Source organism: Streptomyces zingiberis, assembly GCF_012034935.1.
Lineage (GTDB): Bacteria > Actinomycetota > Actinomycetes > Streptomycetales > Streptomycetaceae > Streptomyces > Streptomyces zingiberis.
The window spans coordinates 1-57,671 of sequence record NZ_JAATEN010000010.1; the positions used below are offsets into that span (position 1 = coordinate 1).

Sequence of the window (57,671 nt, forward strand, 5' to 3'; positions counted from 1 at the left end):
GTTTCCGGAGCCCATGGCTCTGCCGCCGGTTCGACGGGCGGAGTGGCCTCCTTCCGCAGCAGGTGGAGAGCAGTAGCCGGCGCAGGTGTGTCGGCGTCGGGGTCGCGCTGGTCAGAGGCGGCCGGTTGCCTTGAGGGACAGGTAGGCGTCCGTCAGGGCAGGGGCCAGCTCGTCGGGGAGGGCGTCGACGACCGTGACGCCGTGGCCGCGCAGGCGTTCCGCGACCCGCCGGCGTTCGCTCTGGGCGCGGGTGCCGGCCGCGGCCCGGTAGACCGCCTCGGGGGTGCCACGCGCTTCGGTCATCCGCTGAATGTGCGGATCCGAGACCGCCGCGAGAAGGACGGTGTGGCGGTGGGTGAGCCGGGACAGCACAGGCAGCAGGCCCTCCTCCACCGGTGCGGCGTCCAGCGTGGTCAGCAGCACGATCAGGGAGTTCCGTGGAGCGACCCGCAGAGCGGCCGCGGCCAGTCCCCGGGCATCCGTCTCGACCAGCTCCGGTTCCAGGCCGGCCAGGGCGGTGACCACGGCGGACAGTGGATTCCCCGCGGTACGGCTCTGCACGGAGGCTCTGACGCGCCGGTCGTAGGCGAGCAGGCCGACCTGGTCGCCGGCCCGCCCCGCGACGGCGGTCAGGAGGAGAGCGGCGTCCATGGCGGCGTCGAGGCGAGGGATGTCGCCCACCCGGCCCGCCGAGGTTCTGCCGGTGTCCAGGACGAGAAGGATGTGGCGGTCGCGTTCCGGGCGCCAGGTGCGGACCGCGACGGCCGACCGGCGGGCTGTCGCGCGCCAGTCGATGGAGCGGGTGTCGTCACCGGGGATGTACTCACGCAGGCTGTCGAACTCGGTGCCCTCGCCGCGGGTGAGGATGCTGGTCCGGCCGTCGAGCTCGCGGAGGCGGGCGAGCTTGGCCGGAAGGTGCCGGCGGCTCGTGAAAGGGGGCAGGACACGGAGGCGCCAGGGGATGCGGTGGCTCCCCTGGCGGGCCGCGAGCCCGAGCGGGCCGTGGGAACGGACGGTGACGCGGTCCGGAGCGTGGTCACCCCGCCGGGCCGGGCGGAACTCGGTGGTGATCCGGCCCTGCTCGCCCGGCGGCACGGTGAGGCGGTGCCGGACCGCCGCCCGGCCGCCAGTGGGGAGAGTGCTCGGCGGCCAGGCGTCGCGGATCACTGCCCTGAGCGGGCGCCCCGAGGGGTTCACCACGGTGAGCTGGACGGAAGCTTGTTCGTCTACTCGAACTGACGTGTCACCGGATCGAGTGAAATGGAGCGTTCGCACTGGTGCGGCGAGGGCGAGGTCTCCGAGAATGGCCAGCAGCAGGAGGCCGTTGACGAGGAGCAGGCCGGTGGCGCCGGGAAACACCAACCCGGTGATGAGGGCGGAGAGTGCGGCGATCAGAGCGGTTCGTCCGGTGAGGGTCATGGTCGAGGTGCCGCTCAGCGGGGGACGGGGACGTTGGCCAGGATCGCCTGGATCACGGCGTCGGAGGTGACGCCTTCCAGGTCGGCCTCCGGACGGAGCTGGACCCGGTGGCGGAGCGTGGGCAGGGCCAATGCCTTCACGTCGTCCGGGATGACGTAGTCACGGCCGGTGAGCCAGGCCCAGGCGCGAGCGGTGGAGAGCAGGGCGGTGGCGCCCCGGGGGGAGACCCCGAGGGAGAGGGAGGGGGAGTCACGGGTGGCACGGCAGATATCGACCACATAGCCGGTGATCTCGGGGGAGACGGAGGTCGTGGCGACGGCGGCCCGGGCCGCCGCCAGGTCCTCGGCGCCCGCCACCGCGCGCAGGCCGGCCGCCTGGAGATCGCTCGGGTTGAAGCCCTCGGTGTGGCGCGTGAGGACGGACATCTCCTCCTCGCGTGAGGGCAGGGGCACGGTGAGTTTCAGCAGGAAGCGGTCGAGCTGGGCCTCGGGCAGGGGGTAGGTGCCCTCGTACTCGACGGGGTTCTGGGTGGCGGCGACGAGGAACGGCTCCGGCAGCGGCCGTGGCGTGCCGTCGACGGTGACCTGGCGCTCCTCCATGGCTTCCAGCAGCGAGGCCTGCGTCTTGGGCGGCGTCCGGTTGATCTCGTCGGCGAGCAGCAGATGCGTGAAGACGGGACCGGGCTGGAAGGAGAACTCGGCGGTGCGGGTGTCGTAGACCAGCGAACCGGTGACGTCACTGGGCATCAGGTCGGGGGTGAACTGCACCCGTTTCGCGTCGAGGGCGAGGGCCGCCGCCAGGGCACGGACCAGGAGGGTCTTGGCAACGCCCGGGACACCTTCGAGAAGGACGTGCCCGCGGCAGAGCAGTGCCACCACCAGCCCGGTGACGGCCGGGTCCTGGCCTACGACGGCTTTGGCGATCTCGGTTCTCAATGCCTCCAGGGAGGCGCGGGCGCTGTCGGCGGTCGGGGCGCTCACGAAGGGCTGTCCTTTTCTCGGGCGGGTGGCGGGGAGACCGGGGAGACGGAATCGGCTGCATCGGAGGCGGTGGCTCCGGACACGGAGGCTCCGGGCGTCCTGGATTCGGCAGGCGGCGGTGTGGGCGGCCGTCCGGAAACGGAGGAGGTGGCGGAGGTGACGGTGTGCTGGAGACGGTCCAGTTCCTCGGCGAGGCTGATCAGCTCCCGGTCGTCCTGCGGGGCGGGGCCGAAGAGCAGGCCGGTGAGGTCGGTCGCGGTGCGCCCCGCGTGGGCGGCGAGCGGCGGGCACAACGCCTCCGGGCGGTGGGCCCGCGCGACGGGCACGCCTACGACGGGAGCGAGTCGGCTCCTGGTGGCCGAGCGGAGGGTTTCCGCGGCACGGTCGCGGGCGTTCGCGTGGTGGTACAGGCGGGCGCGTCCTTCGGTGGCCTCCGCGGCCCTGATGGTGACGGGCAGTCGTTCGAGGGTGAGAGGGCCGAGTCGCCGGGCTCTCCAGACCGCGGCCAGCAGGGCGGCGACCCCCAGTTGTGCCGCGGCCCAGCCCCACCCGGCGGGGAGTAGTTCGAAGAAGTCGCGGTCGCCTCCGTCCGGGGCGGCGTCGCCGAGCGAGGGGAGGTACCACACCAGGCGGGGCTGGGACCCCAGGAGTTGCAGGGCGAGCGAGGCGTTGCCGCGTTCGGCGAGCCGGTCGTTGAGCAGGAGGTCCGGCGCGCCGAGAAGGACGGTGTCGCCGCCTTCCGGACCCGGGAGGCGGAGGAGGGCCGGGAGACCGTCACTGAGATAACACTGGTCGGCGCCGGGAGCGGCGGCCTCGTCAAGGGTGTAGCGGAGCCCGCCGAGTTCGGCGTCACCGGCCCGGTGGGCGGGCGGGTAGTCGCAGTCGGGTGAGAGGGGCGTCTCGGTGGTGGGTTCGGCGGCCTCGGCGGCGGGGGCCAGGTCCCGGGTGGCGGAGGCGCCCGGGGCGAGGAGCACGGTGCGCCGGTCGGGTCCGGCCATGGCGTTCCGCAGAGCGGTGCGCTGGCCCTTGGTCAGCAGATCGGGGTTGGTGACCAGCAGGGTCGTTCCGGGACGGGCCGCGGCCACGGCGTCCGCCGTGGTGGTGACCGGCTCGGTCCGTACGCCGCGGTCGGCCAGGAGTTCGGCGACGGCCCGGCTGCCCTGGCGGTCCGCGGAGCGCGGGTCGAGCAGGCCGTGCCGCTCGCCCGAGCGCAGGACGGCGAGGGTGGTGCCGGCGAGCAGCAGGACGGCGAGAGCGAGCAGGAGGCCCCGGGCGCGGGACCACAGGCGGTGGGCGGAGGGGGAGATCGAGGTGCCGGCGGTCGCGGGCGGCGTCATGAGCTGCTCCGGGTCTCCGCCGGGGCCGTCCGTGGCCTGCTGCGCCGGAGTTCGGTGTCGAGGTCGCGGAGACGGGCGTACGTCTCCGGGGTGCCGGGGCGCCCGCCGTAGCTGACGGCGTCGAAGTCCTGGGCGGCCTGGCGCAGACGCTCCGCGTGCCCGGGCAGACGGTGGCCGGCCTCGGTGGCCGCCTCGTCCGCGGTGCGGCCCGGGCGCGGGTCGAGCAGGGCGCGTTCCTCCAGGGACCGCACGAGTGCGCGCATCGCCTCCCGTATGGCCGGGGCCCACTCCCCGGCGGAGGCGTGACCTGCGGCGGTGGCGCGGTGGTCGGCGGCGGTGCGTGGGCGGTCGGTGAAGAGGGGCGCGGCGGCCGGCGCGGTACGGCGGAAGGAGCCCAGGCGGAGCCGGAGCGCGACAAGGAGGAGGACGATCACGGCCAGGACCACCAGGACACCGATCCGGCCGCCGGGGGTCACGCCGGCCGCGGTCCCCATGAGTCCGTCGAGCCACTCCCAGAAGCGGTCGAGGGCGCGCCGGAGGAGACCGGGCCGGTGCTCCTGGTACATCTGCTTGGACAGCTCCGCCTGCGCCGCCTCGCGGGCGGGCAGACGAGGGATCGTGATCGGGACGCCGTCCCCTGTGCCTGCCGCGTACCGCGCCATGTGGCCGTCAGCCCCGATCACCGCGTCAGCCTCCCTGGGCGGTGCCGCCGGTCCCGCCGCCGGTGTCCGTCCCCTCGTAGCCGGGGAGGCCCGCCGCACGGCCCAGTTCCAGGTCGAGGGCCTCGCGGCGGATGCGCAGGTCGATGTAGAGCAGCGCGGCGACACCCGCGCTGATCGGGAAGGTGATCGTGGAACTGATGACCGAGCCGATGCCGAGGACGATCAGGAAGGGCCAGCTCGCCTCCGTGCTGTCGCCGGTCACCCAGTCGGCGGCGCTCTCGCCGCCGAGGAGGACCGCGGCGAAGCTGGTGGGCACCTCCACGACGAGCGCGACGAAGAACAGCAGGGCCAGCGTCAGCAGCTGGATGCCGAACACCCGCCACCAGGAACCCCGCACGAGCTTGACGGAGCGGCGCAGGGAGGTCAGGACGCCCTGCCGCTCCAGCATGAGAGCGGGGGCGGCGAGGCTGAAGCGGATGGCCAGCCAGACGGCGAGCCCGAGTCCGGCCAGGGCGCCCAGCGGCACCAGCAACGCGGCCGCCACGTCGACTCCGGCCCAGGCCAGGAGGAGCCCGGGAGCCATGGCGGCGGCGACGGTCCCCGCGACGATCAGCGGTACGAGAAGGAGCAGCCCGAGAAGGCGGAGCAGCAGGGGCCGGCCGCTGTGCCACGCTTCCCCGGTGGTCACCGGCTGTCCGAGGACGGCCCGGCTGACGACCACGGTCAGCAGTGCGGTGGCGATGATGGTGCCCAGGAGGCCGACGAAACCGGTGACGGCCGCGCCGGTGAAGAAGCCGCCGAGGGCGTCCAGCGCCTCGTCCGGGGTGGGGTTCGGGTTGTTCTCCAGGGCGGCCAGCCCTGTCTGGTCGGTGAGCCAGAGACCGGTGGCGACCGTCGAGATGGTCTCCGTGACCACGGCGACGGCGAGGGAGATGCCGAGGACGGTGCGCCAGTGGGCCCGCATCGTCGACACGGCGCCGTCCAGGATCTCGCCGATCCCGAGCGGCCGCAGCGGGATGACGCCCGGCTTGGCGGCGGCCGGTTGCGGCGCCCAGCCTGGGCCGCCCGGACCGGCGCCCCAGGGCCCGCTCCCGCCTGGTGGCGGGGTGGGCCCGGAGCCGGCGGGGGCCGTCCAGCCGCCCCCCGGGGGCTGCTCCTTGGACCAGTTCACCGGTGGTTCGCCGGCACCGGTGGCCCGGTCGGGGCCGCCGGGCTTCCCGTCGCCCCGGTCCGGATCGCCGGAGGCGGCCGGTCCGGGCGAGGCCCAGCCCGGAGAGTCGTTCATGGTCGCTCCTTCGCGGTGCCGTCCGCGGTCCGCCGGAGGATGCCGGCGAGTGCCGGGGCGGGGACGCGGGGTGACGGCCGGTCGACTGCCATCGTGCCACGGGGCCTACCCACTCCGGGCCGGACCCTGCCTCCGGGGCGGAGGACACCTTCTGCTCTCCGTCACGGACGGGCAGACTGGGCGGATGGTTGATCACGACGTGTTCCCCGCAGCCGGGCGGCCGGCCTCCCTTCCCGTGGTGCGCTGGGACGAGCCCCCCGAGGGCCCGGTCCTCGTGCTGCTCGACCAGACCCGGCTGCCGGCCGAGGAGGCCGAGCTGGTGTGCACGGACGTGCCGGCGCTCGCCGAGGCTGTGCGCGTGCTGGCGGTCCGCGGCGCCCCGTTGCTGGGCATCGTGGGCGCCTACGGGGTGGCGCTGGCCGCCGCGCGGGGCTACGACGTGGAGGAAGCGGCCGTGCACCTGGCCGGGACCCGCCCCACGGCGGTGAACCTGGGCCGTGGGGTGTCCCTGGCGCTGGACGCCCATCGGCGGGCGTCGGCGGAGGGGGCCGGGCCGCGGGAGGCGGCCGCGGCGGCGCTCCGCGCGGCGCGGGAGCTGCACCGGCAGGACGCCGAGGCGAGCGCGCGGATGGCGGAGCACGGCGCGGCCCTGCTGCGTGAGCTGCTGCCGGGCGGCGGTTACCGGCTGCTGACCCACTGCAACACGGGGCGGCTGGTCTCCGGGGGCGAGGGCACGGCCTTCGCCGTGGTGCGGAACGTGCACCGCGCAGGTGAGCTGCGGCGGCTGTGGGTGGACGAGACGCGGCCGCTGTTGCAGGGGTCGCGGCTGACCGCCTGGGAGGCGGCGCGGAACGACATGGCGTACACGCTGCTGCCGGACGCCGCAGCCGGGTCGCTGTTCTCGGCCGGTGAGGTGGACGCCGTCCTGGTGGGCGCGGACCGGATCGCGGCGGACGGCTCGGTGGCGAACAAGGTGGGCAGCTACCCGCTGGCGGTGCTGGCGCGCTACCACCATGTGCCGTTCATCGTGGTGGCACCCGTCACCACGGTGGACGCGGACACCCCGGACGGCGGTTCGATCGAGGTGGAGCACCGCCCGGGGCACGAGGTGACGGAGCTGTCGTCACCGCAGGTGCCGGGCGCCGGCCGGGAGCCGGGCACGGGGGCGGCGCTGGCACCCCTGGGTACTCAGGCGTACAATCCGGCCTTCGACGTCACCCCGCCGGAGCTGGTGACGGCGATCGTCACGGAGCACGGGGTCGTGTCACCCGTCACGGGGGACGCCATCAGGGATCTGTGTTCCAGGTCACGCCAGGTCACGAACAGGTAATGGGATGATGTCGGTATGAAAGGACGCGTTCTGGTCGTCGATGACGACACCGCGCTGGCGGAGATGCTCGGCATCGTCCTGCGGGGCGAAGGGTTCGAGCCGTCGTTCGTCGCCGACGGAGACAAGGCGCTGGCCGCCTTCCGCGAGACCAAGCCCGATCTTGTGCTGCTCGACCTGATGCTCCCCGGCCGGGACGGCATCGAGGTGTGCCGGCTGATCCGGGCGGAGTCCGGGGTGCCGATCGTGATGCTGACCGCGAAGAGCGACACGGTCGACGTGGTGGTCGGTCTGGAGTCCGGCGCGGACGACTACATCGTCAAGCCGTTCAAGCCCAAGGAGCTGGTGGCGCGGATCCGGGCCCGGCTGCGGCGCTCGGAGGAGCCCGCGCCGGAACAGCTCGCGATCGGCGATCTGGTGATCGACGTCGCGGGGCACTCGGTGAAGCGGGACGGGCAGGCCATCGCGCTGACCCCGCTGGAGTTCGACCTGCTGGTGGCGCTGGCGCGCAAGCCGTGGCAGGTCTTCACCCGCGAGGTCCTGCTCGAACAGGTGTGGGGTTACCGGCACGCCGCGGACACGCGGCTGGTCAACGTCCACGTGCAGCGGCTGCGGTCGAAGGTCGAGAAGGACCCGGAGCGGCCGGAGATCGTGGTGACGGTCCGGGGCGTCGGGTACAAGGCGGGACCGGGCTGAGATGGCCGGGCACGGTGCTGCTCCGGAGCGCAACGAGGGGCGGCCCGTCGACCCGGTGGGCAGGATCCCGCTCTACGACCGCCTCCGCCAGGGCGGCGGTCTGCTGCAGGACGGGGCCCCGGGCGGCCCGGTCAACCCGGTGCTGCGGATGGTGCTGCGCTGGGTGCGGCGGCCGCTGCTGGCGGCGCTCCGGCTGTGGCGGCGCAACATCCAGCTCCGGGTGGTGGCGATCACCCTGCTGATGTCGCTGGGTGTGGTGCTGCTGCTCGGCGTGGTGGTGATAGGGCAGGTGCGGCACGGTCTGCTGGACGCCAGGACGAGCGCCGCCCAGTCGCAGGCGGCCGGCGGATTCCGGGTGGCGCAGGACCAGGCCGACGCCGACGCGCGCGGCGAGGCGGGCGCCACGGCCGGCGGCCGCGCCCAGCTCAACTCCGGCGTCTGGCTGACCGACCTGGTGCAGCAGCTCGCCAGCGGCGGGCAGGGCGTCTACTCCGTGGTGGCACTCGGCTCGGACACCGAGCAGCCCTTCGTCGACGACAGCACGGGCACCCGCGCGCCGCGCTCCTCCGGCGACGTGCAGCCCGAGGAGAGCGTGCCGCAGGAACTGCGGGACTCCCTGGACACCGAGCCCGGCACGTACATGCAGCACACGCGCATCGTGCGCGGCTCGGGGAGCGGGGAGCCCGCGCTGGCGATCGGCAAACAGCTCAACGACGTCAACGGCAACCCGTACCAGCTGTACTACCTCTTCCCGTTCACCCAGGAGGAGAAGTCGCTGAGCCTGGTCCGGACGACCCTGGCGACGGCCGGGGTCTTCGTGGTCGTGCTGCTCGGCGCCATCGCCTGGGTGGTCGTCCGGCAGGTGGTGACGCCGGTGCGGATGGCGGCGGGGATCTCCGAGCGGCTCGCGGCGGGGCTGCTGCAGGAGCGGATGAAGGTCTCCGGCGAGGACGACATCGCGCGGCTCGGGGAGTCCTTCAACAAGATGGCGAAGAATCTCCAGCTCAAGATCCAGCAGCTGGAGGAGCTCTCGCGGATGCAGCGCCGGTTCGTCTCCGACGTCTCGCACGAGCTGCGGACCCCGCTGACGACCGTGCGGATGGCCGCCGAGGTCATCCACGACGCCAGGGACGACTTCGACCCGGTGACGGCGCGCTCGGCGGAGCTGCTCAACGGCCAGCTCGACCGCTTCGAGTCGCTGCTCGCGGATCTGCTGGAGATCAGCCGGTTCGACGCCGGGGCGGCGGCGCTGGAGGCGGAGCCGATCGACCTGCGGACCGTGGTCGACCGGGTGATCGAGGGCGCCGAGCCGCTGGCGGAGAAGAAGGGCAGCCGTGTCGTGGTGCGGGGCGCGGAGCAGCCGGTGGTGGCCGAGGTGGATCCGCGGCGGATCGAGCGGGTGCTGCGGAACCTCGTGGTCAACGCGGTGGAGCACGGGGAGGGCCGGGACGTCGTGGTACGGCTGGCCGCCGCCGGCGGCGCCGTGGCGGTGGCCGTGCGGGACTACGGGGTCGGCCTCAAGCCGGGGGAGGCGACCCGCGTCTTCAACCGTTTCTGGCGGGCCGATCCGGCGCGGGCGCGGACCACGGGCGGTACGGGCCTCGGGCTGTCGATCGCCGTCGAGGACGCCCGGCTGCACGGCGGCTGGCTCCAGGCGTGGGGGGAGCCCGGCGGCGGCTCCCAGTTCCGGCTGACGCTGCCGCGCACGGCGGACGACTCGCTCCGCGGCTCGCCCATACCGCTGGAGCCCGAGGACTCCCGGCGCAAGCGGGGAGCGGCGCAGGAGCCGGCCGTGGCCTCGCCGCCGGCTCCCCGGCCGGCCGCCGCCGCGCCGGTCTCGTCGTCGCCGGCGGCGGTGTCCGCCGCCCGGGCGCCCGCGCCGGTGACGGGAGCTGCGGACCCGGCGGCGCTGCCGGGGAGCGGGACCCGTGTGGTGGCGCGCGGTGCGGACGCGCGGCGTCCGGAGGATCGCCGGGCCGCCACGGGCACGGCCCGGCAGGGCGGGAAGGGCGACGATCGGGAGGACGGCTCGGGTGAATCCTGACCTGCGGTCGTATCGGGGGGCGTATCGGCGGTCGGACCAACGGCCGTATCGGTGGCGGAGCGCCCGGAGGGTGGCCGCGCTGGGCGTGTGCGGGGCGCTGGCGGCCGGGTGCGCGTCGATGCCGGACGGCGGAGGGGTCCGCCGGGTCGACGTCTCGCAGCGGGCGGACGCCGACGCGCAGGTGCGGGTCTTCGGCCTGCCGCCGCGCAAGGGGGAGCAGCCGGCGGACATCGTGCGCGGCTTCCTGGAGGCGACCACCAGCGACGAGGCGGACTTCCGCACGGCGCGGCTCTACCTGACGGAGGAGGCGTCCCGGAGCTGGCGCCCCGCGTCCGGGACCACGGTCCTGGCCGACGGCCCGGTGCCGCAGATGGAGCCGCAGTCCGGGGAGCGGCGGGCGAACTCCGCCACGGCCGTGCTCCGGGGCGACAAGATCGCCGCGGTCGACCAGGGCCAGGCGTACCGGCCGGAGGAGGCCGACTACCAGGCGCGGGTACGGCTGACCAGGGTGGACGGCGAGTGGCGCATCGACCGGCCGCCGGAGGGGCTGGTCCTCGGCCGGTCCGATTTCGAGCGGATCTACCGCTCCGTCAACACGTACTACTACGCCGTCCCCGGCTCCCGGGAGGACTCCGGTACGGGGGGTGACGTGCTGGTCGCCGACCCGGTCCATCTGCGCAAGCGGGTGGACAAGCGGGAGGACCTGGTGACCTCCACGGTCAAGGCGCTGCTCAAGGGGCCGAGCGACTGGCTCGACCCGGTGGTGGAGTCGAAGTTCCCCGAGGGGACGGAGCTGGTCGACGAGACCCTGTCGATGGACGACTCCAACGGCTTGCGGGTCCGGCTCAACCAGCGCGGCTCGCGGGTCACCCCGGAGCAGTGCACCCAGATGGCGGCCCAGCTGTACTTCGCCGTGCAGGATCTCGCGTCGGCCCAGGTCAGCCAGGTGGACCTGGCGGACCCGGGGGGCGCGCAGCTGTGCGTGGTCAACCGCGGCCAGGCGGACGCCTACGCCCCGCCCGGCCTGCGGGAACCGTCCGAGCGGCAGTACTTCCTCGACGACCAGGGCCGGATGGTGAGCCTGCCGCCCGGCGGCGAGACCCCGACGCGGGCTCCCGGGCCCTTCGGGGACGGTTCGATCGCGCTGGGGACGGTCGCCGTCTCCCGTACCGAGCGGTCGGCGGCCGGGGTCACGAGGGACGGGCGCTCGCTGTACGTGGCGCAGATCGAGGCGGGGGCGGAGCTCGGCCCGCCCCGGCTGCGCAGCGCGTCGGCGGGTCCCGGCGGCGGGTTCTCCCGGCCCGGCTGGGACGCGCGCGGCAATCTGTGGGTGGTCGACCGGGACCCGGAGCAGCCGCGGCTGCTCGTCCTGCCCCGCGGCACGGACGAGCCGCGGGAGGTGGTGGTCCCCGCGCTGGGCGACGGCCGGATCGAGTCGATCCGGGTGGCCTCGGACGGGGTGCGCATCGCCCTGGTGGTCAAGCGGGGCGACCGTACGTCGCTGGAGCTGGGGCGGATCGAGCGGACGGGGGACGGGCCGGACAAGCCGCCCCTGTCGGTGAACGGCCTGCGGTCGATGACCCCGGAGCTGGAACAGGTCGAGTCGGCGTCCTGGGCCGGGGTGAGCCGGCTGGTGGTCGTGGGCCGCGCCTCCGGCGTGCAGCAGTTGCGGTACGTGCAGACGGACGGCTCGTCGGTGAACAGCCCGCCGCCGCCGGGCGCCAACGGGGTCACCACCGTGGCGGCCTCGGAGGACGAGAACAAGCCCCTGCTCGCCCACTCCGAGGACGGGATCGTGCGGCTGCCGCCCTCGGGCGGCAACTGGCAGCTGGTGACCAAGAAGGGGTCCGAGCCGGCTTATCCGGGGTGATGCCGGCGGCCGGCGTGAGCCGGGCCGGTGGCCGGCCGCCCGGCGGGCCCCTCCGGCGTGCCCGGCCCCGTCCGCCGCGCCGGCAGCGCCGGCCGCGCCCGCCCCGCCGGCGCCACCGATCCGGTCGACCCCGCTGACTCCGCCGACCGCGCGGACCGGGGGAGACGCGGGTTTTCCACAGGGCTGGCGGGCCTGTCCCGCCGGGCGCCACAGTGGCCGTCATGAGCGGATGCGCGCGGGGAGACGTACAAGGATGCGTCAGGGGATGGTGGCAGGAGCTCTCGGACCTGGTGCTGCCGGTCGACTGCGCGGGGTGCGGTCTGCCGCGTAACCGGTTGTGCGCCCGGTGCCGTGGAGTGCTGGACCGCGGGGGCGCGGTCGAGGTGTGTCCCGAACCGCCGCCGGCGGGGCTGCCGCCGGTGCGCGCGGTCGTGCCCTACGGAGGTGAGGTGCGGGAGATGCTGCTGGCGCACAAGGAGCGTGGCGCGCTGGCTCTGGCGCGGCCGCTGGGCGCGGCGCTCGCCGCGGCGGTGCGCGCGCACCGGCCCTGGGCCGGGGGCGGCGGGACGCTGCTGCTGGTGCCGGTTCCGTCGGCGCGGCGCGCGGTGGCCCGCCGGGGGCACGACCCCACGCGCCGGATCGGGTTCGCCGCCGCGGCGGTGCTTCGGGGCGAGGGACGGCCGGTGCGGGTGATGCCCGCGCTGCGGCAGCGGAGGGTGGTGGCCGACCAGGCGGGGCTGCCGGCCCGGGAGCGCGCGGCGAACCTGGCGGGCGCGCTGGAGGTGAGGGGCGCCGCGCGGGGATGGGTGCGATCGGCCCCGGTCGTCCTCGTGGACGACCTGGTGACGACGGGGGCGTCACTGGCGGAATCGGCACGTTCGGTTCGCGCGGCAGGGGGGAAGGTGATCGGTGCGGCGGTGGTCGCCGCGCCACCGGGCGCCTTCGTGGCCCGGTCGGCCCGGGCTGCGCCGACGGCGGGCCGACGGCGTAGGCACAGGTGAGAGCGGTGGACCGGACGTTCCGGAAGGAAGCCCTCCGGAACGAGGCGGGGAGGAAAACGGTCCCCGCCGAGGGGTGCCATCCCTCGATCGGGCGGGTTATGTTCGAATCTGAGAAGTGGCTGAATTTATACCACTTCTGGCGGGTTTTGCCGTGGCCTGGTGAGGACAGGTGCGAGTCAAGGAGAAGGCTCGCCGGCCCCGGCCGACGGGCGCCGACCCACCGGCTGGGAGGAGGAGGTCAAGGGCCGCAGCGCCCGGCTCCGCGCCGGCGTGACCAGGTGATGCGGCAGACGCAGATCGGACGCCCCCGCCGCCGGCGGACGTCCGGACCGAGGCAAGTGGGGCGCTCCGCTCGGCGGAGGCCCCGGGAACGGAGTTCCGCGTGGACATCGTCGTCAAGGGCCGCAAGACCGAGGTGCCCGAGCGCTTCCGCAAGCACGTGACCGAGAAGCTGAAGCTGGAGAAGATCCAGAAGCTCGACGGCAAGGTGATCAGCCTCGATGTCGAGGTGTCCAAGGAGCACAACCCCCGGCAGGCGGACCGCTCCGACCGAGTGGAGATCACCCTGCGCACGCGCGGCCCGGTGATCCGGGCGGAGGCCGCCGCCGCCGATCCCTACGCCGCGCTGGACGCCGCCACGGCACGCCTGGAGGCGCAGCTGCGCAAGCGGAGTGACAAGCGCCGGGTCCACCGGGGCCCGGGCCGGACCCCCACCAGCGTGGCCGCCGCGACCGCTCCACTGGCCGGGCACCTGAACGGTGAGACGCCCACGACCCCCGCGCCGCGGGAGGAGACGGTGCCCACCAAGAAGGTCGGCTGCCTGGAGGTCCAGGGGGACGGGCCGCTGGTGGTCCGTGAGAAGACCCACACCGCCGCCCCGATGAGCCTGGACCAGGCCCTCTACGAGATGGAGCTGGTCGGGCACGACTTCTACCTCTTCATCGACGCGGAGACCAAGCAGCCCAGCGTGGTCTACCGGCGCCACGCGTACGACTACGGCGTGATCCACCTGGAGGCGGACTCGATGGTCTCCGAGCCGCCCGCCGGCGCGGGTGGTGCGCTCGGCGGCTGATCGCGGTGGTGCCGTCCGCGACCTGATCACCATGCCCCCGGGAGCGTCCGTGCGCCCCCGGGGGCTCCACCGTGCGACCGCGGGGGCACCGTTCCACCCGCCGGGCATGAAATCATGGCGAGGCGGCCGCCAACCCGGCGCTGCGCAGCACGGGTTGGCCCGGCACGCGATCGAGGGCCCCGCCCTCGGGGGGAGGAACCATGGCGGACAGCTTCGGGCCCGTGACCGGCGGAGACGGCGGGGGAGCCGTCGGTTCCGGCGCGGACGCGGGGGGGTCCCGCAAGGAACCCATCCGGGTCCTGGTGGTGGACGACCACGCTCTCTTCCGGCGCGGGCTGGAGATCGTGCTCGCGCAGGAGGAGGACATCGAGGTCATCGGCGAGGCCGGGGACGGCGCCGAGGCCGTGGAGAAGGCGGCCGACCTGCTGCCCGACATCGTGCTGATGGACGTCCGGATGCCGCGGCGCGGTGGTATCGAGGCCTGTACCGCGCTGAAGGAGGTGGCCCCCAGCGCGAAGATCATCATGTTGACGATCAGCGACGAGGAGGCCGACCTCTACGAGGCGATCAAGGCCGGTGCCACCGGGTACCTCCTCAAGGAGATCTCCACCGACGAGGTGGCCACCGCCATCCGCGCGGTCGCGGACGGCCAGTCGCAGATCAGCCCGTCGATGGCCTCCAAACTGCTCACCGAGTTCAAGTCGATGATCCAGCGCACCGACGAGCGGCGGCTGGTGCCCGCCCCCAGGCTCACCGACCGGGAGCTGGAGGTGCTCAAGCTCGTCGCCACCGGAATGAACAACCGGGACATCGCCAAGGAACTCTTCATCAGCGAGAACACGGTGAAGAACCACGTCCGCAACATCCTGGAGAAGTTGCAGCTCCACTCGCGGATGGAGGCCGTGGTCTACGCGATGCGGGAGAAGATCCTCGAGATCCGCTGACCGGATCAGGTCCGTCGGCGCGGGGGCGTCCGGAGCGGAAGTCGGCCGGAGCCGGCCGCACCGCGCCGCAGGCCGGGCGCCGCAGGGCGTACCGCCCCGTGCCGTGACCGGCCACCGGAGGTCTCCGGCCACCGCCACGCTCCCCGCCCGGGCCGCCCCCGCCCGCACCCGTGGAACTCCCGCCACGCGCGGTTCCGCCCCGGCCCAGGCCACCGGAGACGGCCGGCCGGGACGGGCCACCGGAGGCGATCGGGGACGGGAGTGACCGGATCAGCGGAGGATCTCCGCGAGTTCGGCGGCCAGGGGCGCGGCCAGCTCGGGCGGGTCGATCCGCTCGATCCGGACGTCGGAGCACCCGACCCAGGAGGCCGCCTCCGCCAGCGCCTCGGCCATCGGCCGTACCGCCTTGCCGCCGCGGAGCGACAACTGCCGTGCGACCAGCGTCGTGCCCTCGCGGGCCGGGTCCACCCGGCCCAGCAACCGTCCGCCCGACAGCAGGGGCATGGCGAAGTAGCCGTGAATCCGCCGGGGCCGGGGGACGTACGCCTCCAGCCGGTGCGTGAAGTCGAAGATCCGCTCGGTGCGCGGCCGGTCCCAGATGAGCGAGTCGAAGGGGGAGAGCAGGGTGGTGCGGTGCCGGCCCCGCGCCGGTGGTGCCAGCGCCGCCGGGTCGGCCCAGGCGGCGCCCGGGGGCCGCGCGGCCGGCGATCCGCCGCGCCCGGGCCTGCCCCATCCTTCGACCACCACCGGGACGAGACCGGAGTCGGCGATCACCTCGTCCACCTGTTCGGAACGGAGCCGGTGGTAGTCGGCCAGATCCGCGCGGGTGGCCACCCCCATCGCGGCCCCGGCCTGGGCGACCAGCCGGCGCACACACTCGTGGTCGTCGACGTCGTCGTGGAAGAGCGGGCCGGGTATGACGCGCTCGGCGAGGTCGTACACGCGTTTCCAGCCGCGCCGCCGGGCGCACACCACCTCGCCGGTGTCGAGCAGCCACTCCACCGCGATCTTCGTCTCCGACCAGTCGTACCACTCGCCGCCGTTCTTGGCGCCGCCCAGCTCCGTCGCGGTGAGGGGGCCGTCGCTCTTCAGCCGGTCCCGTACGGCGGCGCACGAACGCTCCGAGTCCTCCAGGACATGCCACCGCCTGCCCCGGGCCACGCGCTCCCGGCGGCGGAAGGCGAAGTGCGGCCACTCCTCGACGGGCAGCACGCAGGCGGCGTGCGACCAGTACTCGAAGGCGGTGGAACCCGACCAGTAGGCGGATTCCACGGCGGAACGCCCGACCGCCCCCAGCCGGGCGTACGGCACCAGCTCGTGCGAGCGCGCGAGCACCGAGATCGTGTCGAGCTGGACGGCGCCGAGCCGCCGGAGCACCCCGCGCACCCCGCCACGGCGGTCCGGGGCGCCCAGCAGCCCCTGGGCCCGCAGCGCGATGCGGCGGGCCTCGTCGGCGGAGAGTTCCAGGGAGGGCGTCGGCAGGCTCGTCATGGCCGCACCTTAGACCCGGCCACCGACAACGCCCGCCGGAGCCGTCCCCCGCCGCCTGTCACCGCCGCCCGTCCCCTGGCCGCCGGCCGCTCGCCGTGCCCCGCACCCGGCCCCCGCGCCGGCGCCGCCCGGCCCCGGTGCGGGAGCGCGTGCCGTCACCGTCACCGGTGCCGCCGTCACCGCTCCGTCAGGCTCCGTCACCGCACCGTCACCGTTCCGGTGGTGGCGTGTCCCGGGGGCCCCGGCGTGCGCCGGAGGCCCGCGGGTGCGGTGGGGCGGCACTCATGGGGCGCCTCGGGCGTTGGGCTAGGCGGAGCGAGTGCGCGCCTTCGTGGTGACGGACCTCCCGATGCGGGGGCCTCCTGTCTTACGATGGCCGGTGCGGTGGGCCCGGCTCGCCGCCCCCTCGAACCCGACCATGCCAGGCCCGACCGGCAAGGAGACCACCCCAAGTGTCCGTCTTGAACAAGCTCATGCGTGCAGGCGAAGGCAAGATCCTGCGCAAGCTGCACCGCATCGCGGACCAGGTCAACTCCATCGAGGACGACTTCCTGGGCCTCTCCGACGCCGAGCTGCGGGCGCTGACCGACGAGTACAAGGAGCGGTACGCCGACGGCGAGAGCCTGGACGACCTGCTCCCCGAGGCGTTCGCCACCGTCCGCGAGGCGGCCCGGCGCGTGCTCGGCCAGCGTCACTACGACGTGCAGATCATGGGCGGCGCCGCGCTGCACATGGGCTATGTCGCCGAGATGAAGACCGGTGAGGGCAAGACTCTCGTCGGCACGCTCCCCGCCTATCTCAACGCGCTGTCCGGCAAGGGCGTCCACCTGATCACGGTGAACGACTACCTGGCCGAGCGCGACTCGGAGATGATGGGCCGGGTCCACAAGTTCCTGGGCCTGAACGTCGGCTGCATCCTGGCCAACATGTCGCCCGCCCAGCGCCGTGACCAGTACGGGCGCGACATCACGTACGGCACCAACAACGAGTTCGGCTTCGACTACCTGCGCGACAACATGGCGTGGTCGAAGGACGAGTTGGTGCAGCGCGGCCACAACTTCGCGATCGTGGACGAGGTCGACTCGATCCTCGTGGACGAGGCCCGTACCCCGCTGATCATCTCCGGCCCGGCCGACCAGGCGACGAAGTGGTACGCGGACTTCGCCAAGCTGGCCAAGCGGCTCACCCGGGGCGAGCCCGGCAACGCCCAGCGGGGCATCGAGGAGACCGGCGACTACGAGGTCGACGAGAAGAAGCGCACCGTCGGCATCCACGAGAGCGGTGTCACCAAGGTCGAGGACTGGCTGGGGATCGACAACCTCTACGAGTCGGTCAACACCCCGCTCGTGGGTTACCTCAACAACGCCATCAAGGCCAAGGAACTCTTCAAGAACGACAAGGACTACGTCGTCATCGACGGCGAGGTCATGATCGTCGACGAGCACACCGGCCGTATCCTCGCCGGCCGCCGCTACAACGAGGGCATGCACCAGGCGATCGAGGCCAAGGAGGGGGTGGACATCAAGGACGAGAACCAGACCCTCGCCACGATCACCCTCCAGAACTTCTTCCGTCTCTACGACAAGCTCTCCGGCATGACCGGTACGGCCATGACCGAGGCGGCCGAGTTCCACCAGATCTACAAGCTCGGCGTGGTGCCGATCCCGACCAACCGGCCGATGGTCCGCGCGGACCGGTCGGACCTGATCTACCGGACCGAGGTGGCCAAGTTCGACGCGGTCGTCGAGGACCTCGTGGAGCGGCACGAGAAGGGCCAGCCGGTCCTCGTCGGCACCACCTCCGTGGAGAAGTCGGAGTACCTCTCCCAGCAGCTCAGCAAGCGTGGCGTGCCGCACGAGGTGCTCAACGCCAAGCACCACGAGCGGGAGGCCTCGATCATCGCCCAGGCCGGCCGCAAGGGCGCCGTCACGGTGGCCACCAACATGGCCGGCCGTGGTACGGACATCAAGCTCGGCGGCAACCCCGACGACCTCGCCGAGGCCGAACTGCGTCAGCAGGGTCTCGACCCGGAGGAGAACCCGGAGGAGTGGGCGGCGGCGCTGCCCGCCGCGCTGGAGCGGGCCGAGGCGGCCGTCAAGGCCGAGTTCGAGGAGGTCAAGGAGCTCGGTGGGCTCTACGTCCTGGGTACCGAACGGCACGAGTCGCGCCGTATCGACAACCAGCTCCGCGGCCGCTCCGGCCGTCAGGGGGACCCGGGCGAGTCCCGCTTCTACCTCTCCCTCGGCGACGACCTGATGCGGCTGTTCAAGGCCCAGATGGTCGAGCGCGTGATGTCGATGGCGAACGTCCCGGACGACGTCCCGATCGAGAACAAGATGGTCACCCGCGCCATCGCCTCCGCCCAGTCGCAGGTCGAGCAGCAGAACTTCGAGACCCGCAAGAACGTCCTGAAGTACGACGAGGTGCTCAACCGGCAGCGCGAGGTCATCTACGGCGAGCGCCGCCGCGTCCTGGAGGGCGAGGACCTGCAGGACCAGATCAAGCACTTCATGGACGACACCATCGACGCCTACATCCACGCGGAGACGGTGGAGGGGTTCGCCGAGGAGTGGGACCTGGAGCGGCTGTGGAACGCCTTCAAGCAGCTCTACCCGGTCAAGGTGACCGTCGAGGACCTGGAGGACGCCGCCGGGGACCGGCTGGGGATCACCGCCGAGTTCATCTCGGAGATGATCAAGGAGGACATCCACGACCAGTACGCCGCGCGGGAGGCGGAGCTCGGCTCCGAGATCATGCGGGAGCTGGAGCGGCGTGTGGTCCTCTCCGTCCTGGACCGCAAGTGGCGTGAGCACCTCTACGAGATGGACTACCTCCAGGAGGGCATCGGCCTGCGCGCGATGGCCCAGAAGGACCCGCTGGTCGAGTACCAGCGCGAGGGCTACGACATGTTCACGGCCATGATGGACGGCATCAAGGAGGAGTCCGTCGGCTACCTGTTCAACCTGGAGGTCCAGGTGGAGCAGCAGGTCGAGGAGGTCCCGGTGGAGGAGCGGCCCGCGGCGGAGGGCAAGCCCTCGCTCGCCAAGGCGCCGCAGGAGCCCGTGCCCGCCGGGGCCGGGGCCCGTCCCGAGATCCGGGCCAAGGGCCTGGAGACTCCGCAGCGGCCGGACCGGCTGCACTTCTCCGCGCCGACCGTGGACGGCGAGGGCGGTGTCGTCGAGGGCGACTTCACCACCGAACAGCAGCCCGCCCGCTCGGAGTCGGACGGCATGACCCGCGCCGAGCGGCGCAAGGCGCAGAAGGGCCGCCGCCGGAAGAAGTGAGACCGCGGCGCCGGTCCCCCGGGTGGGGGCCGGGCGCCCGGCGGAGCGTGTGCCCCGGGGGCCGGACACCGATCGGTGTCCGGCCCCCGGGCGTTCCCGGACCTCTGCCCCCGTGTCCCCGGGCTCCCGCTGCCCGTTCCCGGGCCCTGCCCCGGGCTTGCGCGAGCCCCGGCGCCCTGCCCTGCCGGGCCGGTGGCCGGTCCGGGGAGCGCCGGCCTGCCGCCGGCCGGCGGGGCGGCCCGGTGGCCGGGCGGGCGGTGAGCCCTCAGGCCGTCGGCGCGCCGTGGACGGCCGGTACGCCCGGCTGGGGGCCGAGTTCCACGGCGGAGCAGCGCCAGCGCCCGTCCCGGCCGTGCTCCAGCCGGAAGGCCAGGGCCCGTACCCGGTCGCCGGAGACGATCCGGGCGAACGCCTCGATCACCCCGGGCCGCGGCCGGTACTCGTCGCAGCGGCCCACGACGGGACGCACCTGGCCGCCGGACGCGGGAGTCACCGCGAGCGGGGTCCCTGGCGCGAGCCGGACGAGCTGGTCGTAGGCCGCGCCCACCGTGTGACCGAGCATCCAGTGGACCGGGCGCTGACCGCTGAGGGTGAGCAGCAGCCGCTCCGCGAACCAGTAGCGCGGCTGCGTCTCGCGCGCCAGCCGTTTGCGCACCACGGCCGGGAGGGGGCTCCGGCCGGGCCCCCGCGGGTCGCGCCGGGCGGGCGGCCCGGTCCGGCCGCCGGCCGCGGTCACCTCGCCGGGCGGGGCGTCACGGCCGTGCTCGGGTCCCGCCGCGGTGGGCCTGCCGCTCCTCCCGCGGCCCGGGCCCGTGCCCGGCCCGCCCCGCCCCCGTCCGGGACCCGTCGTGCGGCGCCCACCGGCCCCCGTGCCGGTCCTTTCCATGTCAAACCCCCGTCCTGTCGGCCACCCGGTGCTTACCGAGCGGTAACTACCTCCGCGCAGACTTCTAACGGCAGCCGGGAGGGGTCCGCAACATCGGGCCCGGGCCCGCCCGGAGCCCGGACCAGTTCACCTATCAGGGTGATGACGGGGTCGTCTCCGCCGGTCAGGCGGTCCGCGCCCAGGCCCGGAGCGGTGCCGAGGAAACGTTCGGCGGCGGCCGTACGGCACCCCGAAAGAGGACGAGGGGGCGCGCACGACAGGGGGCCGGACGGGGCCCGCGCCCCGGGGCCGGGACACGCCCGTATGCTGGCCGCACCGTCAGCCGGTGTCCCGGAGAGCTCAGGAGAAGCGGCCGCATGCGCGTCTACGTCCCCACGACCCTGCCCGGTCTCGCCGCGGCCCGCCGTGCGGGCGAGCTGGGCCCCGCCCCGCTGGACGCCTACGCCGTCACACCCGCGCTGCGCGAGTGGTACGTCTCCGAGGACGTCGAGGAACTGGAGTACGCCGCGCTGGGACGGGCCGCGCAGGCCTCGCTGCGGCTGCTCGCCCTCGACCCGGCGGCGCCCCGGCGCCGGGTGGTGGTGGCGGTGGACGTGCCGGACAAGCTCGTCACCGCCGATCCGGACCACGCGCTGGACCCGGCCGCCGTGGGCGAGGTGCGGCTCCGGCAGGTGGTGGAACTGGCCCGGGCCGCGGCCGTGCACGTCGACGCCGAGGAGGCCGTACCGGACGTCGCCGCGGCCGCGGCCGCGCTGGGCGCCGCCGACAAGGGCGACGACGACGCGCAGTTCACGGTGGACGGGGCCGAGGACCACGAACTGCTCTGGTACGCCACCCAGGAGATCGGCAACCTGCTGGGCTGAGGGGGCCCGGCCCCCGGCCCGCCCGCGCCGGCCGGTTCACCGCTCCCCGGGGGGCAGGGCGATTCCCCGTCCCGTCGCGTTCCCTCCCTTCCCGCCCCTTCCCTCCCTTCCCGCCCCGTCGCGGCCGGTGCCGGCGAGGGGGAGAGCGGCTGGACGGGCCGCCTCCGGGTCCCGGGGACCGTCGGGGCCTGAACGGGGGCACCGGCTCCGGGCGGGACCGCCGCCGGGCCCGGGGGGCCGCGCACCCGGCGGCTCCCGCCACCGCACCCGGCTGCCCGGCCGCCACCGCACCCCGCCGCCGCGCCGTGCCCGCCACCCCACACGGCGCGTCCTCCCGCACGGCTCGCCCCCGCATGGCGGAACCGGGCCCTCCGCCGCGGGTTCCGGCATCCCGCTCCCGCGTTGTCGGTGCCCGCCGCTACCGTCGGGGCATGGCAGCTCAGCGGAAGGCCCACATCGTGTGGGACTGGAACGGCACGCTCTTCCACGACATCGACGCCGTACTCGCGGCGACCAACGCCTCGTTCGCGGAGCTCGGCCTCGCGCCGATCACCCTGGAGCGGTACCGGGAGCTGTACTGCGTGCCCGTGCTCCGGTTCTACGAGCGGCTGCTGGGGCGGCTCCCGAGCGACGCCGAGTGGCTGGTCATGGACGAGATCTTCCACCGCCACTACTGGGAGCGGGCGAGCGCGGCGGCGCTCGCCCCGGGCGCAGCGGAACTGCTGACCCGCCGGCGGGCGGCCGGGCTCACCCAGTCGCTCTGCTCCCTCGCGCCGCACGAGCATCTGCTCCCCATCGTCCGGACGCACGGCATCGAGCGGCACTTCCTGCGGGTGGACGGCCGCCGCGGACCGTCCGACGTCGGCAAGGCCGAGCAGATGGTGAGTCATCTCACATCCCTGGGTTCCATACCCGCCGACCAGGTGGTGGTGATCGGGGACGCCCTCGACGACGCCGAGGCGGCCCGGCACGCGGGGGCGCGGGCGGTGCTCTACACGGGCGGCTCGCACAGCCGGGCCAGCCTGGAGCGGGCGGGGGTGCCGGTGGTGGACACCCTCGCCGAGGCGGTGGAGACGGCCGAGGCGCTGGTCGCCTGAGGAGCCGGGCCGCGCCGTCCGTCCACCGGCCTGCCGGTCCGCCGGTCCACGGGGCCGCCGACCCCCGGGAACGGGGCCTCGGCGGGGCCACGGCGGGGCCCCGGCCCGTGCTCCGGCGTGCGCCGTGCCCGGCCCGCTCCGCGGCCTTGTCCGGCCTGGAACGGGCCCGGGGTGACGGCGCCGGAGGGCCGCCCGGGGCGGCGAGCCGGTTCCGAGTGCGTCCGGTGCCTCCCCTGTCACTGTCCACTCCGTCAAAGTTCACCCCGGGGTTCTGAATAATCGGCTCATGACCGGGTCCTCGCGCGGAGCGATAGCCTGGGGCCGTGATCAGCGCGATATCCCGTGGGGGCAGCGCCGCCCCCTCGTCCGGCCGTCGCCGTCGGGGCCCCTGCCCGCGGTGCGGTCCGGTGGCTCTGTCGCGCCGTCCGGTGTGCCGCGGAGCCGTGCGCCACCGCGCCCCGAGCCGTCCCGCCGGGAGCGCCACCGGCGCTGCCGGCGTCACCGGTTCGCGGGCCGGGGCACGGCGGCCGACCATGGCCCCCGAGGGCTCGTTTCCCCACCGTCCCGGCATCACCGCACCGCCCGCGCCCGCACATCCGGCGCCGCGGCGTACCGCCACTCGTACCCACGTCACGCAACGGCGCGCGACAGGAGTCTGAACGACATGCTGAACAAGCTGGACGAAGCCAAGGCCGAGCTGCTCGCGCGAGCGGCCCGGGTCGCCGGGAAGAGCCAGGCCGGGAGTGTCCAGCCCGCCGGGTTCCACCGCGACGGGGTCCTCGACGAGGAGGCCCTCGCCGGCCACCTCCGGCTCTACTACCGGCACACCGCCGCGGAGGACCTGGTCGGCCGGGACCCGGTCGACGTCCTCGGCGCGGCGCTCTCCCACTTCCGGCTGGCCGAGTCCCGCCCGCAGGGCACGGCCGACGTGCGGGTGCACACCCCCACGGTCGAGGAGAACGGCTGGACGTGCAGCCACTCCGTGGTGGAGGTGGTCACCGACGACATGCCGTTCCTGGTGGACTCCGTCACCAACGAGCTGTCCCGGCAGGGGCGCGGCATCCACGTGGTGGTCCACCCGCAGGTCATGGTGCGCCGGGACGTCACCGGAGAGCTGATCGAGGTGCTGGGCGCGCCCGCGTCGGACGCCGAGTACCCGCAGGACGCCCTCCGCGAGTCCTGGATCCACGTCGAGATCGACCGGGAGACCGACCGCGCCGACCTCCAGCAGATCACCGCCGACCTGCGCCGGGTCCTCTCCGACGTGCGGGAGGCCGTCGAGGACTGGGGCAAGATGCACGGCACCGCGCTGCGCCTCGCCGACGCCCTGGCCGAGGAGCCGGTCCCGGGCACGGTGCCCGCGCAGGAGGTCGAGGAGGCCCAGGAGCTGCTGCGCTGGCTCGCCGCGGACCACTTCACCTTCCTCGGCTACCGCGAGTACGACCTGACCACCACGGCCGGGGAGAGTGGCGGCGAGGAGGACGTCCTCAGCGCCGTGCCCGGCACGGGCCTGGGCTTCCTGCGGTCCGACCCGAGCCACCGGCGCGACCGCGAGGGCCACCCGCTCTCCTCCTCCTTCAGCCGGCTGCCGGCCGACGCGCGGGCGAAGGCGCGGGAGCACCGCCTGCTGGTGCTCACCAAGGCCAACAGCCGGGCCACCGTGCACCGCCCGTCCTACCTCGACTACGTCGGCGTGAAGAAGTTCGACGCCCACGGCAACGTCACCGGCGAGCGCCGCTTCCTCGGCCTGTTCTCCTCCGCCGCGTACACCGAGTCCGTCACGCGGGTGCCGGTGGTCCGCCGCAAGGTGGCCGGGGTCCTGGCCGACGCGGGCTTCGACCCGCACAGCCACGACGGCCGGGACCTGCTCCAGATCCTGGAGACCTACCCGCGCGACGAGCTGTTCCAGATCCCCGCCGACCAGCTCCGCTCCATCGCCACCAGCGTGCTCTACCTCCAGGAGCGCCGCCGGCTCCGCCTCTACCTGCGCCAGGAGGAGTACGGCCGCTACTACTCGGCCCTGGTCTACCTGCCGCGGGACCGCTTCAACACCACCGTCCGGCTGCGGCTGATCGACATCCTCAAGGAGGAACTGGGCGGCACCAGCGTCGACTTCACCGCCTGGAACACCGAGTCGGTCCTCTCCCGGCTGCACTTCGTCATCCGGGTGGAGCCCGGCACGCAGCTCCCGGTCCTCACCGACGAGGACGCCGAGCGGATCGAGGCCCGCCTCGCCGAGGCCTCCCGCTCCTGGACCGACGGCTTCGCCGAGGCGCTCCACACCGAGCTGGGCGAGGAGCACGCCGCGGAGCTGGCCCGCCGGTACGGCGGCGCCTTCCCCGAGGGGTACAAGGCCGACCACTCCCCGCGCAGCGCCGTCGCCGACCTGCTCCACCTGGAGCAGCTGTCCCGGGACGAGCGGGACTTCGCGCTCAGCCTGTACCAGCCGGTGGGGGCGGCGCCGGGTGAGCGCCGGTTCAAGATCTACCGGGCGGGCGAGCAGGTCTCCCTCTCCGCCGTGCTGCCCGTCCTCCAGGCGCTGGGCGTGGAGGTCGTCGACGAGCGCCCCTACGAGCTGCGCTGCGCCGACCGCACCACCGCCTGGATCTACGACTTCGGCCTGCGGATGCCCGCGGTCGGTGGCGAGTACCTGGGCGAGGACGCCCGCGACCGCTTCCAGGACGCCTTCGCGGCCGTCTGGACGGGCGAGGCGGAGAACGACGGCTTCAACGCCCTGGTGCTCAGCGCCGGGCTGACCTGGCGGCAGGCGATGGTGCTGCGCGCCTACGCCAAGTACCTGCGGCAGGCGGGCTCCACCTTCAGCCAGGAGTACATGGAGGCCACCCTCCGCCACAACGTCCACACCACGCGACTGCTGGTGAGCCTGTTCGAGGCGCGGCTCTCCCCCGCGCGCCGGAACGCCGGGCGGGAGCTGACCGACGGGCTGCTGGAGGAGCTGGACGGCGCGCTGGACCAGGTGGCGAGCCTGGACGAGGACCGCATCCTGCGCTCCTTCCTCACGGTGATCAACGCCACCCTGCGGACCAACCACTTCCAGCGGGCGGACGGCCCCGCCGGCCAGGGGGAGGGCGAGGCCGGGGGCGACACCGTGCGCTGGCACGGCTACGTCTCCTTCAAGCTCGACCCGCAGGCGATCCCCGATCTGCCCGCGCCCCGCCCGGCGTACGAGATCTGGGTCTACTCGCCGCGCGTCGAGGGCGTCCACCTGCGGTTCGGCAAGGTGGCCCGGGGCGGGCTGCGCTGGTCCGACCGGCGGGAGGACTTCCGCACCGAGATCCTGGGCCTGGTCAAGGCGCAGATGGTGAAGAACACCGTGATCGTGCCGGTGGGCGCCAAGGGCGGCTTCGTCGGCAAGCGGCTGCCCGACCCGGCCACGGACCGGGACGCGTGGCTGGCCGAGGGCATCGCCTGCTACCGCACCTTCATCTCGGGTCTGCTCGACATCACCGACAACCTGGTCGGCGGCGAGGTGGTCCACCCGCGGGACGTCGTCCGCCACGACGGGGACGACACCTATCTCGTCGTCGCCGCGGACAAGGGCACCGCGTCCTTCTCCGACATCGCCAACGAGGTGGCCACCGCCTACGGCTTCTGGCTCGGCGACGCCTTCGCCTCCGGCGGTTCCGCGGGCTACGACCACAAGGGCATGGGCATCACCGCCCGCGGTGCCTGGGAGTCGGTGAAGCGCCACTTCCGCGAGCTGGGCCACGACACGCAGTCCGAGGACTTCACGGTCGTCGGCGTCGGTGACATGTCCGGGGACGTCTTCGGCAACGGCATGCTGCTGAGCGAGCACATCCGCCTGGTCGCCGCCTTCGACCACCGGCACATCTTCCTCGACCCCAACCCCGACGCGGCGATCTCCTACGCCGAGCGGCGGCGGCTCTTCGAACTGCCGCGCAGCTCCTGGGCGGACTACGACGTCTCGCTGCTCTCGCCCGGCGGCGGGATCCACCCCCGCTCGGCCAAGTCGGTGCCGGTGGGCCCGCAGGTCCGCAAGGCGCTGGGGATCGACGACTCGGTGGGCAAGATGACCCCCGCCGAGCTGATGAAGGCCATCCTCAGCGCGCCGGTGGACCTGCTGTGGAACGGCGGCATCGGCACCTACGTCAAGGCCTCCGCGGAGAGCCACGCCGACGCGGGGGACAAGGCCAACGACGCCATCCGCGTCAACGGGCGGGACGTCCGTGCCAAGGTCATCGGTGAGGGCGGCAACCTCGGCGCCACGCAGCTCGGCCGCATCGAGTTCGCCCGGCACGGCGGACCGGACGGTGACGGCGGCCGGGTGAACACCGACGCGATCGACAACAGCGCCGGGGTGGACACCTCCGACCACGAGGTGAACATCAAGATCCTGCTCAACGGCCTGGTCTCGGACGGTGACCTCACCCTCAAGCAGCGCAACAAGCTGCTGGCGGAGATGACCGACGAGGTCGGCGCCCTGGTGCTGCGGAACAACTACGCGCAGAACGTCGCCATGGCCAACGCCGTCGCCCAGGCGCCGAGCCTGCTCCACGCCCACCAGCGCGCCATGCGCCGGCTGGAGGCCTCCGGCGATCTCGACCGGGGCCTGGAGTTCCTCCCCGCGGACCGGCAGATCAAGGAGCTGCTGGCCGCCGGGCGCGGCCTCACCCAGCCGGAGCTGGCCGTGATCCTCGCCTACGACAAGATCATCTCGGCCGAGGAGCTGATCTCCACCGGCCTCCCGGACGACCCGTACCTGCGCCGGCTGCTGCACGCCTACTTCCCGCGGCCGCTGCGCGAGCGGTTCGCGGAGCAGATCGAGGCCCACCCGCTGCGCCGCGAGATCATCACCACGGTGCTGGTCAACGACACGGTCAACAGCGCCGGCACCACCTACCTGCACCGCATGCGGGAGGAGACGGGGGCCTCCACGGAGGAGATCGTCCGGGCGCAGACCGCGGCCCGCGTGATCTTCGGCCTGGCCGGCGTGTGGGACGAGGTGGAGGCGCTGGACACCGAGGTCCCGGCCGCCGTCCAGACCCGCGTCCGGCTGCACTCGCGGCGGCTGGTGGAGCGGGCCTCGCGCTGGCTGCTCAACAACCGGCCGCAGCCGGTGGAGATCGCCGAGACGATCGACTTCTTCGGCGAGCGGGTGGAGGCCGTCCGGGCCCACCTGCCCAAGCTGCTCAAGGGCGCCGACCTCGACTGGTACCAGGGCATCCTGGACGACCTCACCGCCGCCGGGGTCCCCGGTGAGCTGGCGCAGCGGGTGGCCGGGTTCTCCTCGGTGTTCCCGGCGCTGGAGATCGTGGCCATCGCGGACCGCACGGAGAAGGCCGTGCTGGACGTCGCCGAGGTCTACTACGACCTCGGGGACCGGCTGCGGATCAGCCGGCTGATGGACCGGATCATCGAACTGCCCCGTTCCGACCGCTGGCAGTCGATGGCCCGCGCCGCCATCCGGGAGGACCTCTACGCGGCCCACGCGGCGCTCACCGCCGACGTGCTCGCGGCCGGCGACGCCACCTCCTCGCCCGCCCAGCGGTTCGAGGCCTGGCAGCGGAAGAACGCCGCGATCCTGGCCCGCGCCCGGGCCACGCTGGACGAGATCCACGGCTCGGACTCCTTCGACCTGGCCAATCTCTCCGTCGCCATGCGGACCATGCGGACGCTGCTGCGCGCGCACCGCTGACGGCGGGCGCAGCACGGCGGGCCGGGGGCCCGGAGCGCGGTGACCGGCCGCGCCCCGGGCCCCCGGCGCGTGGGGGGCACGGCCGCTCCCCGCGCGGATCGGGCCGGGGGTCCGTACGATGGGAGGCGGTTGGTCCCGTTCTGCCCCGTTCAGTCCGCCGGGGAGGCAGAAGGCGGAGGTGAGCATGGCGACCGGAGAGGGGCGGCGGGGTCCGGACGTCTCGGTGATCCTGATCGTCTACAACGACGCCGGGCGGCTCCCGGCCGCCGTGCGCTCCGTCCTCGGCCAGACCCTCCGGGCCGTCGAGGTGGTGATCGTCGACGACCACTCCACCGACGGCTCGTACGAGGTGGCGCGGCGGCTGGCCGCCGCGGACCCGGAGCGCGTGCGCGCCGTCCGGCTGCCCGCGAACAGCGGGGGCTGTAGCGCGCCTCGCAACCGCGGCATCGCCGAGGCGCGCGCCCCCTGGCTGATGTTCCTCGACAGCGATGACGAACTGCCGCGCCACGCCTGCAAGTCGCTGCTGCTGACGGCCGAGCGCACGGGGGCGGATTTCGTCACGGGTGAGGTCGTCCGGGTGTACGAGGACAGCGGCACCACCGGGCTGTGGTACCCGGAACTCTTCGCGGACGAACGCGTGATCGAGGGCATCCGGGAGGCGCCGGAGTTCTTCTTCGATCACCTGTCCACCAACAAGCTCTACTCGGCCGCCTTCGTCGCCCGGCACCGGCTGCGCTTCCCCGAGGGCGTCCACTACGAGGACCAGCTCTTCTCCGCCCAGGCCTTCGCCCACGCCCACCGGTTCGCCGTGGTTCCGTGGCCGGTCTACCGCTGGCGGCTCGCGGCCGGCCCGGGCCGGCCGTCGATCTCCTCCAGCCGCCACCTGATCCGCAACGTGACCGACCGGATCGCCGTGGCCCGGATGATCGACGACTTCCTGGGCGCCACCGGCAACGCCGACCTCCGCCCCGCCAAGGACGCCAAGTTCCTCCGCCACGATCTCCGGCTCCACCTCGGTGACCTGGCCTTCCGCGGGGAGGAGTGGGCCCGCCGGTTCGCGGCCGAGACCGTCCCCTATCTGGCCGAGCTGGCGCCGGAGGCCCTGGCCGCCCAGCCCCGGGACGAGCGGGTGTGCCTGCGGCTGCTGCGCGAGGGCCGCCACGCCGAGGTCCGGCAGTGCGCCCGCGCCCTCGGCCGGCCGCACCTCGCGCCGCGCCACGCCGTACGGGACGGCCGCGGGCGGACGTACTGGGGGCGGGAGGTGCCGTCCGGGCCCGCCGCGGACGACCTGGACATCACCGAATGGCGACTGACCGAACAGCCGTTCACCGGCGGCCGGATACGCCACGAGGTGGAGACACTCGTCCCCGAGGGGCCGCTGCTCCGGCTGGGGCTGCGCACCTACGACCCGGCGGGACTGCTCGCCGACACCCTCGGCGCCGGCCGGGCGGACGGGCTGACGGCGGAGGTGCGGCTGAGCGCCGGGGGGCCCGCACTGACGCTCCCGTTCCGCTACCGCGCCGCCGAGGGCGCGGCCGCCCCCCGGCCGGGCGTCTCCGGTCCGGCCCTCTCCGGTCCGGACGGCGCCGGCGCCGATGCCCCTGGCCGGGACGTCCCCGGCCCGGAGGCCCCCGGCCCCGCGGGCCGTGAGTACACCGCCGAGATCCTCCTCGACCTGCGCCGTGTCCCGCTCCGCCCGCAGGGTTTCGCCGGCCGCCGCCACCCGTCGGTGGTCCTCCGCCGCCACGGCCTCTCCCGCAGCGACCCGCTGCTCGCCCCGCTCGGCCTGCGCCCGCTGCGGGCGCTGCTGCCCCGGGCGGGGCCGCTGGCGGGCCACCGCGTCTCCGCCGGCTGCGAGGAGCGCGGCGCCGGGCGGCTGGAGCTGGTCTGGGAGCGCGCGGGCGCGCTGCGCGCCGCCGCCGGGCTGGCGCCCCGCCTCGGCCCGGCGCACGGCGCCGCACTGCGGCTCCGCCGCCGGCTCACCGGGCCGCGGCTGAAGGCGCTGGTCGAGCGGGAGCTGTGGCGGCTGCCCGTGGAGAAGGACCTCGTGCTCTTCGAGGCCATGGAGGGACGCGGCTACGCGGACAGCCCGCGCCGTATCCACGAGGAGCTGGTGCGCCGGGGGCTGCCGTACCGCTGCGTGTGGTCGTACACCGGGGACCGCTCGTCCTTCCCGCCGGGGGTGGCGCTCGTCCGGCGCGGGAGCTGGGCCTACGTCCGGACGCTGGCGCGCGCCGGTACCTGGGTGGACTCGCACGGCATCCCGCCGGGTTACGCCAAGCGCCCGGAGACCCGCTATCTGCAGACCTGGCACGGGCAGGCCGTCAAGCACATGGGGTTCGACACCCCGGAGCTGCGGCTGGGCGGCGAGGAGCCGCGGCGGCGCCACCGGGAGGCCGTCATCCGCTGGGACCTGCTCGTCGCGCCCAGCGAGGAGTTCGAACGCACCTTCGTCCGTGCCAACGGCTACACCGGGGAGCTGCTCCGCTGCGGGCTGCCGCGCAACGACGTCCTGGTGCGCCGGGACGAGCCCGCGCAGCTGAGGAGCGCGGCGGACGCGCGCCACCGGTTGCAGATCCCGGACGGGCGGCGGGGCCTGCTGTACGCCCCGACCTTCCGGGACGGGCTGCGGGGCACCGGCGACTCGGTCCGGGTGGACCTGGCGGAGCTGGTGGCGGGGGTCGGCGCGGAGTGGACGGTGGTCGTCCGCCCGCACCCCTACGAGCGGTTCACCGTCCCGCCCGGGCTGGGCCACGCGGTCCGCGACGGCCGGGGGTTCACCGAGGTGAGCGACCTGCTGCTGGCCTCGGACGCGCTGGTCACGGACTACTCCTCGCTGATGTTCGACTACGCGCTGCTGGACCGGCCGATCCTGCTCTTCGCCGACGACTACGAGGAGTACCGCGGCGGCTCGCGCGGGACGTACTACGAGCTGCCGGAGATCGCCCCTGGGCCGCTGCTGTCCACCACGGCCGAGCTGGTCACGGCGGTGCGGGAGCTGGACCGGGTGGCCGCCGAGTGGGCCGGCGCCCACGCCCGCTTCCGGGCGCGGTTCACCGCCCGGGAGAACGGGCGCGCGAGCGGGACGGTGGTCGACCGGCTCTTCGCGGAGGGCGCGCGATGAACGGCGACGACCGGGCCCGGAGCGGTCCCCGGCCCGGCCACCGGCCCCGGACCGGCCACCGGCCCGGCCGTCACCGCGGCTCCCGCGCCGTCTTCCTGGTCGGCATCGACGTCGACTCGATGGGCGGCTCCCAGCGCGTGCTGCACACCCTCGCCCAGGGGTTCGGGGAGCGCGGGCACCGCGTGGAGCTCATCGGCATCCGCCCGAGCCCGGAGCCGTACCGCTACCCGCACCGGGGCGGCCCCGCCTATCGGCACAGCACGCTGTACTCCGCGCCGGCGCCCCCGCGCCGCCCGCCGGCCCGTACCCTCGGCGAACGTCTCGCCCCCGCCCGGGTGCTGGGGACGCGGGCCGCCCGGGCGGAGCGGTCCCGGGCCCGGGAGCGGCTGCTCCGCCGGTTCGCCGCCGTGGAGCGGGGGTACGTCGTCATCGGCTCGCCCTGGGCCGCCGACTGGCTGCTGGCCCTGCACTGGCCGCATCTCAAGGGCATCGGGCAGTACCACGAGTCGTTCGCGCAGGCCCGGGCCTCGCGGAACCTCGGGCTGATCCTGCGTCACTACCCCCGGCTGGAGAAGGCGCTCTTCCTCAGCGAGGGGGACGCGGCGGCCTTCCGCCGGGAGCGGCTGCCGAACGCCGCGTACATGCCGAACCCGCTGCCCTTCACCCCGCCCGCCCCCGCACCGCTCGACACCCGCCGGATCGGCGCCGTCGGCCGGCTGGAGGAGGTCAAGCGGCTGGACCGGCTGGTGGACGCGTTCGCGGCCCTGGCGCCCGACCATCCCGGCTGGGAGCTGCACTTCTTCGGGGAGGGCCCGCTGGAGCCCGTGCTGCGCGAGCGGGCGGCGCGGCTCGGCTGCGCGGAACGGGTGGTCTTCCGGGGCGCCGTGCGCGATGTGGCCGCCGCCTACCGGGAGGTCTCGGTACTGGCCCTCACCAGCGAGCGCGAGGGACGGCCGATGGCCGTGGCCGAGGCGGCGGCCTGCGGGGTGCCCGCGGTGAGCTTCGACCTCTCCGGCGGGGTGCGGGAACTGGTGGCGGACGGCCGCACGGGCCGGCTCGTCCGGGCGGGGGACCGGGCCGCGTTCACCGCCGCGCTGCGCGAACTGGTGGCGGACGACGCGCTCCGGACGGCGTACGGGCGCGCGGCCCGGGAGCATGTGGCCCCCCTCGCGCTCCCCGCCGTGCTGGACCGCTGGGAGGAACTGTTCGACGAGATCGACCGCTGAACGCTCCCCGCCCGGCACCCGCGCCGTCTGCCCGGCACCCGCCCGGCACGCGCGCCGTCCGCCCGGCGCGCAGACCCCCGCCGCGCACCCCGGCCGTGCGCGCCCGCCGTGCCTCCCTGCCGTGCGCCCCCGCCGTGCCTCCCGTCACCGCCTCCCCGGCAGCCCCCGCCGCAGCGCCCGTCCCGCCACCCGCAGCGCGCCGCGCGGGCCCTGGGACACCCGCAGGACGAGCGAGCCGCCCGCCGCCGCGCCGGGGTGGACCAGCAGCAGCCCGCCGCGCCCGGCGACGAGCCTGCGGCGCGGCAGTGGTCCCACGGCGCGCACACCCGTGTAGACGGAGCCGCCGTCGGCGCAGCGCACCCGTACCCGGACGTCCCACACCTCGGGCGCCCCGTCCGGGTCGCCGCCGGCGAAGGACGCGCCGGAGGCCCGCTCGCCCAGGTGGAGCAGGAGTTCGGCGGTCCAGGAGGGGGTGGGGGTGTCGTCGCGGGTGAGCAGGGCGCTGCGGGTGAGACCCAGCCGGCCGTCGTCGCGGTGGCGCAGCTCCACGTCGACGGAGACGGGGCCGCCGGCGGCGGTCAGCCGCCCGTACAGCTCGTGCACGCGCAGGGCCAGCACGAGCCGGAGCCGGGTGGCGCCCGTCCCGCCGGTGCCCCGCCCGCCGCCGGGCCCGGCGGGGTCGAGGCGTCCGCCCCGGTCGCGCAGGCGCGGGCCGGGGGAACGGCTGTTCGCCCGGAGGGCGCCGTCCACGGTGACGGGCAGCCGGTGCAGCGGCGCCTCGTCGACCCGGTCCAGCGGCACGGACGGCAGGTCGACGGCCCACACCGGCACGCCGTTGACCCGGGTGTACGGGGGCAGCAACCGCGCCGGGTGGACGGCGAGCCCGGCCAGCCGCTCCAGGTCGCGCGGCCAGTCGGTGGTGGAGACCACCCGGGCGATCCACCGGGCCGGGGCGCGCGCCGCCAGCAGATCCTCCTCGCCGAAGGTCTCCAGGTAGTCCTGGGTCAGATGCCACCAGGCGGCGCGGTGCTCCTCGTCCCGCCTCCCGAGTTCGCGCAGGTACATCCGCAGGTCGTGGTCGAGGAACTTCACCCGCGCGGCGTGCGCGAGGCGCCGCCGGCCGGCCAGTTCCAGGGTGTCCACGGCCAGCCGGTGCGCGGCCAGCCGCGCCCGCCAGCCGTCCACCCGCTGCCGGTCCAGGGAGATCGACGGCCGGGCGGCGTCCCGGCGGACGTGCCAGATGTAGACGGTGTCGGGGATGACGGCGATCCGCGGGCCGGCGGCCAGCACCCGGGCGGTGAAGACGAAGTCCTCGTAGCGGAACGGCCCTTCGGGGAAGGTGATCTCGTGCGCGGCGAGGAAGGCCCGGTCGTACAGCTTGTTGACGCAGAGGGTGTCGCGGACCAGGCGCGGCTGCAGTTCGGGGGAGTCGTGCACGGCCTCGCCCAGGTAGAGCGCGCGCTGCCAGCGGGTGTCGCGGCGGCGCGGCAGCTCCCGCCGGACGCAGGCACCGGCGACGACCGGCGCGGAGTGCCGCCCCGCCGCGGCGAGCAGGGCCGCCACGGCGCCCGGCGGGAGCACGTCGTCGCTGTCGAGGAACATCACGTACGGGGCCGTGGCCTGGCGCAGCCCGTCGTTGCGGGGACTGCCGCAGCCGCCGCTGTTGACGGTGCGGTGGCGTACCGTCAGCCGGGGGTGGCGGGTGGCCAGCCGGTCGAGGAGCACGCCGGTACCGTCGGTGGAGGCGTCGTCCACGGCGATCACCTCGCGGACGACGGGCCCCTGCTCCAGCGCGGAGAGCACGGCGGCCCTGATGTGCGCGGCGTCGTTGTAGCCGATGACGATCACGCTGACCCGGCCGGGCTCGGGCGCCACCTCCGGCGGCATACCACTGTCCATGGGGGCAAAGGTTATATTCCGCAGCTCGGGGCTGCCGCCCACGCCTCCGGCGGGAAACGTGCCCCGGGCCAGGGCACGAGCCACCACCAGAGCCGGGCTCAGGGACGACGGGTGAGGACGTCGTCGATGCGGGAGGTGTCGGCGACCCACGCCGCGGCGGCCGGCGCTATGAAGCCGAGTACGGCCTGGATGTCATCCCGGCGGGCTTCGAGGGGCAGGTGCCAGATCGCCTCGTGGTGAGCGATGCGGTTGCGGAACTTGTGCAGCCGCTTGACCGGCTCTTCCACCGTGGTCAGGGCACGGTTGGGGGCGTGAGGGAAGGCAGCCGCGAGGTCGGGCCACAGACTGGTTCTGTACTGGCGTGCCAGCAGGAAGCGCCAGAAGCCGAAGCTCAGCTCCGCGATGACCTTCCCGCGCGGCGCGGTCGCAGCAGTACCGCCCCGCCCCGCGCGCTCTCGGGCCTGGGCGATGTCGTCGCGAGCCTTGCCGCTGAGGGGGACCTGCCGGTCGATGTACCACTCGAGGGTGTGGCCCCGGCGCTGCTGGCGTATGACGAGCCGTGCGTCCAGCGCGTTGCGCAGCATGATCTCCAGGTGCCCGAGCGGTTCGAAGAAGGCTGCGGCGAGGTCACCGTTCCACTGGTACAGCGCGAGCGCGGCGGTGGAGTCACCGGCGCATGCGCTCAGGTAGGGGGTCAGCCGGTCAGGGCTGATCAGCTCGATGACGGCCTTGTCGTCCGGCGGCTTGATGCTGGTGGGCGGCGTGCTGTGCATGGTGGGGTAATCGTAGGTAGACTGGGCGACGAAGACCCTGGATTCGTCCCTGGTAGCCCCGAAAGAGGCAGGCCACACCCCAGGGTTCAGACATCAGCCGAGGACCGCACGATTCAGCCGTGCGGTCCTCGCGCTTTCAGCGCCCGAATCGGGACCGCCGCCGGATCGGGTGGCCGCCGTCTGCTTGATGAGATGAAGGAAGCCCTCGGCGTCTTCGCCCTTCATCTCACACCGGTTCGAGATCCGTGACCGGGTCGCCGCCGGCGGGCAGGCGCGGTCGGCCTCGGCGGTGACCTGGTGCTCTGATGCGTCCCGTCCGGGGACACTCGATCGGCCCGGATCGCTAGCATGCACCGCATGGCCATCAGATTCGAGAACGTCGGGATCGCCGTGCGTGACCTCGAAGCAGCGATCTCTTTCTTCACCGACCTCGGCCTCACGGTCGTCGGCCGTGACACGGTCAGTGGTGAGTGGACCGATACCGCCGTCGGACTCGACGGCAATCACGCCGACATCGCGATGCTTCAGACGCCGGACGGTCACGGCCGCCTTGAACTCTTCGAGTACATCCACCCCGAAGCGATCGAGACGGAGCCGACGCGGCCCAACGAGATCGGCATGCATCGCGTCGCCTTCTCGGTCGACGACATCGGCCAAGCCCTTGAGACGGCGGCGAAGCACGGATGCCGACCGCTTCGCGGAGTGGCGACCTATCGGGACATCTACAAGCTCGCATATGTCCGTGGTCCCAGCGGCATCATCGTGATGCTCGCCGAGGAATTGCGGAAGAGCTGACGGGACGCTCGCGCATCGGTTTCTCCCGCCTCTCGGCCTCCGGCCCCGGAGTCCCCGCTTTCGGCTTCCGGGTCACGGAGTCACCCGCGCCACCCCTCCCGTCTCCAGAGCGACCCAGAGGGCACCGTCGGGCCCCAGCGCGATGCCGTGGGGTTCGGACGACGGTGACGGCAGGTCGTATTCGGTGACCTCGCCGCTCGAGGTGATGTGACCGACGCGGTTGGCGCCCCACTCGGTGAACCAGCAGCTTCCGGTGGAGACCGCGGCAATGGCATGGGGTTTGGCGGTGCGGTCGGGGAGGGGGAACTCGGTGATGTCACCGTCCACCGTGATCCTGCCGATCCGGCCCGCTGCGATCTCGACGAACCACAAGGCCGTGCCGTCACCGGTGATGCCGACGGGGGCGGCCTCCGGGGTCGGCAGTGGGTGAATGAGGATGTCACCTTCGGTGGTGATGCGGCCGATCGCGTTCCCCTGGTTGAGGGTGAACCACAGGGCGCCGTCGGGGCCTGTGGTGATCGCCGAAGGGAAACCGCCCGCGACGGGCAGCGGGAACTCGGTGACCTCTCCCTCACCGGTGATGCGGCCGATGCGGTCGGAGTTCATCTCGGTGAACCACATCGCGCCGTCCGGGCCGGCGGTGATGCCGAACGGTCCGCTGCCGGGCGTTGGCACCGGGAAGGACTCCGTCGCACCATCGGTGGTGATGCGGCCGATCCTGTGGTCCTGGGACCGGGTGAACCAGAGGGCGCCGTCGGGCCCGGGGGCGATGATCATGGGGCGGCACGCAGGTGAGTCCAGGGGATGCACCGTGAGGTCGCCGTCGAGGGTGAGACGCGCGATGCTGCCGCTGTGGACGAAGGTGAGCCACAGGGCACCGTCGTGGCCGGCCGTGATGCCGTACGGCCCGGCCTTCCCGTCTGCCACGGAGATTTCCCGGACGACCGGGGCGTCGGAAGGGTGCACGGCGGCTCCTCGTGGTTCGTGTTCACAGCAGATCGAGAATGATCGCGGCGAGTTCGGCGGGCCGGACCATGGGGACGTTGTGGTGCGAGCTGATGTCGGCCAGCCGGCGGCCGGGGGCGGCGTCCACGACGGCACGCACCTCATCGCGCCGAGCGGCGTGGAAGCCGTCGTCGGCCAGCACGATCGTCAGCGGGCAGGCGAGGCGCTCGTACACGCCGGCGCTGGGGAAGACCGGTGCGCCGGGCTCGACGGCACTGACGGTCAGGATCTCCTCGATGGTCGGCCGTCGTGTCCACCGGTGGCCCGAGCGGAGGAAGGAGCGGCGGGTGACCTCTTCGACGAGCCCGGGCCGGGCCCCGGCGTTGAGCCAGTCCTCCGCAGCCTCCCGTACGCATTGTTCGACGTAGGCGTGCATCTGCTCGTCGGTGGCCTGCCAGCCGTAGCGGAACACCGTCCGGAGGTGGTCGATCGTCCGCGCCGACCGCATGGAGGCGTGCGCCGCGAGCGACGTGTCGCGGTCGTCGAGGACCGCACCGTCCACGACGCAGAGCGCGGCCGGTTCGACCAGGCCCGCCGCGGCGGCCGCGGTCACCGCGTACCCACCGGTGGAGTGGCCCACCAGGACGGGACGGTCCCAGGAGAGCGCCGTGACGACGGCGCCCACGTCCCGCCAGTACTGCTCCGCGTCGGTGGAGACGGGACGGCTCCGGCCGTGGCCGCGCAGGTCGACGGCGACCGGATGGCAGGACCCCACCAGGTGGGATGCCACATCCGTCCAGGCGGCGGCGTTGTGTCCGCTGCCGTGGACCAGCAGTACCCCCGCACCGCGGCCGCCGAAGTCGATCCCCGACAGGACCCCGTCCGCGACGGGGAGTTCGATCTCTGTCCCCTTCACCCTCGTACCCTGCCCACGAGAGGACAGCGGTCACAACCGGTTTTCTCCGGTGCGGAGAGCCTTAGGGTTCCACCTCACCCTCCCGGCTTCGCAGGTGACGGGTCGCACCGCTGGCCGCCGGGTCCGGACAGCACCTGGTGATCGCAGGGCAGGGGCCCGGTCGCTGCACCAGACTTGCTCCTGTTTTCCGGCGGAGAAGGGGAAGGGACGGCAGTCCATGACGAACAGCGCGCTTCTGGTGATGGACGTCCAGCGGGACATCGTGGCCCTCGTCGATGACGGGTCCGGGTATCTGCCGCGCCTGCGCGGGGCGATCGACGGGGCCCGGGCCGCGGGTGTCCCCGTGATCCATGTGGTGCTCGGGTTACGGCCGGGCGATCCGGGAGTCGGCCCCCGCAACAAGGCGATGGGCGCCATCGTGCGGGCCGGTCTGTGCACCGAGGGGACCCCTGGCGCCGCGATCCATGACGCCGTCGCGCCCCGGCGGGGTGAGGTCGTGGTCACCAAGAGGCGGGGGAGCGCGTTCTCGGGGAGCGACCTGGACCTGGTGCTCCGGGCACGCGGCATCGACAGCCTCGTGCTCACGGGCATCGCCACCAGCGGTGTCGTGCTGTCCACCCTGTGGCACGCCGCCGACCTGGACTTCGGCCTCACGGTCCTGGCCGATGGATGCCTCGACCGCGACCCCGAGGTGCACCGGATGCTCACGGGGAAGTTGTTCCCGCGGTGCGCGGACGTGGTCACCGTCGAGGAGTGGGTGGGAGCCGTCGCGCCGCTGTAGGAGAGGCCGGCCCGGGGGCCGGGGAACCAGGGGGACCGCGGGAGCCGGAGCCGCGGAGGGCGGCGCGTGCGGCCACGGGGTGCGGCCGGGTCCTCGGGCCCCGCCGCACCCCGTGGTGCGTTTCCCCGCCTCGCGCCGGCCGGGTTTCCCGTCCCGCGCGCGGGCGGTTACTTCACCGCGCCCGCCATCACGCCGTTGACGAACTGGCGCTGGAAGGCGAAGAAGACCGCGAGCGGGATCACCATCGACAGGAAGGCCCCGGAGGCCAGCACGTCGATGTTGTTGCCGAACTGGCGGACCTGCTGCTGGAGTGCCACCGTGATCGGGGGCGCGCCCGGGTCGGCGAAGATCAGCGCCACCAGCATGTCGTTCCACACCCACAGGAACTGGAAGATCCCCAGCGAGGCGATGGCCGGCCCGCCGAGCGGCAGGACCACCCGGGCGAAGAGCCGGATCTCACCCGCGCCGTCCAGCCGTGCCGCCTCCAGGAGTTCCCGGGGGATCTCCGCGAAGAAGTTCCGCAGCAGGAACACCGCGAACGGCAGGCCGAAGGCGACGTGGAAGAGGACCACGCCCACCAGGGTCTGGAAGATCCCCAGGGTGTTGAAGAGGCGGGACACCGGGATCAGCGCCACCTGCACCGGCACCACCAGCAGCCCCACGACCACCATGAACCACCAGTCCCGGCCGGGGAAGTCCAGCCAGGCGAAGGCGTAGCCCGCCAGCGCGCCGATGACGACCACCAGCAGTGTGGAGGGCACCGTGATCGCCACGGTGGTCCACAGCGAGCCCATGACGGTCTCGTTGGTGAGCAGGTTGGCGTAGTTCTCCGCCGTGAGCTGGGCGGGCCGGCTGAAGACGGTCCACCAGCCGGTCTCGGCGATGTCCGTGGGCCCCCGGAACGAGGAGATCAGCAGACCCACCGTGGGCATCAGCCAGAACAGGGCGATCAGGACCAGGACGACCTGGACCACGCCCCCACTGGCGCGCGCCGACAGCCGGGAGATGACCGAGGGACCGCGGGAGTCCCCGGCCTCCGGTCCGGCCGTCTTCGCCACGGGGCCGCCTGCCGCCCCGCCCCGTCCCGCCGTGTCCGTATCCGTCGAGGCGCTCACCGGCGTCGCTCCCTTCGCATACGGCGGATGTTGAAGATCATCACCGGGACCACCAGCAGCAGCAGGATCACGGCGATCGCGCTGCCGACGCCCTGCTCGGTGTCCGTGCCGAAGGAGAGCAGATACAGCTGGAGCGCCAGGACGTTGGCGTCGTTCTGCGTGGCCCCCGGCGCGAGGATGTAGACCAGGTCGAAGACCTTCAACACGTTGATCATCAGGGTGACGGTGACCACCGCGAGCACCGGCGCCAGCAGGGGCACCGTGATCCGGCGGAAGACCTGTCCCTCCGTCGCCCCGTCCACCCGCGCGGCCTCCATCAGCTCACGCGGCACGCTCGCCAGCCCGGCCGCGATGAGGACCATGGCGAACCCGGCCCACATCCAGATGTAGCTGCCGATGATGGCGGGGGTGACGAGGTTCGGGCCCAGCCAGTTGATGCCGTTGTACGGCTGGGCGAAGTTGGCCCCGGGCAGCCGGAGCTGGGCGCCGTCCGCCGCGGCGGGCAGGGAATACGTCCCGTCCTCGCCGGACGTGGTGGTGGCGACCGTTCTCCCGTCCTTCACCGCCTCGACCGTCACCCCGGCGAGCGCCTTCTCGCCGGAGTCGATCTCGCCGGCCTTGCCGCCCCCGCCGGGGGAGAAGTCCAGCCAGACGGTGCCGGTGACCTTCCCCTCCTCGGCGCGGGCCGCCGCGGCGTCCCGCGCGTCCGCGGGCACCTTGGCCGGGGGTATGCCCACCAGCGGCAGCCCGGTGGACTCACCGGCCCGCACGGTCTCCTCCGTGGTGAAGGAGCCGCCCGCGGTCTTCTCCATCCCGGAGTTCGGCCGTGGCCGGGCGCCCGGGTAGGCGGAGGACTCGGTGAAGGTGTCGTGGACGCCCACCCACACGGCGTTGGCCACGCCGCGCTCGGGGTCCTGCTGGTAGACGAGGGTGAAGATGATGCCCGCCGCCAGCATGGAGATCGCCATCGGCATGAAGACGATCATCTTGAAGGCGGTGCCCCAGCGGACCCGTTCGGTCAGCACGGCGTAGATCAGGCCGAGCGCCGTGGAGACGGTGGGGGCGACGATCACCCAGACCAGGTTGTTCTTCAGCGCGGTGAACGTGTCGGGGTCGGAGAAGAGCTCGCCGTAGTTGTCCAGCCCGACGAAGGTGGAGCCGCCCGTGTCGAAGAGGCTGCGCACCACCGAGTACACGATCGGGTAGACCACGAGCGCGGCCAGCAGCACCAGCGCGGGCAGCAGGAAGCAGACCGCCACCCAGCGGCGGGTGCCGGTCACGCTCCGGGGCTTCTTCGTGGATCGCTGCGTGATGGGGGGCGGCGGGGCGCCGGGCTCGGCGGCGCCCCCCGCTGTCGCTGTCGTCATCGGTCGCGGCCCGTCAGTTCTTGTAGGCCTTGGCCGCCGCGGTCTCCAGGTCCTTCATGGCCCCCGCGACGTCGTCGGGGTTCTTCAGGAAGTCCTGGAGCGCCTTCCACTCGCCCTCGCCCTTGGTGCCGCCGAAGGAGGCCGGCGCCTGGTCGGACATGTCGAAGCGGAAGTCGTCCCCGGCGTCGATGAGCGCCTTGGCGATGTCCCGCTGGACGTCGTCCGGGTACGCCTTCAGGTCCAGCTCCTTGTTGGGCGAGATGAAGCCGCCCGCCTCGGCCCAGATCTGCGCCGCGTCCGTCGAGGCGAGGAAGGTGAGCAGGGCCTGGGCGCCCTTGCCCTTCTTCAGCGCGACGGCCACGTCACCGGCGCTGACCACCGGGGCGTCGTCACCGACCGCGGGGAAGGGGAAGACCTTGGCATCCGTGCCGATCTTCGCCTTGGTGTCGGAGGTGATGTTGACGGCGACGAAGTCACCCTCGAAGACCATCGCGGCCTTCGGCGCGTCCCCGCCGGTGAAGGTCTGGATGACGGACTTGGGGAACTCGGTCTGGAGCGCGCCGTTCTGGCCGCCCGCGAGCAGCGTCTTGTCGCCGAACAGCTCCCCGAGCGTCTCCAGCGCCTTCTCCACGGAGGGGTCGGTCCACTTGATCTTGTGCTCGGCGAGCTGGTCGTACTTCTCCGGGCCCGCCTGGGAGAGGTAGATGTTCTCGAACCAGTCGGTGAGGGTCCAGCCGTCGGCGCCGCCGACGGAGACCGGGGCCACGCCGGAGTCGGAGATGAGGCGGGAGGTCTCGATGAACTCGCCCCAGGTGGCGGGCTCCTGGGCGCCCGCGTTCTCGAAGGCCGCGGTATTGTACCAGATCAGGGACTTGTTGGCGGCCTTGAAGTAGACGCCGTACTGCTCGCCGTCGTGCGCCCCGAGGTCCTGCCAGCCCTGCGAGAAGTTCTTCTCCAGCTGCTTCTTCACCTCGGCGCCGGCGGGCTGGAGGCGGCCCTGCTCGGCGAACTGCTTGAGCACGCCGACCTGGGGGAGCATCGCGACGTCCGGCGGCTGGCCGCCCTCGATCTTGGTACCGAGGAAGGTGGATATGGAGTCACCGGTCGGGACGAAGGAGACCTCCGCGCCGGTGCGCTTCTCGAACTCGTCCAGCACCGCCTTGAAGTTCTTCTGCTCGCTGCCCGTCCACACCGCGGCGACCTGGAGCTTCTGGCCGTCCAGCTTGGGCAGGTCGACGGTGACCTCACTCTTCGCGCCGTCATCACCGCCCCCGCCGCCGTCGCTGTCCCCGCCGCCCCCGCAGGCCGCCGTGAGCGCGAGGGCGCCCGCGGCGAGCGCTGCCGTCGCGGCGCGGACGACACCGGCCCGGCGTGTTCTGCGTGCCCCCCGCGGTGTGCCTGACGGGGAGAGAACTGTGCGCATCCTGCCGACCTCCTCCGGGGCCTCCTGGGCCCCCTCTTGCGAACCCCCGTGAGGGGGGCGGCCCGCGTGCGGTCGTCCCGGTCAGGAGCCGGCCGCACAGGGCACACGCCCCTTACGTACTGTGCGACAAGTCCTATGCCGAACAGGTAGCCACCGCAATACCGATACGGCCCCCAATGTGGGGATCGTGACCGGGATGTGACCCGGTCAGAGCGGTGACGGGCACTTGGTCCCACTCCGTCCCGCGCCCCGGGAGCCGCCGCGCCACCGCGCGCCGCGCGGTGACGCGGGGTGACGGAACCGGGGGCCGGGCGGGGCGGCCCGGTGGCGGTGGCCGCCGGAGCCCCGCGAACGGTACCGGGCCGCCGGCCGGCGAACGGGAGCGCTCCGCGCCGGCGGCGCCTGGCGGGGGGCACATACCCGCGAAGTGCGCTGCTATGCGCGCGGGTTGGCGCCGGTCACCCGGGGGCCGGGGCAGGGAACCGCCCGCGGGGCGGCCGTTGCCGTGCGCCGCCGGGCGGTCCGCCCGGCGGGCCGTCGTACGGGCCGCCCCGCACGCCTCTCTCCGCGCCGCCGGACGGGCCGCCCCACGGGCCGGACGGGCCGTCACACGAGCGGAGGCGCCGGCGCGGCCCCCGCCGACTCGGCGGCCCGCTGGAGGGCGCTGGCCAGCAGCGCCAGGTCCGTCGGGCCGTTGCCCAGCTCGCGCACCGGGCGGCGGGCCGGCGGGTCGCCCATCCGCTCCCAGTCGAGCGGCACGACCGTCGGGCGCTGGGTCGCCGTCCGCGGGATGCGCCCGGTGACCCGGCCCGCCTGGAACGGGACGGCCGGGCCGGCCCGCCCGGTCAGCCGCCCCCGGCCGGCTGTCGCGTCCGCCTTCTCCGGCCCGTCCACCACCGGGGGCAGCACCTCCAGGGCGACGCGGACCCCCGCCGCGGCGGCGGTGGCGGTGCCCGCGACACACTCCGGGCGGCCGGTCGAGGCGATCAGGTGCACCCCGAGCCGGGCCCCGTCCCGTGCCACCGCCTCCAGCGCCCGCACCATGGAGCCCGCCGCCGGGCGGCCGGGGCTGCCGAGCGCGGGGGAGAGCAGGGCGTCGAGGTCGTCGACGAGCACCACCAGCCGGGGCAGCGCCTCCGGCCCCGCCGGAGCCCGCGCCCCGGGCGGCTCGGGGGCACCGGCCGCCGAGGGCACGGCGCCGGCCGCGCCCGGCCGGGCGGCCCCGGGGCCACCGGGCGCCCCCGCGGCGGGGACGGGCCGGGAACCGGCTCCGGCCGTGCCCCCGGGGCGGGGGAGCCGCCACTCGCCCGTGCGTTCGGCCGCCCGTTCGCGGCCCCGCTCCGCACCGCGGCGGGCGGTCCGGCCGGCCGGCGCGGGGTGCCGGGCGTGCCAGGCGGTGAACTCCACCCCGCCGAGCAGCCCGTCGCGGCGCTTCAGCTCGGCGGTGAGCGCCTGCGCGAAGGCCCGCATCCGGACCGGGTCGACCCCGGACACATGCGTCGTCACCTGCGGCAGTTCGGTGCAGACCCGCAGCCCCTCGTCACGCGTCTCGGGCCGCTCCGAGCGCAGCCCGCCGCCGTCCACCAGGGCCATCGCCAGCCGGTCGGGCCGGTCGGCCGCCGCGAGGGAGGCCGCCAGCGACCGCAGCAGCTCCGTCTTGCCGGTGCCCGGCCCGCCCTCGACCAGCAGATGCGGGCCGTCCACCGCCACGTCCACGGTGAGCGGGCCGTGCGGTCCCGCGCCGAGCACCGCGTGCAGCCGGCCGCCGGGGGGCGTGCCCGGGTCGGACGCGGCGGCCCAGCGGGCGGTCAGCGACGCGGGGGTGGCACGGGCCAGGCCCAGCTCGTCCAGGAGCCGGGCCGCCCGGGGCAGTGTGACGGCCACCCGCCGCGAGCCGGCCGGGTCCGGGACCGCGGCGCCCGAGGCGGCCGCGGCGGCCGGTTCGGGGTCCGGGAGCCGGAGCGGCGCCAGCGACCGGGCGAACCGCTCCGCCCAGGCCGCGGAGACGGCGTCGGCGACGGCGGCCGTGCCGTTGTCCGGCAGCCCGGCGGGCGGGGGGACCGGCGGCGGGGCCGGGGGACCGGCCGCCGGGTCAGGCAGCGGCCGGGAGAGACCGTGCGTCCGGCCGGGATCGCCGTGCGGGGCCGGAGAACGGCCGGCGTCGGGCGGTGTGGGCGCGCCGCTCCGGGCGGCTGTCCCGCCCCGCGAGCTCCCACCGTCCGACGAGCCCAGGGCGCCCGGGGCCCCCGGGGCGCGCGGGCCGGAAGGCGCGGGGGTGGCGCGCGGGGAGTGCGGGCGGCCGGCCGTGCCGCCGGGGCTGCCATGGCCGCCGGCCGGTGCCGACCCGCCGCGCCGGTCCGCCGGAAGCTGTATCACCCGGAGCGCCGTGGCCACCTCACCGCTGAGCATCGCCACCGCCCCGCACTCCCCGAACGCCGGGGAGACGGCGCACGCCCGCTCGTAGTTGGCGAGCAGCGGCGCCGCGGGCGAGGCGGCCGGGGTCTCCACCGCGCAGAGCAGATGCACCCCGGCGGCCGGACCGGCCACCGCGAGCCGGGTGGTGGCCTCCCGCAGCTCGGCGGAGCCCGGATCGCCGTCCAGCACCACCACGGTGTACGGGCCGGGCCCCTGGTCCGCCGGCGGACCGTACGGGCCCTGCGGCCCGGACCGGGCGGCGGGACCGGCGGTACCGCCCGGCGGCGTCTCGGCCACCTGCCGCGCCAGCTCCGCGATCCGGGCCGCGGCCTGTTCCCCGTCGTAGGCGAGCAGCAGCCGGCAGTCCTGGCCGTGCGCCGGGCGGAGCTGGGGCAGCCAGCCCAGCCAGGCCCACTCGGCCATCCGGTCCCGCAGCCGCCGCGCCGGGTCGGCGCTGATCAGCACGAGTTCCAGGGCGGCCGGCGAGTGCAGCGCCGCGAGCTGCGCCACCACGGAACGCGCCAGCCCGGCCAGCCGCGCCCGCGGCCCGGCCAGCCCCAGCGAACCGGCCTGCCGCAGCCCGACCGTGACGGGGTACGAGGGAACACCCGCGCGATCCGCCGTGCCCAGCCGCACCACCAGCGCGTCGGGGTGGGCCGGGCCGCGCTCCCACAGCCGGGGGCCGGGGCCGAGGGCGGTGAGCAGGATCTCCGCGGGGTCGGGCCAGCGGCGGTGCAGGGCGGCCGCCGCCGTGGACGTGGACCGCGCGGCGCTCGCCGCCCCGCCGGCCGCCGGCCGTTCCGCGCCGGGCCGGCCGCCGGTCAGGCGGCGTGCCCAGGCTCCTATGCCCCGGCCGGGGGCGGGAGGCGCCGGGTCCGGGCGGTCCGGCCGGGCCCGGAGGTCGTCCGGGTGGTCCCGGTGGTCCCGGTGGTCCGGGTGATCGCGGTACCGGTCCACGCGGCCCGGGTGCTCCTGGTGATCCGGACGGCCTTCGGCCACCGGGTGTCCCCCGGCCCCGGCCGCTCCGTACCCCCCGGTCCGCTGACGGGGCAGCCGCGCCCCGCGGCCGGTCTCCCACCCGCCCTCCCGGGGCCCGGCCCCGCCATGTTGCGGGGTTCCATGCCCCGGGGTTCCATGCTCCGGGGCTCCGTGGTCCGGGGTCCGGTGCCCCGGTGCTCCGTGGTCCGTGCCGGTGTGGCGGGCCGCGCCGCTCCCGGGGGAGCCGTGGGGGCCGGCCGCGGGCCCGGCGGCCCCCGAACCCACCGCCCCCGGTGCCGCCGCCTCCGGCCGCGCGGTACCGGCACCCGGAAGGGCGCCTGGTCCCGCCGTTGCGAGCTGTGCCGTCCCCAGTCCCGCGGTGGTGCCTCCCGTGCCCGGCCGTTCGACCCGCAGCCGTCCCTCGCCGTCCGGTGTCACCGGCAGCGCGCCGGGCAGCACCGCCGGAGGGCGCGGCGCGTGCGGCCTCGCGTGGGCCACGGAACCCGCCCCGGCCGGGTGCGCCGCGTCCGGCCCCGGGCCCATCCCCGCCGTAGCGCCCGTCGGCAAGCCTTCCGGCGCGCCGGAGGGACCGGCGGCCGGGGCGGGCTCCAGCCGCAGCGCCGACTCGCCGACCCGCAGCAGGGCGCCCGGCGGCAGCGGCCGGGGGCGCTCGTCCACCGGCGCGCCGTCCAGCGCCGTGCCGTTGGTGGAGCCGAGGTCGGCGACGGTCACCCGGCCGTCGTCCGCGACGGTGACGGCGCAGTGCAGCCGGGACACGTCCGGGTCGTCCAGCGGTACGTCGGCGTCGGCGGAGCGGCCGATCCGGACCTGCCCACCGTGCAGCAGATGGACCCCGCCCGCGTCGGGCCCGGCGACGACGTGCAGCCGGGGCGTCCGCCGCGCCGCCGTCTCCCGGACGTCCTGGGCGACGCCGGGGTGGCTGCCGGGCGCGGCGGGGGCGTTGAGGGAGAGCACCGCGCCGTCCAGCAGCGGGGGTTCGCCGAGGAAGCAGTGGCGGCCGTCGAGCCGTTCGGAGCCCGCGTAGAGCACGGCCGTGCCGGTCTCCCGGACGGCGCCGGACCGGGCGGCGGGCCCGCCGGGGTCCGCGCCGCGCTCGGGCTCGGCGGCGGCCACGGCGGCGGCGAGGCCGCTCGCCACCGTGGCGAGCGCCGTCCCGGCCGGGGCCGTGACGAGGACGTCGCGGGTGCGCGGGGCATGGCCGCTGAGCGGCGAGAGGACGGTGAGACGGATCTGCATCGCCGTCAGGGGTCCCTTCCGCCCGGACGGGGCGGGGGCCCGGTGCGTCCCCCACCCGTGCACGGGCCCTCGGCACGTACAGGTCACCACGGGTGGCGGAGCCCCCGCTCCCCGCTCCTCGCGTGGGTGCATCCTCGCACCCGACGGCCCTCTTCCGCCCGGCGACCGCCGGTTTCCGATCTTGAATGACCGGGCTCGGCCGAAATGCGCCGGAGCGGACGCCGGCGACCCCGGGACGGCGCCCGCCGGGCACCGGGGACGGACGCGGGCAGGCGCCGCGCAGAGCGCCGCGGCCCGTTCCCCGCCCCTTCCCGGCCGCTTCCGGCCCGGGCGGTGGCGCGGACGGCGGCGGACGGCCCGGCCCCGCCCGGGCGGGCAACCGATCCGCGCCCGGCCGCGTCCTCCGTCCCACGGGGCGCGTTCCCCGGCGCGCGCCCGGCCGGTGCCGCCGGGCCGCCCCGGCCCCGGAACCGGGCGGCGGGGTGAACGCTCCCGGGCGGACCGGCCGTACGACGGCCTACAGTGGGGCGATACGGCCCGTGGGGAACCCCTCCACGGCGTGACGGGGCGACCGAGGCTCGGTACCACGACGAGGGAGCGCATGACGTGCGGCCGGTAGGCAGTAAATACCTGCTCGAAGAGGTCCTCGGCCGCGGGGCCACCGGCACCGTGTGGCGGGCCCGCCAGCGGGAGACGGCGGGCGCCGAGGCGGCGGTGCCCGGGCAGCCGGGCGAGACCGTCGCGATCAAGGTGCTCAAGGAGGAGCTGGCCCACGACCCCGATGTGGTCATGCGCTTCCTGCGGGAGCGCTCGGTGCTGCTGCGCCTCACCCATCCCAACATCGTCCGCACCCGCGACCTGGTCGTCGAGGGCGATCTGCTGGCGCTGGTCATGGATCTGATCGACGGTCCGGACCTCCACCGCTACCTGCGGGAGAACGGCCCGTTCAGCCCCGTCGGCACGGCGCTGCTGATGGCGCAGATCGCCGACGCGCTCGCCGCCAGCCACCACGACGGCGTCGTCCACCGGGATCTCAAACCGGCCAACGTGCTGCTCGCCACCGGCCCGGGCGGCGAGATGCACCCGATGCTGACGGACTTCGGCATCGCCCGGCTCGCCGACTCCCCGGGCCAGACCCGCACCCACGAGTTCGTCGGCACCCCCGCGTACGTCGCCCCGGAGTCCGCCGAGGGCCGCCCGCAGACCTCCGCGGTCGACATCTACGGCTGCGGCATCATGCTCTACGAACTGGTCACCGGCCGCCCCCCGTTCGCCGGGGAGACCGCCCTGGAGGTGCTGCACAAGCATCTCAGCGAGGAGCCGCGGCGGCCCACCACCGTCCCCGAGCCGCTGTGGACGGTCATCGAGCACTGCCTGCGGAAGAACCCCGACCAGCGGCCCAGCGCCGTCAACCTCGCGCACGGGCTGCGCACGGTCGCCGCGGGCGTCGGCGTGCACGCCAGCCCGGCGCAGGCCGAGGCCGCCCTCGGTGTCGCCGCGCTGCTCATCCCCGACCCGGCGCCCGCGGCCGTCCCCGGCAGCGGCGGCGGCGGCGGCGGCCACGGGGTGGGCGCCGCCGGCGGGGACGCCGACCCGACGCAGGTACTGCCGACCGGCGCGAGCGCCTACGACCCCAACGCCGCGACGGCCTTCCTGCCGGCCGGCGGCGTGCCCGGCGGCCCCGGGGGGCCGGGCGGGCCGGGTGGGCCCGGTGAGGACGCCACCCGCGCCATGCCTCCCGTCCCGCCCGGCCCGCCCGGCGCCGGGGACGGCGAACACCCCTGGCAGACCCAGCTCCGCGCCGCCCGCGACCGCAACGAGCACACCCAGGTCCAGTACCTCGACCCCGAGGACGACCCGCTCCGCCGCCGCCCGCAGCGCCGCCCCGCGCCCCCGCAGGAGCCCGCCTACGCGCCGCCGCCGCCCCAGCCGGAGCCGCCCCGGCCCCAGCCCCGCCGGCAGCAACAGCAGCGGCGCCGGCAGGAACCGCCGCCCCAGCGGTACGAGCCGCCGCCCACGCCGCGCCGCGAGCCGCGCCCGCCCCGGCAGCGCAGCGCCAACCCGATGCGCATCCCCGGCCTGGGCTGCCTCAAGGGTTGCCTGTTCAGCATCCTGATCCTCGTGGTGGCGGCCTGGCTGATCTGGGAACTCACCCCGTTGCAGAGCTGGGTGGCCGAGGGCAAGAGCCTCTGGCAGGCCACGGTGGACGGCTTCAACCAGGTCACCGACTGGTTCTCCGAACTCGGCCGGACGTTCGAGTAGCGGGAGCAGGCACGGCAGCGGGAGCGGACGCCGGCGCGGTGAACCACACCGGGTGAGGCGTCCGCCGCCCCCGCGGTCCCCCTCCGGGGCGGCGGAGGCGGGCCGGGCGCGGGGGCGCCCCGGGGCCCGCGGCGTCCCGGTGCCTCCGCACCCCGGCATCCCGGTGCCTCGCGCCCCGACGGCTGCTCTCCTCTTCTCTGCCCTCTTCCGCCGTCCCCTCCTCGTCATCCTTTTCCCTCCCCTCCGCACCCGCGTCCGGGTTTCCGTGAAGAAGTGGTGGCCCGACCCGTCCACGGCGCCGGACCCCCCCGGCGGCGGCGTAGCTTGGTCGCCAACGCCGGCCCTCCGCGCGGAGGGCCCGACCCGTCGGAGCAGCTGTGGCACGCAAGATCGGTAGCCGGTACACCGTCCATCAGATCCTCGGGCGGGGGTCCGCCGGCACGGTGTGGCTCGGCGAGGGGCCCGAGGGCCCGGTCGCCGTCAAACTCTTCCGTGAGGACCTCGCCTCGGACGAGGACCTCGTCGAACGCTTCGTCCAGGAGCGCACCGCCCTCCTCGGGCTCGACCACCCCCGGATCGTCGGCGTCCGCGACCTCGTCGTGGACGGCAACGACCTCGCGCTCGTCATGGACCTGGTGCGCGGCACCGATCTCCGCACCCGCCTGGACCGGGAACGCCGGCTGGCGCCCGAGGCGGCGGTGACCGTCGCCGCGGACATCGCGGACGCGCTCGCCGTCGCGCACGCCGCGGGTGTGGTGCACCGGGACGTGAAGCCGGAGAACGTGCTGCTCGACATGGCGGGCCCGGTGGGCCCCGGTGGCGCGCACCCCGCGCTGCTCACCGACTTCGGTGTGGCCCGGCTCGTGGACTCCCCGGCCCGGACCCGCGCGCTCCGGTCCGCCGCCGGGCCGGGCGGTGGCGCCGGGCACACCCCCCGTACCGCGCAGCCCGCCTCCGCCCGCAACGTCATCGGCACCCCGGACTACCTCGCCCCGGAGATCGTGGAGGGGCTGCCGCCCCGTGCCTCCGTGGACATCTACGCGCTGGCCACCGTCCTGTACGAACTGCTGGCCGGTTTCACGCCGTTCGGCGGCGGCCACCCCGGCGCCGTGCTCCGCCGCCATGTGACGGAGACCGTGGCCCCGCTGCCCGGCATCCCCGACGAGCTGTGGCAGCTCCTCGTCCAGTGCCTCGCCAAGTCGCCGGCCTCCCGGCTGCGCGCCGCCGAGCTGGCGGGCCGGCTGCGGGAGCTGCGGCCCGGCCTCGCCGGACTGCCGCCGCTCGACGTGGACGACATCGACGAGGGCGGCGACATCAGCGGGGGTGCCGAAGGGGCCGCGGGGGCCCACGGGGCCGGCGCGGAGGGTGGCGGCGCGTCCGGCGGCGCGCGGGCAGGACGCCCCGATGGCGGTCCCACCGTCCCCGAGCAGCCGCGGCGCGGCGCCGTCCCGCTGGTCTACGGCTCGGCCCCGGACTCGGGGCGCGACACCCACACCAGCATGCGCGTACCCAGCGCCGACGAGCTCGCGGGCGGCGCCCACGGCACGGCGCGCGTGCCGCGCCGGCCGGGCGAGCCCCGGCCGGGCTCCGCGCGCCGCCGGTCCGAGGCGGTCCGCCGCCGCCGGATCCGGCTGGGGATCACGGCGGCGGCGCTGCTGCTCGCCGCCGGGCTGGGCGGCTGGCTGGCCGCCACCGCCGACGGCGCCACCCCCGTCGCGGACCGTACGGGTGGCCCGTCCGTCACCGGGGGCGCCGGGGCCGGTGGGGTCCCGGGAGCGCCCGCGAGTCCGGCGGACGCGCCGGACGGTCCCCGCCGTGGAGAGGCCCCGGCGCCCGAGCGCCCCTGACGCTCCCGCCCGGCCGGGAGCCGCGACCGTCCCGTGGCGTCCGTGCCGTGTCCCCGCGCCGTGTCCCCGCGCCGTGGTGCCGGGTGCCCGGCGCCCCGCCGCGGCCGGAGCCCCCTCGACGGCGGGACCGTCCCCGCCCCGCCTCCCGTGGCCCCGGCGCGCCCCGGCCGCCGGGGCCGGCCGGCCCCGTCCCGCCGGGTCGCCCCACGGGACCCGGGACCCGGGACACGGGACCCGGCAGGCCCCGGCAGCCCTTTGCGCGCCCCGGCGCGCCCGTGACCCCGGCCGGAGGCCCGTGACCCCGGCCCGGAGGCCCGTGACCCCGGCCCGGAGGCCCGGGACCGCACCCGACGCGCGTGGTCCGCCGCCGGGAGCCGTTAGGCTGGGAGGCGTGGCAGTCGTCGATGTATCCGAAGAGCTGAAGTCCCTCTCCTCCACCATGGAGTCGATCGAGGCGGTCCTGGACCTCGACCGGATGAGGGCCGATATCGCCGCGCTGGAGGAGCAGGCGGCGGCCCCCGACCTCTGGGACGACGTCGAGAACGCGCAGAAGGTCACCAGCCGGCTCTCCTACCTCCAGGGCCAGCTCCGCCGTGCCGAGGAGCTCCGAGGCCGCATCGACGACCTCGGCGTCCTCTTCGAACTCGCCGAGGCCGAGGACGACGCGGACACCCGCGAGGAGGCCGAGGGCGAGCTGCGCGCCGTCCGCAAGGCGGTCGACGAGATGGAGGTCCGCACCCTTCTCTCCGGCGAGTACGACGCCCGCGAGGCCCTGGTCAACATCCGGGCCGAGGCCGGTGGCGTGGACGCGGCCGACTTCGCCGAGCAGCTCCAGCGGATGTATCTGCGCTGGGCCGAGCGCCACGGCTACAAGACGGAGATCTACGAGACCTCCTACGCCGAAGAGGCCGGCATCAAGTCCACCACCTTCGCCGTGCAGACCCCGTACGCCTACGGCACGCTCTCCGTCGAGCAGGGCACGCACCGGCTGGTGCGGATCTCGCCCTTCGACAACCAGGGCCGCCGCCAGACGTCCTTCGCGGGCGTCGAGGTGCTGCCGGTGGTCGAGCAGACCGACCACATCGAGATCGACGAGTCCGACCTCCGGGTCGACGTCTACCGCTCCTCCGGCCCCGGCGGCCAGGGCGTCAACACCACCGACTCGGCGGTGCGGCTGACCCACATCCCGACCGGCATCGTCGTCTCCTGCCAGAACGAGCGCTCGCAGATCCAGAACAAGGCCTCCGCGATGAACGTCCTCCAGGCGAAGCTGCTGGAGCGGCGGCGCCAGGAGGAGCAGGCGAAGATGGACGCCCTCAAGGGCGACTCGGCCGGTTCCTGGGGCAACCAGATGCGCTCGTACGTCCTGCACCCTTACCAGATGGTCAAGGACCTGCGCACCGATCACGAGGTGGGCAACCCGCAGGGCGTTCTCGACGGCGACATCGACGGCTTCCTGGAGTCCGGCATCCGCTGGCGCAAGCAGCGGGAGAACTGACCGGGCGGCCGGCGGACCGGCTCGCCCCGGCCTCCGGGCTGCCCCGCGCGCCCGCCGGGGGCGACCGCCGCCGGCCCGTACGCACGCTTCCGCCCGGAGCCCCGGCCGGTGAGGCACCCGGGTGGGGCGCGAGGACCACCGGGGACCGCCGGGCGAGGGTCCGCGAACTGCCGTCCGATGGGCGGCAGTTCCTCGTTGTGTCACAGTCTTCCGCTCCCCGGGGGCCCAACTGGCCTCATACCGGGCATAGCGCTCGCAATGACCTTGACGCCCCCGTGAATCTTGGGAAGGGTACGGTCGGCATGCCCATGCCTGGGGGGCGTTCGGAGAGAGCGGGTGGTCCCCGTATACCCGTGGTCCTTCCTACCCACGATGACCGCCTGCCCATGCGGGGCTGCACCACTGACGAATTCAGCTACTGGGGGTAGCAGCTAGATGACGAAGAAGACGCGGTTGCGCGTGGCGCGCATCACCGCCGGTGCGGTCATAGCGGCCGGCGCCTCCCTGACCGCCGCCGGGGCCGCCCAGGCCGTCGGCGTGGACCTTCAGGTCGCCGGTGTGGGCGTGAAGGCCCAGGCGAACGAAGAGGGGATCGCCGTCGGCGCCAAGGTGGGCGGCGACGAGGACGACGACCCCTGCGAGCCCTTCCCCTCCGAGTGCGACAACGGCGGCGGTGACAACGGCGGCGCCGACGGCGGTGCCGATGGTGGCGCCGATGGTGGCGCCGACGGCGGTGCCGACGGGGGCGCCGACGGCGGCGCTGACGGTGGTGCCGACGGTGGCGCCATCGGTGGTGGAGTCGGCGGCGGCATCGGTGGCGGTGACGGCGGTGCCGATGGTGGTGCCGACGGTGGCGCCATCGGTGGTGGAGTCGGCGGCGGCATCGGTGGCGGTGACGGCGGCGGTGACAACGGCGGCCAGAACGGCGGTGGCAACGGCGGCGGCGACAACGGTGGCGGCAACGGCGGTGGCGACACCGGCGGAACCGGCGGCAACGGCGGCGGCAACGGCGGTGGCGCCAACGGCGGCGGCAACGGCGGCGGGGGTGACACCGGCGGTGGTAACGGCGGTGGCACCGGCGGGGGCAACAACCCCGGCCCCGACGGCAGCGGCAGCATCGAGACCGGTGTCGACTCCGGCACCAACCCCAACAACATCGGCTCGCAGCCGATCGAGCAGGCCGAGGCGAAGGAGGAGCTGGCCGAGACCGGCGCCTCCGAGACCGCGTTCCTGCTGATCGGCGCCGCGACGATGATCGCCGGCGGTATCGGCTTCCGCTTCCTGCCGAACCTGGTCAGCGGTCGCGGCGGCGCCGCGGCCTGAACGGCGTGACGCACCGGCCCCGGTGATCCGCTCCTGAGGGAGAAGATCACCGGGCCCGGCACCCGCCCGCGAGCGGGCACCGAACAGGGCGAGGGCCCGGAACGCAGCCGGCGTTCCGGGCCCTCAGCCGTGCGCGGGGTCGCTGGCCGTGTGGCGCGGCGCCGGGCGGATCGGGGCGGGCCGCCGCCGGGCCGTGGCCGGGGCGGGCTGCCGCCGGGCGGGCGCGTGGCCACTCGACGGCCCGGCGGCGCCGGACCGGGGGCCAGGCGTCCCGGCGTCCCGGTACGGGCCCGCGCGGCCGCTCACCGGCCCGCGCGCCCCGTCCCGCGCCCGGGCCGGACGCCCGGGGCCCTCGCGCACGGGTGCTCCGCGTACCCGGATCCCAGGGCGAGGCGGCGGAGGCGAGGGGCAAGGCGGCGCGTGGACGGCGGGCGGGGCGGCGGGCGGCCGGCCCGCCGGGATGGCGCGGGGCACTCGGCGGGGCCGCAGGGGTGAATCACGGCGGCAGGCCGGGAGCAGCGGGGGCGCCGACGGCGGAGGCGGGCGCGTACCCGGCCGCTCGCGGGCGCCGGCGCGCGCCGTTACGCGGTCTGGTGCGCCAGCAGGCCCACCGCGACCAGTGCCACGAGCAGCGCGAGCAGCGCGGCCGGGGTCAGGCCCGCGAACAGGCCGCGCTGGTGCTGGAGGCGCTCCCGGCTGGCACGGCAGACCGCGCAGCGTGCCTCGGTCACCGGGCCCGCGCAGTTGGCGCACACCAGTCGGTCGCAAGTCATGCGATCTCCTCCTCGCCGGGTCCAACGCCCGGGAGAGCGCTTACGTTCCCTACCACTGTGCCAGCTTCCGCGCGATCCGGCGCGACCGGAGAGCGAATCCCGCCCGCCGCCGCGCCACCTATGCCGGGATTGTTCCCGCCGGCGCCGCGAATCGGCGTTCGCGGACCGGTCCGCGTCTGCACGACTCCTCCGGCTTCGCGTATGGTCACGCTCACCGGGCGGGCGCCGCCACCGGACAGACACGGCGTTCCGCGTCCCCTCTACAGGCCGACCGTGGTGCACCCGTGATCCGATTCGACAACGTATCCAAGTCCTACCCGAAGCAGACGAGGCCCGCGCTGCGCGACGTGTCGCTGGAGGTCGAGAAGGGCGAGTTCGTCTTCCTCGTCGGCTCCTCCGGCTCGGGCAAGTCCACCTTCCTGCGGCTGCTCCTCCGTGAGGAGCGCGCCAGCCAGGGATCGGTGCACGTCCTCGGCAAGGACCTCGCGCGGCTCTCCAACTGGAAGGTGCCGCAGATGCGCCGCCAGCTGGGCACCGTCTTCCAGGACTTCCGGCTCCTCCCCAACAAGACGGTGGGGGAGAACGTGGCCTTCGCCCTGGAAGTCATCGGCAAGCCGCGCGCGCAGATCCGCAAGACCGTCCCCGAGGTGCTCGAACTCGTCGGCCTCGGCGGCAAGGAGGAGCGGCGGCCCGGGGAGCTCTCCGGCGGTGAGCAGCAGCGGGTGGCCATCGCCCGGGCGTTCGTCAACCGGCCGATGCTGCTGATCGCGGACGAGCCCACCGGCAACCTCGACCCGCAGACCTCGGTCGGCATCATGAAGCTGCTCGACCGGATCAACCGGACCGGTACCACCGTGGTGATGGCGACCCACGACCAGCAGATCGTCGACCAGATGCGCAAGCGCGTCATCGAGTTGGAGCGCGGCCGCCTCGTGCGCGACCAGTCGCGCGGTGTCTACGGCTACGCGCACTGAGTGAGACGCGGGGCCCGGGCCACCGGCCGTCGCGCCGGTGGCCCCGTCCCGCCGTCGACACCTCAGTGACACCCCGGTGACTCCACCGCAGCCACGGGCCCACCCGGAAAGGACATCATGCGCGCCCAGTTCGTCCTGTCGGAGATCAGCGTCGGTCTCCGCCGCAACCTCACGATGACCTTCGCGGTCATCGTCTCCGTCGCCCTCTCGCTCGCCCTGTTCGGCGGGTCCCTGCTCATGCGGGACCAGGTCGACACCATGAAGGGCTTCTGGTACGACAAGGTCAACGTCTCGATCTTCCTCTGCAACAAGAACGACGCGCAGAGCGACCCCAACTGCACCAAGGGCGCCGTCACCGCGGACCAGAAGAAGGAGATCGAGGCCGAGCTGGGCCGGATGCCGGTGGTCGACACCGTCCACCACGAGTCCAGCGACGAGGCGTACAAGCACTACAAGGAGCAGTTCGGCGACTCCCCGCTGGCCTCCTCCCTCACCCCGGACCAGATGCAGGAGTCGTTCCGGGTCAAGCTCAAGGACCCGGAGAAGTACCAGGTCATCAAGAGCGCCTTCTCCGCCCGGCCCGGGGTGCAGGCGGTGGAGGACCAACGGGACGTCCTGGACAACCTCTTCAACCTGCTCAACGGCATGAACATCGCCGCGCTCTTCGTGATGGGGCTGATGCTGATCGTGGCGCTGATGCTGATCGTCAACACCGTCCGGGTGTCGGCGTTCAGCCGCCGCCGCGAGACCGGCATCATGCGGCTGGTCGGCGCGTCCAGCTTCTACATCCAGATGCCCTTCATCATGGAGGCCGCGATCGCCGGCCTGATCGGCGCCGTGATGGCCTGCTTCCTGCTGGTGTTCGGGAAGTTCTTCCTCGTCAACAACTGGCTGGCGGAACGCATCGACCTGATCAACTTCATCGGCTGGGACGTCGTGCTGGCCAAGCTGCCGCTGGTGCTCGCCATCGGTCTGCTCATGCCGGCCGTGGCCGCTTTCTTCGCGCTCCGCAAGTACCTCAAGGTGTGATGTACGTCCAAGGAGTGGTCCGGCCAACTCGCCGTACGGCGCCGAGGCGTCGCCTAGACTCACCGCCATGTCCGGCTCGTCGATGTTCGTCCCGCCCCGCCGTACGCGCCGCGGGGTGGCGCTGACATTGGTCCTCGGCACCGTCCTGGCCGCCGGTGGTGTCTCGGGCGCCTTCCGTGACGAGGGCGGGGCGCCCGCCCGCGCGGACGGCGCCGCGGGCCCGGCGTCCGGACCGGCCGCCGAGACCGCCGCCGTCGCGGCCGCCGCCGCCGAGGCGATGGCCGCGGGCAAGTCCGGGGCCGAGGCCGCGGAGGAGGTCGTCAGCCGCAGCGGCGACCGCTGGGCCGCGGTCTACACCGCCGGGGAGTACGAGGGCCTGCGGCAGCGGCTGGACGGCTGGTACGTCGGCGTCGGCATCTGGGTCCGGCGGGACGGCGAGGAGCGGATCGAGGTGGCCCGGGCCGTCCCCGGCAGCCCCGCCGACCACGCCGGGGTCCGCCCCGGGGACCGGCTGCGCACCATCGACGGCGTCCGGGCCGGCGGCCGGCCCGTCACCGAGGTCGTCTCCCGGCTCCGCGGCGACGCGGCGAACGCCCGGGAGGGCTCCGCCGTCGAACTCGGCCTCCAGCGGGACGGCCACCGCTGGACGGAGACGCTGCGCCGCACCCGGCTCGCCGCCGAGTCCGTCACCACCCGCCGCCAGCCGGACGGCACCACGCTGATCGAGGTGGGCTCCTTCACCAAGGGCTCCGGTGAGCAGGTGGCACGCGCGGTGCGCGGGGCCCGCGGCGGCCCGGGCGTCCTGCTGGACCTGCGGGGCAACGGCGGCGGGCTGGTCGGCGAGGCGGTGACCGCCGCCTCCGCGTTCCTCGACGGCGGGCTGGTCGCCACCTATGACATGCGCGGGGAGCAGCGGGCCCTGCACGCCTCGGAGACGGGCGGTCACAGCAGGCTGCCGCTGGTCGTCCTGGTCGACGGCGGCACGATGAGCGCCGCCGAACTGCTGGCCGGCGCGT

The 57,671-nt window shown here is 74.7% G+C and carries 38 protein-coding genes (1 of these 38 running past the window's edge); 22 read left to right on the forward strand and 16 right to left on the reverse strand.

Translation table 11 applies throughout. The features are described from left to right. Positions 1–111: 111 nt before the first annotated feature. The 5 genes from HCK00_RS14680 to HCK00_RS14700 are packed head-to-tail and all read right to left on the reverse strand — an operon-like array spanning position 112 to position 5,683. A complete protein-coding gene (locus tag HCK00_RS14680) occupies positions 112–1,419 on the reverse strand; it encodes a DUF58 domain-containing protein (protein ID WP_168102382.1) in 1,308 nt (435 codons plus the stop codon). A gap of 14 nt (positions 1,420–1,433) precedes the next feature. Beyond that, the gene (locus HCK00_RS14685; protein ID WP_168102383.1) at positions 1,434–2,399 is read right to left on the reverse strand and encodes an AAA family ATPase; all 966 of its coding nucleotides are present in this window, start codon (positions 2,397–2,399) and stop codon (positions 1,434–1,436) included. Next, positions 2,396–3,736 (reverse strand): DUF4350 domain-containing protein, encoded by a 1,341-nt coding sequence (locus HCK00_RS14690; protein ID WP_168102384.1) that lies wholly within the window; start codon positions 3,734–3,736, stop codon positions 2,396–2,398. The genes HCK00_RS14685 and HCK00_RS14690 overlap by 4 nt, the downstream gene beginning before the upstream one ends. Then, positions 3,733–4,398, reverse strand: a complete 666-nt coding sequence (locus HCK00_RS14695; protein ID WP_168102534.1) for a DUF4129 domain-containing protein — start codon at positions 4,396–4,398, stop codon at positions 3,733–3,735. The genes HCK00_RS14690 and HCK00_RS14695 overlap by 4 nt, the downstream gene beginning before the upstream one ends. Before the next feature lie 25 nt (positions 4,399–4,423). Then, positions 4,424–5,683, reverse strand: a complete 1,260-nt coding sequence (locus HCK00_RS14700; protein ID WP_168102385.1) for a hypothetical protein — start codon at positions 5,681–5,683, stop codon at positions 4,424–4,426. A gap of 184 nt (positions 5,684–5,867) precedes the next feature. Here HCK00_RS14700 and mtnA point away from each other — a divergent pair, with 184 nt between their 5' ends. The 7 genes from mtnA (at position 5,868) to HCK00_RS14735 (ending at position 14,637) form a co-directional block, all read left to right on the forward strand. Next, a complete protein-coding gene (gene mtnA, locus HCK00_RS14705; protein ID WP_168102386.1) occupies positions 5,868–7,013 on the forward strand; it encodes an S-methyl-5-thioribose-1-phosphate isomerase in 1,146 nt (381 codons plus the stop codon). Positions 7,014–7,028: 15 nt separating this feature from the next. Then, positions 7,029–7,706, forward strand: a complete 678-nt coding sequence (gene mtrA / locus HCK00_RS14710) for a two-component system response regulator MtrA (protein WP_168102387.1) — start codon at positions 7,029–7,031, stop codon at positions 7,704–7,706. A gap of 1 nt (position 7,707) precedes the next feature. After that, positions 7,708–9,750, forward strand: coding sequence for an MtrAB system histidine kinase MtrB (gene mtrB / locus HCK00_RS14715; RefSeq protein ID WP_168102388.1), 2,043 nt, complete (start codon positions 7,708–7,710; stop codon positions 9,748–9,750). Between the two features lie 70 nt (positions 9,751–9,820). Then, complete coding sequence (locus tag HCK00_RS14720; protein WP_311765331.1) at positions 9,821–11,620, forward strand: LpqB family beta-propeller domain-containing protein; 1,800 nt, start codon at positions 9,821–9,823, stop codon at positions 11,618–11,620. 221 nt (positions 11,621–11,841) lie between these two features. Continuing rightward, positions 11,842–12,621 carry a ComF family protein gene (locus HCK00_RS14725; protein WP_168102389.1) on the forward strand — a complete coding sequence of 260 codons (780 nt, stop codon included), beginning with the start codon at positions 11,842–11,844 and terminating at the stop codon, positions 12,619–12,621. A 382-nt stretch (positions 12,622–13,003) separates the two neighbouring features. Beyond that, positions 13,004–13,693, forward strand: a complete 690-nt coding sequence (gene hpf, locus HCK00_RS14730) for a ribosome hibernation-promoting factor, HPF/YfiA family (RefSeq protein ID WP_168102390.1) — start codon at positions 13,004–13,006, stop codon at positions 13,691–13,693. 200 nt (positions 13,694–13,893) lie between these two features. Beyond that, positions 13,894–14,637, forward strand: coding sequence for a response regulator (locus HCK00_RS14735; protein WP_168102391.1), 744 nt, complete (start codon positions 13,894–13,896; stop codon positions 14,635–14,637). A gap of 270 nt (positions 14,638–14,907) precedes the next feature. Here HCK00_RS14735 and HCK00_RS14740 read toward each other — a convergent pair whose 3' ends face one another. Continuing rightward, positions 14,908–16,128, reverse strand: a complete 1,221-nt coding sequence (locus HCK00_RS14740) for a winged helix-turn-helix domain-containing protein (protein WP_168102392.1) — start codon at positions 16,126–16,128, stop codon at positions 14,908–14,910. 452 nt (positions 16,129–16,580) lie between these two features. On the opposite strand from HCK00_RS14740, the gene secA reads away from it, so the two are divergent. Further along, positions 16,581–19,412 (forward strand): preprotein translocase subunit SecA, encoded by a 2,832-nt coding sequence (secA, locus tag HCK00_RS14745; protein ID WP_168102393.1) that lies wholly within the window; start codon positions 16,581–16,583, stop codon positions 19,410–19,412. Between the two features lie 265 nt (positions 19,413–19,677). Here secA and HCK00_RS14750 read toward each other — a convergent pair whose 3' ends face one another. Then, entirely contained in the window at positions 19,678–20,070 is a 393-nt protein-coding gene (locus tag HCK00_RS14750; protein WP_168102394.1) for an Rv3235 family protein, read from the reverse strand. Between the two features lie 584 nt (positions 20,071–20,654). Between HCK00_RS14750 and HCK00_RS14755 the strand changes: the two genes are divergently transcribed. From HCK00_RS14755 to HCK00_RS14775, 5 genes are all read left to right on the forward strand, one after another. Next, a complete protein-coding gene (locus HCK00_RS14755) occupies positions 20,655–21,161 on the forward strand; it encodes a DUF6912 family protein (protein ID WP_168102395.1) in 507 nt (168 codons plus the stop codon). 431 nt (positions 21,162–21,592) lie between these two features. Continuing rightward, positions 21,593–22,258, forward strand: a complete 666-nt coding sequence (locus tag HCK00_RS14760; RefSeq protein WP_168102396.1) for an HAD family hydrolase — start codon at positions 21,593–21,595, stop codon at positions 22,256–22,258. Positions 22,259–22,922: 664 nt separating this feature from the next. Continuing rightward, the gene (locus HCK00_RS14765) at positions 22,923–27,935 is read left to right on the forward strand and encodes an NAD-glutamate dehydrogenase (RefSeq protein WP_168102397.1); all 5,013 of its coding nucleotides are present in this window, start codon (positions 22,923–22,925) and stop codon (positions 27,933–27,935) included. 184 nt (positions 27,936–28,119) lie between these two features. Further along, a complete protein-coding gene (locus HCK00_RS14770; protein ID WP_168102536.1) occupies positions 28,120–31,059 on the forward strand; it encodes a bifunctional glycosyltransferase/CDP-glycerol:glycerophosphate glycerophosphotransferase in 2,940 nt (979 codons plus the stop codon). Beyond that, the gene (locus HCK00_RS14775; RefSeq protein ID WP_168102398.1) at positions 31,056–32,285 is read left to right on the forward strand and encodes a glycosyltransferase; all 1,230 of its coding nucleotides are present in this window, start codon (positions 31,056–31,058) and stop codon (positions 32,283–32,285) included. The genes HCK00_RS14770 and HCK00_RS14775 overlap by 4 nt, the downstream gene beginning before the upstream one ends. Before the next feature lie 144 nt (positions 32,286–32,429). On the opposite strand, the gene HCK00_RS14780 is transcribed toward HCK00_RS14775, so the two are convergent. Together HCK00_RS14780 and HCK00_RS14785 are read right to left on the reverse strand one after the other, a co-directional pair. Next, complete coding sequence (locus tag HCK00_RS14780) at positions 32,430–34,184, reverse strand: glycosyltransferase family 2 protein (protein WP_168102399.1); 1,755 nt, start codon at positions 34,182–34,184, stop codon at positions 32,430–32,432. Positions 34,185–34,282: 98 nt separating this feature from the next. Further along, entirely contained in the window at positions 34,283–34,957 is a 675-nt protein-coding gene (locus HCK00_RS14785) for an Abi family protein (protein WP_168102400.1), read from the reverse strand. A gap of 357 nt (positions 34,958–35,314) precedes the next feature. On the opposite strand from HCK00_RS14785, the gene HCK00_RS14790 reads away from it, so the two are divergent. Next, a complete protein-coding gene (locus HCK00_RS14790; RefSeq protein ID WP_168102401.1) occupies positions 35,315–35,752 on the forward strand; it encodes a VOC family protein in 438 nt (145 codons plus the stop codon). A 72-nt stretch (positions 35,753–35,824) separates the two neighbouring features. On the opposite strand, the gene HCK00_RS14795 is transcribed toward HCK00_RS14790, so the two are convergent. Together HCK00_RS14795 and HCK00_RS14800 are read right to left on the reverse strand one after the other, a co-directional pair. Continuing rightward, positions 35,825–36,718, reverse strand: a complete 894-nt coding sequence (locus HCK00_RS14795; RefSeq protein WP_168102402.1) for a Vgb family protein — start codon at positions 36,716–36,718, stop codon at positions 35,825–35,827. A gap of 22 nt (positions 36,719–36,740) precedes the next feature. After that, positions 36,741–37,613, reverse strand: a complete 873-nt coding sequence (locus HCK00_RS14800) for an alpha/beta hydrolase (protein ID WP_168102403.1) — start codon at positions 37,611–37,613, stop codon at positions 36,741–36,743. A gap of 217 nt (positions 37,614–37,830) precedes the next feature. Between HCK00_RS14800 and HCK00_RS14805 the strand changes: the two genes are divergently transcribed. Continuing rightward, entirely contained in the window at positions 37,831–38,394 is a 564-nt protein-coding gene (locus HCK00_RS14805) for a cysteine hydrolase family protein (protein WP_168102404.1), read from the forward strand. 167 nt (positions 38,395–38,561) lie between these two features. Here the strand turns inward: HCK00_RS14805 and HCK00_RS14810 are convergent, their stop codons facing one another. The 4 genes from HCK00_RS14810 to HCK00_RS14825 form a co-directional block, all read right to left on the reverse strand. After that, positions 38,562–39,452, reverse strand: coding sequence for a carbohydrate ABC transporter permease (locus HCK00_RS14810; protein ID WP_311765342.1), 891 nt, complete (start codon positions 39,450–39,452; stop codon positions 38,562–38,564). A gap of 53 nt (positions 39,453–39,505) precedes the next feature. Further along, positions 39,506–40,876 carry a carbohydrate ABC transporter permease gene (locus tag HCK00_RS14815; RefSeq protein WP_168102406.1) on the reverse strand — a complete coding sequence of 457 codons (1,371 nt, stop codon included), beginning with the start codon at positions 40,874–40,876 and terminating at the stop codon, positions 39,506–39,508. A 13-nt stretch (positions 40,877–40,889) separates the two neighbouring features. Next, positions 40,890–42,299, reverse strand: a complete 1,410-nt coding sequence (locus tag HCK00_RS14820) for an ABC transporter substrate-binding protein (RefSeq protein WP_168102407.1) — start codon at positions 42,297–42,299, stop codon at positions 40,890–40,892. Positions 42,300–42,905: 606 nt separating this feature from the next. Beyond that, positions 42,906–46,949: an FHA domain-containing protein gene (locus HCK00_RS14825; protein ID WP_168102408.1), complete on the reverse strand. Its 4,044-nt coding sequence runs from the start codon at positions 46,947–46,949 to the stop codon at positions 42,906–42,908. 606 nt (positions 46,950–47,555) lie between these two features. Between HCK00_RS14825 and HCK00_RS14830 the strand changes: the two genes are divergently transcribed. The 4 genes from HCK00_RS14830 (at position 47,556) to HCK00_RS14845 (ending at position 53,879) form a co-directional block, all read left to right on the forward strand. After that, positions 47,556–49,211 carry a serine/threonine-protein kinase gene (locus tag HCK00_RS14830; RefSeq protein WP_168102409.1) on the forward strand — a complete coding sequence of 552 codons (1,656 nt, stop codon included), beginning with the start codon at positions 47,556–47,558 and terminating at the stop codon, positions 49,209–49,211. 377 nt (positions 49,212–49,588) lie between these two features. After that, entirely contained in the window at positions 49,589–51,058 is a 1,470-nt protein-coding gene (locus HCK00_RS14835) for a serine/threonine-protein kinase (RefSeq protein ID WP_168102410.1), read from the forward strand. Between the two features lie 391 nt (positions 51,059–51,449). Continuing rightward, positions 51,450–52,556, forward strand: coding sequence for a peptide chain release factor 2 (gene prfB, locus HCK00_RS14840; RefSeq protein ID WP_168102411.1), 1,107 nt, complete (start codon positions 51,450–51,452; stop codon positions 52,554–52,556). A gap of 435 nt (positions 52,557–52,991) precedes the next feature. Then, positions 52,992–53,879 carry a hypothetical protein gene (locus HCK00_RS14845; protein ID WP_168102412.1) on the forward strand — a complete coding sequence of 296 codons (888 nt, stop codon included), beginning with the start codon at positions 52,992–52,994 and terminating at the stop codon, positions 53,877–53,879. A 581-nt stretch (positions 53,880–54,460) separates the two neighbouring features. Here HCK00_RS14845 and HCK00_RS14850 read toward each other — a convergent pair. Then, a complete protein-coding gene (locus HCK00_RS14850; protein ID WP_168102413.1) occupies positions 54,461–54,652 on the reverse strand; it encodes a hypothetical protein in 192 nt (63 codons plus the stop codon). A gap of 284 nt (positions 54,653–54,936) precedes the next feature. Here HCK00_RS14850 and ftsE point away from each other — a divergent pair, with 284 nt between their 5' ends. The 3 genes from ftsE to HCK00_RS14865 all read left to right on the forward strand — a co-directional run. Next, the gene (gene ftsE / locus HCK00_RS14855) at positions 54,937–55,626 is read left to right on the forward strand and encodes a cell division ATP-binding protein FtsE (protein ID WP_168102414.1); all 690 of its coding nucleotides are present in this window, start codon (positions 54,937–54,939) and stop codon (positions 55,624–55,626) included. Between the two features lie 117 nt (positions 55,627–55,743). Beyond that, positions 55,744–56,655 (forward strand): permease-like cell division protein FtsX, encoded by a 912-nt coding sequence (gene ftsX, locus HCK00_RS14860; protein ID WP_168102415.1) that lies wholly within the window; start codon positions 55,744–55,746, stop codon positions 56,653–56,655. Between the two features lie 67 nt (positions 56,656–56,722). Further along, positions 56,723–57,671: the 5' portion of a S41 family peptidase gene (locus tag HCK00_RS14865; protein ID WP_168102416.1), read on the forward strand. 233 nt of this gene lie beyond the right edge of the window; 949 of the gene's 1,182 nt are visible here — the first part of the coding sequence; it begins with the start codon at positions 56,723–56,725; the stop codon falls past the right edge of the window.

What these genes read in the sequence shown, in the direction of transcription:
- HCK00_RS14680 (WP_168102382.1), bottom strand. Translation starts at nt 1,419, where the DNA reads ATGACCCTCACCGGACGAACCGCTCTGATCGCCGCACTCTCCGCCCTC.
- HCK00_RS14690 (WP_168102384.1), bottom strand. Translation starts at nt 3,736, where the DNA reads ATGACGCCGCCCGCGACCGCCGGCACCTCGATCTCCCCCTCCGCCCAC.
- HCK00_RS14695 (WP_168102534.1), bottom strand. Translation starts at nt 4,398, where the DNA reads ATGGCGCGGTACGCGGCAGGCACAGGGGACGGCGTCCCGATCACGATC.
- HCK00_RS14700 (WP_168102385.1), bottom strand. Translation starts at nt 5,683, where the DNA reads ATGAACGACTCTCCGGGCTGGGCCTCGCCCGGACCGGCCGCCTCCGGC.
- mtnA (WP_168102386.1), top strand. Translation starts at nt 5,868, where the DNA reads ATGGTTGATCACGACGTGTTCCCCGCAGCCGGGCGGCCGGCCTCCCTT.
- mtrA (WP_168102387.1), top strand. Translation starts at nt 7,029, where the DNA reads ATGAAAGGACGCGTTCTGGTCGTCGATGACGACACCGCGCTGGCGGAG.
- mtrB (WP_168102388.1), top strand. Translation starts at nt 7,708, where the DNA reads ATGGCCGGGCACGGTGCTGCTCCGGAGCGCAACGAGGGGCGGCCCGTC.
- HCK00_RS14725 (WP_168102389.1), top strand. Translation starts at nt 11,842, where the DNA reads ATGAGCGGATGCGCGCGGGGAGACGTACAAGGATGCGTCAGGGGATGG.
- HCK00_RS14735 (WP_168102391.1), top strand. Translation starts at nt 13,894, where the DNA reads ATGGCGGACAGCTTCGGGCCCGTGACCGGCGGAGACGGCGGGGGAGCC.
- HCK00_RS14740 (WP_168102392.1), bottom strand. Translation starts at nt 16,128, where the DNA reads ATGACGAGCCTGCCGACGCCCTCCCTGGAACTCTCCGCCGACGAGGCC.
- HCK00_RS14755 (WP_168102395.1), top strand. Translation starts at nt 20,655, where the DNA reads ATGCGCGTCTACGTCCCCACGACCCTGCCCGGTCTCGCCGCGGCCCGC.
- HCK00_RS14760 (WP_168102396.1), top strand. Translation starts at nt 21,593, where the DNA reads ATGGCAGCTCAGCGGAAGGCCCACATCGTGTGGGACTGGAACGGCACG.
- HCK00_RS14765 (WP_168102397.1), top strand. Translation starts at nt 22,923, where the DNA reads ATGCTGAACAAGCTGGACGAAGCCAAGGCCGAGCTGCTCGCGCGAGCG.
- HCK00_RS14770 (WP_168102536.1), top strand. Translation starts at nt 28,120, where the DNA reads ATGGCGACCGGAGAGGGGCGGCGGGGTCCGGACGTCTCGGTGATCCTG.
- HCK00_RS14775 (WP_168102398.1), top strand. Translation starts at nt 31,056, where the DNA reads ATGAACGGCGACGACCGGGCCCGGAGCGGTCCCCGGCCCGGCCACCGG.
- HCK00_RS14780 (WP_168102399.1), bottom strand. Translation starts at nt 34,184, where the DNA reads ATGGACAGTGGTATGCCGCCGGAGGTGGCGCCCGAGCCCGGCCGGGTC.
- HCK00_RS14785 (WP_168102400.1), bottom strand. Translation starts at nt 34,957, where the DNA reads ATGCACAGCACGCCGCCCACCAGCATCAAGCCGCCGGACGACAAGGCC.
- HCK00_RS14790 (WP_168102401.1), top strand. Translation starts at nt 35,315, where the DNA reads ATGGCCATCAGATTCGAGAACGTCGGGATCGCCGTGCGTGACCTCGAA.
- HCK00_RS14805 (WP_168102404.1), top strand. Translation starts at nt 37,831, where the DNA reads ATGACGAACAGCGCGCTTCTGGTGATGGACGTCCAGCGGGACATCGTG.
- HCK00_RS14815 (WP_168102406.1), bottom strand. Translation starts at nt 40,876, where the DNA reads ATGACGACAGCGACAGCGGGGGGCGCCGCCGAGCCCGGCGCCCCGCCG.
- HCK00_RS14820 (WP_168102407.1), bottom strand. Translation starts at nt 42,299, where the DNA reads ATGCGCACAGTTCTCTCCCCGTCAGGCACACCGCGGGGGGCACGCAGA.
- HCK00_RS14825 (WP_168102408.1), bottom strand. Translation starts at nt 46,949, where the DNA reads ATGCAGATCCGTCTCACCGTCCTCTCGCCGCTCAGCGGCCATGCCCCG.
- HCK00_RS14845 (WP_168102412.1), top strand. Translation starts at nt 52,992, where the DNA reads ATGACGAAGAAGACGCGGTTGCGCGTGGCGCGCATCACCGCCGGTGCG.
- HCK00_RS14850 (WP_168102413.1), bottom strand. Translation starts at nt 54,652, where the DNA reads ATGACTTGCGACCGACTGGTGTGCGCCAACTGCGCGGGCCCGGTGACC.
- ftsX (WP_168102415.1), top strand. Translation starts at nt 55,744, where the DNA reads ATGCGCGCCCAGTTCGTCCTGTCGGAGATCAGCGTCGGTCTCCGCCGC.